Origin of the sequence: Marinobacterium mangrovicola, from assembly GCF_004339595.1 — a bacterium.
In the GTDB taxonomy this organism is placed as follows: Bacteria; Pseudomonadota; Gammaproteobacteria; order Pseudomonadales; family Balneatricaceae; genus Marinobacterium_D; species Marinobacterium_D mangrovicola.
Genome location: NZ_SMFU01000011.1, coordinates 1 through 57,671, shown reverse-complemented (window position 1 = coordinate 57,671; position 57,671 = coordinate 1). Strand labels below are relative to the sequence as shown.

Annotated in this window: 46 protein-coding genes (1 of these 46 running past the window's edge); 29 read left to right on the top strand and 17 right to left on the bottom strand. The window is 57.7% G+C overall.

Annotated features, from left to right (window positions below; genetic code table 11):
- The 6 genes from CLV83_RS17310 to CLV83_RS17285 form a co-directional block, all read left to right on the top strand.
- On the top strand, window positions 1-1,296 hold the 3' portion of the coding sequence (locus tag CLV83_RS17310; protein ID WP_132295423.1) for an amidase. It extends 195 nt beyond the left edge of the window; the window shows 1,296 of its 1,491 coding nt (coding positions 196-1,491); its start codon lies off the left edge, out of view; its stop codon occupies window positions 1,294-1,296.
- Window positions 1,297-1,386: 90 nt separating this feature from the next.
- The gene (locus CLV83_RS17305; RefSeq protein WP_132295420.1) at window positions 1,387-2,172 is read left to right on the top strand and encodes a sulfite exporter TauE/SafE family protein; all 786 of its coding nucleotides are present in this window, start codon (window positions 1,387-1,389) and stop codon (window positions 2,170-2,172) included.
- Window positions 2,173-2,226: 54 nt separating this feature from the next.
- Window positions 2,227-3,597: a D-serine ammonia-lyase gene (locus CLV83_RS17300; RefSeq protein ID WP_132295417.1), complete on the top strand. Its 1,371-nt coding sequence runs from the start codon at window positions 2,227-2,229 to the stop codon at window positions 3,595-3,597.
- Window positions 3,598-3,934: 337 nt separating this feature from the next.
- Window positions 3,935-4,900, top strand: a complete 966-nt coding sequence (locus tag CLV83_RS17295) for an asparaginase (RefSeq protein WP_165900340.1) — start codon at window positions 3,935-3,937, stop codon at window positions 4,898-4,900.
- A gap of 261 nt (window positions 4,901-5,161) precedes the next feature.
- Complete coding sequence (locus CLV83_RS17290; RefSeq protein ID WP_132295411.1) at window positions 5,162-6,394, top strand: hypothetical protein; 1,233 nt, start codon at window positions 5,162-5,164, stop codon at window positions 6,392-6,394.
- A 196-nt stretch (window positions 6,395-6,590) separates the two neighbouring features.
- Window positions 6,591-8,252 (top strand): PAS domain-containing sensor histidine kinase, encoded by a 1,662-nt coding sequence (locus CLV83_RS17285; RefSeq protein WP_132295408.1) that lies wholly within the window; start codon window positions 6,591-6,593, stop codon window positions 8,250-8,252.
- Between the two features lie 84 nt (window positions 8,253-8,336).
- Here CLV83_RS17285 and CLV83_RS17280 read toward each other — a convergent pair whose 3' ends face one another.
- The 4 genes from CLV83_RS17280 to CLV83_RS17265 form a co-directional block, all read right to left on the bottom strand.
- On the bottom strand, window positions 8,337-9,899 hold the full coding sequence (locus CLV83_RS17280) for an HD domain-containing phosphohydrolase (RefSeq protein ID WP_132295405.1): 1,563 nt from the start codon (window positions 9,897-9,899) through the stop codon (window positions 8,337-8,339).
- Window positions 9,900-10,178: 279 nt separating this feature from the next.
- Complete coding sequence (locus CLV83_RS17275; protein ID WP_132295402.1) at window positions 10,179-10,739, bottom strand: GDYXXLXY domain-containing protein; 561 nt, start codon at window positions 10,737-10,739, stop codon at window positions 10,179-10,181.
- Entirely contained in the window at window positions 10,732-12,042 is a 1,311-nt protein-coding gene (locus CLV83_RS17270) for a DUF2157 domain-containing protein (protein ID WP_132295399.1), read from the bottom strand. The genes CLV83_RS17275 and CLV83_RS17270 overlap by 8 nt, the downstream gene beginning before the upstream one ends.
- Before the next feature lie 88 nt (window positions 12,043-12,130).
- The gene (locus CLV83_RS17265; protein WP_132295396.1) at window positions 12,131-15,583 is read right to left on the bottom strand and encodes an acyl-[ACP]--phospholipid O-acyltransferase; all 3,453 of its coding nucleotides are present in this window, start codon (window positions 15,581-15,583) and stop codon (window positions 12,131-12,133) included.
- Window positions 15,584-15,798: 215 nt separating this feature from the next.
- Between CLV83_RS17265 and CLV83_RS17260 the strand changes: the two genes are divergently transcribed.
- Together CLV83_RS17260 and CLV83_RS17255 are read left to right on the top strand one after the other, a co-directional pair.
- Complete coding sequence (locus CLV83_RS17260) at window positions 15,799-16,842, top strand: FUSC family protein (protein WP_132295393.1); 1,044 nt, start codon at window positions 15,799-15,801, stop codon at window positions 16,840-16,842.
- Window positions 16,843-16,879: 37 nt separating this feature from the next.
- Window positions 16,880-17,605: a helix-turn-helix domain-containing protein gene (locus CLV83_RS17255; protein ID WP_132295390.1), complete on the top strand. Its 726-nt coding sequence runs from the start codon at window positions 16,880-16,882 to the stop codon at window positions 17,603-17,605.
- Between the two features lie 21 nt (window positions 17,606-17,626).
- Here the strand turns inward: CLV83_RS17255 and CLV83_RS17250 are convergent, their stop codons facing one another.
- Both CLV83_RS17250 and CLV83_RS17245 read right to left on the bottom strand, forming a co-directional pair.
- Window positions 17,627-18,163, bottom strand: a complete 537-nt coding sequence (locus CLV83_RS17250; RefSeq protein ID WP_132295387.1) for a DnaJ domain-containing protein — start codon at window positions 18,161-18,163, stop codon at window positions 17,627-17,629.
- A 111-nt stretch (window positions 18,164-18,274) separates the two neighbouring features.
- Window positions 18,275-19,159 carry a LysR substrate-binding domain-containing protein gene (locus CLV83_RS17245; RefSeq protein ID WP_132295383.1) on the bottom strand — a complete coding sequence of 295 codons (885 nt, stop codon included), beginning with the start codon at window positions 19,157-19,159 and terminating at the stop codon, window positions 18,275-18,277.
- A gap of 151 nt (window positions 19,160-19,310) precedes the next feature.
- On the opposite strand from CLV83_RS17245, the gene CLV83_RS17240 reads away from it, so the two are divergent.
- Together CLV83_RS17240 and CLV83_RS17235 are read left to right on the top strand one after the other, a co-directional pair.
- On the top strand, window positions 19,311-19,718 hold the full coding sequence (locus CLV83_RS17240) for a CidA/LrgA family protein (RefSeq protein ID WP_165900339.1): 408 nt from the start codon (window positions 19,311-19,313) through the stop codon (window positions 19,716-19,718).
- Complete coding sequence (locus CLV83_RS17235; protein ID WP_132295377.1) at window positions 19,711-20,400, top strand: LrgB family protein; 690 nt, start codon at window positions 19,711-19,713, stop codon at window positions 20,398-20,400. The genes CLV83_RS17240 and CLV83_RS17235 overlap by 8 nt, the downstream gene beginning before the upstream one ends.
- Window positions 20,401-20,455: 55 nt before the next feature.
- Here the strand turns inward: CLV83_RS17235 and CLV83_RS17230 are convergent, their stop codons facing one another.
- On the bottom strand, window positions 20,456-21,682 hold the full coding sequence (locus CLV83_RS17230; RefSeq protein WP_207894930.1) for an MFS transporter: 1,227 nt from the start codon (window positions 21,680-21,682) through the stop codon (window positions 20,456-20,458).
- Between the two features lie 375 nt (window positions 21,683-22,057).
- A complete protein-coding gene (locus CLV83_RS17225; RefSeq protein ID WP_132295374.1) occupies window positions 22,058-22,621 on the bottom strand; it encodes an NADPH-dependent FMN reductase in 564 nt (187 codons plus the stop codon).
- Between the two features lie 250 nt (window positions 22,622-22,871).
- On the opposite strand from CLV83_RS17225, the gene CLV83_RS17220 reads away from it, so the two are divergent.
- The 6 genes from CLV83_RS17220 (at window position 22,872) to CLV83_RS17195 (ending at window position 30,670) form a co-directional block, all read left to right on the top strand.
- Window positions 22,872-23,618, top strand: a complete 747-nt coding sequence (locus CLV83_RS17220) for an IclR family transcriptional regulator (RefSeq protein ID WP_132295371.1) — start codon at window positions 22,872-22,874, stop codon at window positions 23,616-23,618.
- A gap of 374 nt (window positions 23,619-23,992) precedes the next feature.
- Window positions 23,993-25,048, top strand: coding sequence for a sensor domain-containing diguanylate cyclase (locus CLV83_RS17215; RefSeq protein WP_132295368.1), 1,056 nt, complete (start codon window positions 23,993-23,995; stop codon window positions 25,046-25,048).
- A gap of 536 nt (window positions 25,049-25,584) precedes the next feature.
- On the top strand, window positions 25,585-26,535 hold the full coding sequence (gene speB, locus CLV83_RS17210) for an agmatinase (RefSeq protein WP_132295365.1): 951 nt from the start codon (window positions 25,585-25,587) through the stop codon (window positions 26,533-26,535).
- Between the two features lie 146 nt (window positions 26,536-26,681).
- Entirely contained in the window at window positions 26,682-28,028 is a 1,347-nt protein-coding gene (locus CLV83_RS17205; protein ID WP_132295362.1) for a purine-cytosine permease family protein, read from the top strand.
- A 13-nt stretch (window positions 28,029-28,041) separates the two neighbouring features.
- The gene (locus CLV83_RS17200; protein WP_132295359.1) at window positions 28,042-29,481 is read left to right on the top strand and encodes an aldehyde dehydrogenase family protein; all 1,440 of its coding nucleotides are present in this window, start codon (window positions 28,042-28,044) and stop codon (window positions 29,479-29,481) included.
- A 1-nt stretch (window position 29,482) separates the two neighbouring features.
- Window positions 29,483-30,670 carry an iron-containing alcohol dehydrogenase gene (locus tag CLV83_RS17195; RefSeq protein WP_132295356.1) on the top strand — a complete coding sequence of 396 codons (1,188 nt, stop codon included), beginning with the start codon at window positions 29,483-29,485 and terminating at the stop codon, window positions 30,668-30,670.
- Window positions 30,671-30,757: 87 nt separating this feature from the next.
- Here CLV83_RS17195 and CLV83_RS17190 read toward each other — a convergent pair whose 3' ends face one another.
- The gene (locus tag CLV83_RS17190; RefSeq protein ID WP_132295353.1) at window positions 30,758-31,669 is read right to left on the bottom strand and encodes a LysR family transcriptional regulator; all 912 of its coding nucleotides are present in this window, start codon (window positions 31,667-31,669) and stop codon (window positions 30,758-30,760) included.
- Between the two features lie 193 nt (window positions 31,670-31,862).
- Here CLV83_RS17190 and CLV83_RS17185 point away from each other — a divergent pair, with 193 nt between their 5' ends.
- The gene (locus CLV83_RS17185; protein WP_132295350.1) at window positions 31,863-33,038 is read left to right on the top strand and encodes an MFS transporter; all 1,176 of its coding nucleotides are present in this window, start codon (window positions 31,863-31,865) and stop codon (window positions 33,036-33,038) included.
- 90 nt (window positions 33,039-33,128) lie between these two features.
- On the opposite strand, the gene nfsB is transcribed toward CLV83_RS17185, so the two are convergent.
- On the bottom strand, window positions 33,129-33,788 hold the full coding sequence (gene nfsB, locus CLV83_RS17180) for an oxygen-insensitive NAD(P)H nitroreductase (protein WP_132295347.1): 660 nt from the start codon (window positions 33,786-33,788) through the stop codon (window positions 33,129-33,131).
- Between the two features lie 631 nt (window positions 33,789-34,419).
- Between nfsB and CLV83_RS17175 the strand changes: the two genes are divergently transcribed.
- On the top strand, window positions 34,420-34,629 hold the full coding sequence (locus CLV83_RS17175) for a cold-shock protein (protein ID WP_132295344.1): 210 nt from the start codon (window positions 34,420-34,422) through the stop codon (window positions 34,627-34,629).
- Between the two features lie 185 nt (window positions 34,630-34,814).
- On the opposite strand, the gene CLV83_RS17170 is transcribed toward CLV83_RS17175, so the two are convergent.
- Window positions 34,815-35,396 (bottom strand): DUF2726 domain-containing protein, encoded by a 582-nt coding sequence (locus tag CLV83_RS17170; RefSeq protein WP_132295341.1) that lies wholly within the window; start codon window positions 35,394-35,396, stop codon window positions 34,815-34,817.
- Between the two features lie 334 nt (window positions 35,397-35,730).
- On the opposite strand from CLV83_RS17170, the gene CLV83_RS17165 reads away from it, so the two are divergent.
- Both CLV83_RS17165 and CLV83_RS17160 read left to right on the top strand, forming a co-directional pair.
- Window positions 35,731-37,410 carry a tannase/feruloyl esterase family alpha/beta hydrolase gene (locus CLV83_RS17165; RefSeq protein ID WP_132295338.1) on the top strand — a complete coding sequence of 560 codons (1,680 nt, stop codon included), beginning with the start codon at window positions 35,731-35,733 and terminating at the stop codon, window positions 37,408-37,410.
- Window positions 37,411-37,658: 248 nt separating this feature from the next.
- Window positions 37,659-39,338: a tannase/feruloyl esterase family alpha/beta hydrolase gene (locus CLV83_RS17160; RefSeq protein ID WP_132295335.1), complete on the top strand. Its 1,680-nt coding sequence runs from the start codon at window positions 37,659-37,661 to the stop codon at window positions 39,336-39,338.
- Window positions 39,339-39,747: 409 nt separating this feature from the next.
- On the opposite strand, the gene CLV83_RS17155 is transcribed toward CLV83_RS17160, so the two are convergent.
- Genes CLV83_RS17155 through CLV83_RS17145 form a run of 3 tightly spaced genes read right to left on the bottom strand, consistent with a single transcriptional unit; the run spans window position 39,748 to window position 42,383 of the window.
- Window positions 39,748-40,503: a heme ABC transporter ATP-binding protein gene (locus CLV83_RS17155; RefSeq protein ID WP_132295332.1), complete on the bottom strand. Its 756-nt coding sequence runs from the start codon at window positions 40,501-40,503 to the stop codon at window positions 39,748-39,750.
- A gap of 1 nt (window position 40,504) precedes the next feature.
- The gene (locus CLV83_RS17150; RefSeq protein WP_132295329.1) at window positions 40,505-41,530 is read right to left on the bottom strand and encodes a FecCD family ABC transporter permease; all 1,026 of its coding nucleotides are present in this window, start codon (window positions 41,528-41,530) and stop codon (window positions 40,505-40,507) included.
- 1 nt (window position 41,531) lies between these two features.
- Complete coding sequence (locus tag CLV83_RS17145; protein WP_132295326.1) at window positions 41,532-42,383, bottom strand: heme/hemin ABC transporter substrate-binding protein; 852 nt, start codon at window positions 42,381-42,383, stop codon at window positions 41,532-41,534.
- A gap of 189 nt (window positions 42,384-42,572) precedes the next feature.
- On the opposite strand from CLV83_RS17145, the gene CLV83_RS17140 reads away from it, so the two are divergent.
- Genes CLV83_RS17140 through CLV83_RS17130 form a run of 3 tightly spaced genes read left to right on the top strand, consistent with a single transcriptional unit; the run spans window position 42,573 to window position 45,687 of the window.
- Complete coding sequence (locus tag CLV83_RS17140) at window positions 42,573-44,660, top strand: TonB-dependent hemoglobin/transferrin/lactoferrin family receptor (RefSeq protein ID WP_132295324.1); 2,088 nt, start codon at window positions 42,573-42,575, stop codon at window positions 44,658-44,660.
- Between the two features lie 11 nt (window positions 44,661-44,671).
- Window positions 44,672-45,136, top strand: coding sequence for a heme utilization cystosolic carrier protein HutX (gene hutX / locus CLV83_RS17135; protein WP_132295321.1), 465 nt, complete (start codon window positions 44,672-44,674; stop codon window positions 45,134-45,136).
- Window positions 45,133-45,687 (top strand): HugZ family pyridoxamine 5'-phosphate oxidase, encoded by a 555-nt coding sequence (locus CLV83_RS17130; RefSeq protein ID WP_132295318.1) that lies wholly within the window; start codon window positions 45,133-45,135, stop codon window positions 45,685-45,687. The genes hutX and CLV83_RS17130 overlap by 4 nt, the downstream gene beginning before the upstream one ends.
- Window positions 45,688-45,943: 256 nt before the next feature.
- Here CLV83_RS17130 and CLV83_RS17125 read toward each other — a convergent pair whose 3' ends face one another.
- From CLV83_RS17125 to CLV83_RS17115, 3 genes are all read right to left on the bottom strand, one after another.
- Window positions 45,944-46,645, bottom strand: a complete 702-nt coding sequence (locus CLV83_RS17125; RefSeq protein WP_132295315.1) for a response regulator transcription factor — start codon at window positions 46,643-46,645, stop codon at window positions 45,944-45,946.
- Window positions 46,642-48,612, bottom strand: coding sequence for an ATP-binding protein (locus CLV83_RS17120; RefSeq protein ID WP_243642426.1), 1,971 nt, complete (start codon window positions 48,610-48,612; stop codon window positions 46,642-46,644). Before CLV83_RS17120 ends, CLV83_RS17125 begins: the two co-directional genes overlap by 4 nt.
- Before the next feature lie 92 nt (window positions 48,613-48,704).
- The gene (locus CLV83_RS17115) at window positions 48,705-50,039 is read right to left on the bottom strand and encodes a VWA domain-containing protein (protein ID WP_243642425.1); all 1,335 of its coding nucleotides are present in this window, start codon (window positions 50,037-50,039) and stop codon (window positions 48,705-48,707) included.
- A 544-nt stretch (window positions 50,040-50,583) separates the two neighbouring features.
- Between CLV83_RS17115 and CLV83_RS17110 the strand changes: the two genes are divergently transcribed.
- The 6 genes from CLV83_RS17110 to CLV83_RS17085 all read left to right on the top strand — a co-directional run bounded on the left by CLV83_RS17110 (window position 50,584) and on the right by CLV83_RS17085 (window position 57,309).
- Window positions 50,584-51,720, top strand: coding sequence for a C4-dicarboxylate TRAP transporter substrate-binding protein (locus CLV83_RS17110; protein WP_132295312.1), 1,137 nt, complete (start codon window positions 50,584-50,586; stop codon window positions 51,718-51,720).
- A gap of 52 nt (window positions 51,721-51,772) precedes the next feature.
- Window positions 51,773-52,387: a TetR/AcrR family transcriptional regulator gene (locus tag CLV83_RS17105; RefSeq protein WP_132295309.1), complete on the top strand. Its 615-nt coding sequence runs from the start codon at window positions 51,773-51,775 to the stop codon at window positions 52,385-52,387.
- 2 nt (window positions 52,388-52,389) lie between these two features.
- On the top strand, window positions 52,390-52,890 hold the full coding sequence (locus CLV83_RS17100) for a TRAP transporter small permease (RefSeq protein ID WP_132295306.1): 501 nt from the start codon (window positions 52,390-52,392) through the stop codon (window positions 52,888-52,890).
- A 111-nt stretch (window positions 52,891-53,001) separates the two neighbouring features.
- Window positions 53,002-54,309, top strand: a complete 1,308-nt coding sequence (locus tag CLV83_RS17095) for a TRAP transporter large permease (protein ID WP_132295303.1) — start codon at window positions 53,002-53,004, stop codon at window positions 54,307-54,309.
- A gap of 23 nt (window positions 54,310-54,332) precedes the next feature.
- Window positions 54,333-55,559, top strand: a complete 1,227-nt coding sequence (locus CLV83_RS17090) for a metal-dependent hydrolase family protein (RefSeq protein ID WP_132295300.1) — start codon at window positions 54,333-54,335, stop codon at window positions 55,557-55,559.
- A 256-nt stretch (window positions 55,560-55,815) separates the two neighbouring features.
- A complete protein-coding gene (locus CLV83_RS17085) occupies window positions 55,816-57,309 on the top strand; it encodes a carboxypeptidase M32 (RefSeq protein ID WP_132295297.1) in 1,494 nt (497 codons plus the stop codon).
- Window positions 57,310-57,671: the final 362 nt, after the last annotated feature.

Sequence of the window (57,671 nt, the reverse complement as noted above, 5' to 3'; positions counted from 1 at the left end):
GACAAGCTCGGTACCCTGCACGGTCTGCCGGTTTCCGTAAAAGACATGGTCGATGTGGAAGGCCTGCCCACCACCTTCGGCAGCGAAATTTATGCCGACAACATCGCCAAGGGCGATGACCCGATGATCCAGCAGCTGCGTCAGGAAGGCGCGCTGATGATGGGCAAGGCCAACAACCCCGAGTGGAGCGCCGGCGGTAACACCCGCAACGCGGTCTACGGCGTAACCGCCAACCCGTACGACCTTACCCGTTCCTGCGCTGGTTCCTCCGGCGGCTCTGCCGTGGCCCTGGCCTGCGGCATGAGCCCGCTGGCCACCGGTTCCGACACCGGCGGCAGCCTGCGTAATCCGGCCTCTTTCTGTGGCGTGGTTGGTTTTCGCGCCACCCCGGGCGTTGTGCCCGGTCACAGCCGTCCGCTGGGCTGGCTGCCGATGTCGATGAACGGCCCGATGGCACGCACCGTGGACGATGCCGCGCTGATGCTCTCCGCCATGATCCGCCCGGATCGTCGCGACCCCTGGACTCCGGTGATCGAAGGCCAGGCGGCACATAACCCGGAAGCTTTCCGTCACCTGCCGCGCTACGACCTGTGTAACGCCCGTGTCGCCTTCACCCACAACTTCGGCTTCGCCATGACCGAGAAGCTGGTGGCGGATAGCTTCCACGCCAAGCTGAAGCGCTTCGGCCATGTGTTCGGTCAGCTCAACGACACCCACCCGGATTGCCTGAACGCCGACGACACCTTCGCCGTGATCCGTGCGCTGTGCTTCTCCGGTCATCACCGCGATCTGGCCAAACAGTACCCGGACAAGGTGGGCCCGAACGTTCACGACAACGTGATCGAGGGCGAAAGCTACTCTGCGCTGGACGTGGTACGTGCACTGACCAACCAGACCAAGCTCTACCGTCAGTGGCAGGCGTTCTTTGAACACCACGACTTTATCGTCGCGCCGACCACTACCATCAGCCCCCGTGACTGGCACGAGCTGTTCCCGACCGAGATCGACGGCGAGCCGACCCAGAGCTACTACCACTGGCTCTCCATGGCCTACGCCTCCACCCTGGCCGGCCACCCGTCAGTGACCCTGCCCACCGGTCGCGATGCCGACGGCATGCCGTTCGGTCTGCAGATCATCGGTCGCCGCGGCAGCGATCTGGAAACCCTGGCGTTCGCCCGCGAACTGGAAACCCTGTTCAAAGGTGACGTGGAGCTGGAGCGCCCACAGGTGGATCTCTCCTACCTGAAAAACGCCAGCCCGATCAGCGAAGTGGAAGGATTCCTCGGCTTCGCCTGATCAACTGTAAGCCTGTAAACTAAGTGCCCCTCGCTTACCCGGCATCCCTGTGATGCCGGTCTCTTTTTACGCAGTACGGAACAGATAAACATGGAGTGGATAACCTTCCTGATCCTCGGCTCGGTAGCCGGTGTGCTGTCGGGCCTTTTCGGCATCGGCGGCGGCCTGGTGATCGTGCCGATCCTGGTCTACATGTTCACCGCCCAGGGCATCTCGCCGGAGATCCTGACCCATTTGGCGGTGGGCACCTCGCTAGCCACCATCGTTTTTACCTCGATCAACTCGGTGATGGCGCACCACAAACACGGCGCCGTGCGCTGGCCAGCGGTGGCTATGCTGAGCGTGGGGATCGTTGGTGGCAGCGTACTGGGAGGCTATACCGCTTCTTTCCTCAGTGGTGAGGTACTGCAACGCGTTATCGGCGTGTTTGCGATCGTCATCGCCGTGCAGATGTTCTTCCAGCTCAAACCCGCCAGTCATGAAGAAAGACCGGTGGGCCGCGTTTTCCTTGGCGGCTCAGGCGTGTTTATCGGCTGGGCTTCGGCGATCTTCGGTATCGGTGGTGGCTCACTGACCGTACCGCTGCTGAGCTGGCGTGGCTTTCCGATGAAAATCGCTGTGGCCACCTCCGCCGCCTGCGGTCTGCCCATTGCGCTGTCGGGCTCCGCCTCCTTTATCTGGTTTGGCATGCAGGCCGAAGGTCTGCCGCAATGGAGCCTGGGTTATGTTTACCTGCCGGCCCTGATAGGTATCGGCGCCACCAGCATGCTTTTTGCCCGCTTCGGTGCGAAGCTGGCCCACCGTCTGGATCAGGTACTGCTTAAGCGCCTGTTCTCGGCTTTACTTTTGATTGTCGGCATCAACTTTCTGGTCTAACCGGCTACTTCGATCCAACTGCCCTACAACAGCCAGCCCGAGGTTTAACTGAGTATGGAAAACCTGAATTACATTGACTGGATCGCCAAGGCCAGCACTGACAAGGATCCGGTTCTCGACGATCTGCAGCAGTGCCGCGAGCGCCTCTGGATCAATCCCAAGGTCAGCTCTTTTGAATCGGTCAAAGCGCAACTGCCGCTGAACTATGCCGATATTGAAGACGCCAGCGCCCGGCTTGAACGCTTCGCCGCTTACTTCAAGGCGGTGTTCCCGGAGACCGCCGAGCGTAACGGCATCATCGAATCCCCGCTGACCCGCGTCGATAAAGGCGCCAAAGCGGTAGCCGATCTGCTGGGTACCGAAACCCCGGCCAACCTGCTGGTGAAATGCGACAGCCACCTGCCGATCTCCGGTTCCATCAAGGCACGCGGCGGTATCTATGAAGTGCTGCAGTACGCCGAAAAGCTGGCCGAAGAGAACGGCCTGCTGCATGAAGGCATCGACTACGCCTGCTTCGACAGCGAACCGTTTAAAGCGCTGTTCGCCAAGCACGGCATCGTGGTCGGCTCCACCGGTAACCTGGGCCTGAGCATCGGCATCATGAGCGCCAAGCTCGGCTTCAATGTGACCGTACACATGTCCGCCGACGCCCGCGAGTGGAAAAAAGCGATGCTGCGCTCCAAGGGCGTGAACGTGGTCGAGCATAAATCCGACTACAGCGTTGCCGTGGCCCAGGGGCGTGAAGAAGCTCTGGCGACACCGGGTTGTCACTTCGTTGATGACGAAGACTCCACCACCCTCTTCCTCGGCTACAGCGTCGCGGCACTGCGGCTTAAAAAGCAGCTGGCGGAGCAGAACATCAGCGTCGATGCTCAGCATCCGCTGATCGTCTACCTGCCCTGCGGTGTAGGCGGCGGCCCCGGCGGCGTGGCCTTTGGCCTTAAGCATGTGTTCGGCGATGCGGTGCACTGCTTTTTTGCAGAGCCGACCCACTCTCCCTGCATGCTGCTGGGGATGCACTCCGGCCTGCACAACGGCATCAGCGTGCAGGATATCGGCCTGGATAACCTGACCTGCGCCGATGGCCTGGCGGTGGGTCGCCCCTCCGCTTTCGTGGGCGACGTGATGGACCCACTGCTGGACGGGATCTACACCGCCAGCGACGACACCATGCATGCTCTCGTTAAGCTGATGACCGATGCGGAACAGCTTTCCATCGAGCCTTCGGCCGCGGCAGGTCTGCCGGGCTTTGCCTGGTTGCAGAAGGCTGGGAGCGACACGCTTTCGCAGATCGGTCTGTCCGGTAGCCTGGACAACGCGACCCATCTGGCCTGGGCGACCGGCGGGAATATGGTGCCTGCTGAAGAGCGCGCTAAGTATTACGCGCTGGGTGAAAAGGCTTTGAAAGAAGCCTTTGGGCGGTAAAGCCGAAGCCTGCTATCCAAAACGCATGTCACGCTAGGAGGCACAAACAGGGCTCGATCACACCGAGTCCAACTGAGCCAGACAGTAGTTCCCCTTCTGCGCAGCCGAGCATCGCAGACTGAAAGAGGAAAAAGGGATTGACTGTCTGAGCCGCGGAGCGGCGAGTTTGGAGATCCCTCTCTTTCAGGTGAGAAGCACAGGGAAATCGGCGCAGCCGATCAAGCGGCAGGGGTGGCTTGGGATTATTAAGGGCTTTGCCATCAAAGCCCTTAATTCGCCAGCAGGCGAAACCTGCGCCTAAACGCGGCAGCGAAAAGATTTCCACATGAGAAAACTCATGAAAAAAATAGCGGTAATAACCACCGGCGGCACTATCGCCTGTACCACCGATCCGGAAACCGGGCGTTCAATTGCCGGCAAGCTTACCGGCGAAAAGCTGCTTGGCGCCTATAAGGATCTGTCATCGGATCAGGTCGAGCTGGAGGTGTTCAGCGCCTTTCAGATCCCCAGCAACGCCATGGATTTCGACAAGCTGTTACTGCTGAAATCAGTGGTGGAGTCCTTCCTGATCCGCACCGATATCAGCGGGGTCGTGATCACCCACGGCACCGATACGCTGGAGGAGACCAGCTATTTTCTTTCACTGGCCATTACGAGCCACAAGCCGGTGGTGAATACCGGTTCCCAGCGGATTCCCGGTGAAATCGGCAGCGACTCTTTTGCCAATATCCGCGATGCGATCACCCTGGCGGCCGCTGATCAGCCAGATTGCTCCGGCACCCTGCTGGTGTTTAATGAAAAGATCTTCTCGCCCCGTTCCGTGCGCAAAGTCCACACCTCCAACGTGGACGGCTTCGCTGGCGGCCAGATCGGCACCATCGACCGGGGCGAGGTATTTATCCAGTGCACTGCGACCGCCGCCAAAGCCTGTTTCGATACCCTGCCCGCCCTGGCGGTAGTGCAGTTGATCAAGGCAGCCTCGGGTATGTCGGATCTGTTTATCCGCGCCGCCAGCACCAGCAATGCGCAAGGTCTGGTGATCGAAGGCTTCGGCCGCGGCCATGTGCCGCCCGGCTGGCTTCCAGCGATCAAAGCGGCGGTCGATAGCGGTATGAAGGTGGTAATTACGTCAGCCTGCGATCAGGGGCGCGTCTATCCCGCCTACGAATATCCGGGCAGCTTCGCCGATCTAACCGCTAATGGCGTTATCAGCGGGCAGGATCTGGATGCGAAGAAGGCACGGATTCTGTTGGCGTGTTTGATCGGTTCCGGGCAAGCGGTGGATAGTCAGAGTTTTCTCTAATCACAAATCTGCGTGGGGCACGCTTGCTGTAATACCGCCGATTACCTTTACCACAGGCAGCAACTGTTTTCAGAAAAGAGCTGTGCCCTCGCCGCGACAAGCCTCAACCCAGTTGTTATCGATACAACTCTCGCCTTTCTTAATGGGTGAAAACCGCTTACCTGGGCGATTTACCTTATAAATCAGATCCTTATAAGGCCAATAAAAGTTAAGATGCGGCGTGCATTTAAACGTCGATTTAGCCACGAGTAGAACAGGGATATGTCTAAGCAGGGGAATCGGGCCAACAACAAAATGGCGATAATAAAACAGCTCAGCAAAGCCTTACTGCAGCTGATGGTCGTTGGTAGCGCAGCAACGTTTAGCTATTACCTCTATCTAAAATGGCCGACCGGTCTAGATAAAGAGGTCGCAAAACCAGCGGCTGACACCTTAAAAGATTTACTCGTCTTTGTTGAACAACATCAAGGCGTCAATCCCAATCTATTAGCCTCAAGCACCTATCGCCCTGATGAGCCTCTCTATGCTGCGCTCGTGGCCATCCAGCAAAAGAACTGGACACACGCCAGTGAGTTATTAAAACCACTGGTGGATCAAGGTAACGCCGATGCCATGTTTTGGTTGGCGGAAATAAGCTATCGCAGCAACGCATTTGCCGGTAGCGAAGGCGCCGAACTGTTCAAAGCCGCGGCCAAGCTCGGCAACCCATACGCTGCAATAAGGCTTACGCCTAAGTACAATCGCTATTCATGCGAAATGAGAATGCGCCGAGACTGTGATGACGCATGGGGCGATGTGGCCATTGAGCTATTAAAGCAACGAACAGCCGCAGGATACCTCAAAGCCGAGTATGCACTACTGGCATACGCGCGTTACGACCGCCCTGATGCCGAATACTTTCAGCGTTATCTTGAAATAGTGAAAAAGAGCGCCGAACAGAATTACTTTCGACCACTCAATCGCCTGGTGGAGATGTACTTCGACAGGGAACACCTGAGCCCGTTCGACGAGAGCAAAAATCCCCTCACAGAGAGTGATAAACAAGCGCTGCTGCAGCTTTTAACCTATGCAGCCAACAACAATAACCTTGATTCAGCAGCGCTGATTTACTGGAACTTTTCAGATCTGCCAAACGCCACTGAAACGGCCAACAACACCATTATTAGAAACCTATCCACCATCACCAAAGAACGTCACAGCAATATCGCGCTGGACTATTGGGTAAACCAGGGCAAGCAGCACCGGGATGCCCTTCTGCTGGGGTTCGCCTATGCCAAAGCCTGGGATGACGCCACCTTAGGCGAGGCTGACGCCCGCCAATTCACACCCAGAAACCAAAGGTCACTATCAATATCGCAATACAATGCAGATTTAGCGGCTTTAAGCGATGAAGAACAAGGGCGGGCGATCGCAGAATATGGGGCAGGGATAGAATTACAACCGGTGATCTATCTGGATGGTATCAGCGGCGCTTGGGACGATAGTATTTTTTAATGCTAAGAAGATCCGATGACGGGTAATCATGTTCAGCAAGTCATGATTTCGATCTAAATATGCATAGCTTCTGCGGAAGCGTCCAGTGCTGGGCTACATATCCGCCACCGGGATCGCCGATCGCTCGTCCCGCCCCCGCGAGCTAGGTTCATGAACCAAAGAGTGGCTTTACCCGGGTTATTTGCTAGCTTGATTGATGGAACTTTTGTCACTGGCCGGATACGGGTTTAGCGCGGAAATGAAACAAGTCAAAGAACAGGTAAAGGGGTTTGAGACCGTCTTTAGGCACTCCAAAGACGGTTTGGCGATCTTCAAAGATGGCATCTTTGTTGACTGCAACCAGTCCATGCTTGATCTGGTAGATCTGGAGAAGAAAGAGCAGTTCATTGGCCAGGGCCCCGTTCACTTCTCGCCTGAATACCAGTTTGACGGCAGACGCTCTGCAGAAAAAGCGCTGGAGCTTATCAACCGCTGCTATGACGAGGGCAGCCTTCGCTTTGAGTGGATCCATACAAAATCCACGGGTGTTCCCTTTTGGTGTGAAGTGATCCTTACCAAGATGGTTTTAGATGGCGAAGAGGTTCTTCACACCAACTGGCGAGATATCAGTGAGAAAAAACAGCTTGAATTAAAGCTTGCTGAACAGAAGGAGAGCTTCGAAACCCTTTTTAACGAATCAATGGACGGTCTAGCTATCTTTGATGGCCAGCAATACATAGACTGCAATAAAGCCTTCTTGACAATGTTTTGCTTCCAAAGAAAAGAAGATGTTATCGGCATTCACCCCAAAAATATTTCCCCTACATTTCAACCTGACGGCCGTTCGTCTAAAGATGCTGCTCTTGAGCTTATAAAAAGCTGTATGAATAAAGGCAGCGTACGTTTCGAGTGGTTGCACCAAAAATCTAACGGTACCGTTTTTTGGACAGAAGTTATAATCATTAAAGTTACACTCAATGGCACCGACTGCATCTACGCCATTATTCGCGATATCTCCGAGAAAAAGGAGCTCGAGTTTCAGATCTACGAGCGCAACGCTGAGTTAGACCAATCCAATAGAGACCTCCAGCATACGATTCAAGACCTGAAACAGACACAGGTAAAGCTGGTTGAATCGGAAAAAATGGCCAGCCTGGGCTCACTGGTCGCGGGGGTCTCCCATGAGATTAATACACCTGTGGGTGTGGGGCTTATGGGAATCACTCAGTTTATCGACGAAACCAAGGCTATACGCAAGTCGTATCAGCAAGGTGAGCTCGATGAAGAGATGTTCGAAGCTTATCTGAACAGTGCTACCGAGCTCTCGCAAATCATCAACAAAAATTTGGAAAGAACCGCACACTTGGTCAAAAGTTTCAAACAGATTGCGGTGGACCAAACGAGCGAAGAAGAAAGAAATATCAATCTAAAAGATTATCTAGATGAAATAATTTTCAGTCTGAGCTCTGTAGCGAGAAAATCTAAAGTAAGCATAAAAGTCGATTGCGATGACAATTATAATGTTGTCACCAATCCAGGGCTACTTTCTCAATTATTGACCAACCTTATAATCAACTCTATTACTCATGGTTTTAGTGACAGCACAGCTGGGAACATTGAAATAGCCTTACGCGAGCTGACAGATAAAAAGTTCTCTTTATCTTATAAAGATGATGGTAAAGGGATAAAGAAAGAAGATTTACCGAAGATATTCGAGCCTTTTTTCACGACTAACCGCGCTAATGGTGGTACAGGGCTCGGTCTAAACGTCACCTACAATATTGTCACCAACGCCCTGGGCGGCACCATTCGGTGCCGGAGCGAAGAAAAAAAGGGAGTTGAGTTTACCATCGTGTTTAACGTGAAAGAGAGGCTTTAGTGAAGCGCAGAGATTAGAAGCCGTGTTAGGAGCGAAGGTACTTCCAAACCGATCACACTTAGGCAAGAACCCCGTAAAGGATCATTACTCTTCATCCGGGTAAATAGCTCTTAGCGCCATGATGCTGTCAAAGTGCTCTATCGCCAAATCACACAGCTGTGGATCAAAATGACGGCCCCGCTCCTCTTTTAACAAGTTCAGAATCCGCTCCGCCGGCCAGGGTTCTTTGTAGGAACGCCGCGCGGCCAGCGCATCAATTACATCGGCCAGCGCCATGATCCGGCCTTCAACCGGTATATCTTCGCCTTTCAGGCCAGACGGGTAGCCCGAGCCGTCCCATTTTTCATGGTGATACAGCGCGATACTTGCTCCAACCTGAGGTAAAGCCCGTCTGGATTGGCACAACATGTCATAACCCACTTGAGCATGGGTTTTCATTGTTTCCCACTCTTGAGCATCCAGCTTGCCCGGCTTATGCAAAATGCTCTCTGGAATCGCTATCTTTCCGATATCATGCATCGGGGTAGCATGCTTGATGAGTTGCACAAGGTGCTCATCCAGCCCGAAGCGCTGCGCCAGAAACTCACAGATCAGCGACACGCGGCGCACATGGGAGCCTGTTTCTTTACTGCGTTTTTCGATCGCCTCACCCAAAACACACATCAACTCCTGCTGTGTGCGCTCAATCTCCTCACGGGTAATCAGGTTTACGAAGATAATAGAAACCTTGCTGAGGAAGACATTTAACAGCCGTTGGCTCAAGCGTGACTGGTGTACTGACAGCGCCACCGCGGCCACACTTTCGCTGTTATCGGAAAGCTGAGTGAATTTACAGAACAACCCTTCCGATATTACATTTTGCTTACTGGCCAACGCCTGATTGACCCGGTCACGAATCCCCCCGGGAAAAATATCACAATCAAGGCTGGCGTCTATCTGGTACCGAGTGCCGTCATAGGAGAGGACAATCTGCTCCCGGTTACCCAAGGCATTGACTAACTGGTAGTGCAGATAAAAAGAGGTAGACACTTGCCCAAGCAGGTCTTTCGCTTCTTTTAAGACCTGGATACAAAACGCTTCGCTGCTGCTGGACTGAAGCACTCGCGTCGTCGCGTCGACGACATCTTCCAGCCCCTTGTGGCCGCGTTCGACTTCGATAATATCTCGGTATGAACGAATCGCAGAGTAGATGGTGGTTTTTAGCCGCGTAGAGTTCAGTTCCGCCTTGTTCTTGTAATCGTTGATGTCATAGTCTCTGATCACATCCTCTTCGGGTGCCTCACCTGGCTGCCCCGTACGCAAAACCAGCCGTGTGGCTGTATTCTTGTTGCTTTCTCTTATCCACTTAATCAGATCAAGCCCTGCGTGATCGTCTTCCATCACCACGTCAACCAGCGCCAATGCGATATCGCTGTGCTGCTCAAACAGCGCCTTCGCCTCTGCCGCTGAGTGCGCCTTTAAAAACATCAGCGGACGACTATCAACCAGCACACGCTTGAGCACCATCTCTGAGATAGAGATCACATCATCTTCATCATCGATCAGAGCCACCTTCCATGGTGAAAGCGCATCACTCAACTTCTCGGTTACAGCTTGAGAAGTTGAAGCCTGATGCACTGTTTTCTTTGAAAATAAAGGGTTGGGCATGGAGTGAACCTGACGGTAGATGACTACACATTACACCTCAGTAAAAGATAGATTGAGTCAGTATCAGAGTCCACTTTCTCTTCATGGAACTAATAACTGAGTATCATCCTGTATCCCTGCTCTATAGTACGCAGCGGCGATCGATTCGGATGAAAATAAGGCCAGGAGTGGGCACACTTTGAATCGAATTCTGCTCAGCACCAAGAAAAAAGGCGCCCCGTTAGCAGAGCGCCTCTGAATACTGCATTTCAGTTAGCCATTTACACCTTAAGGCACGACTTAAAGACAGCCGCCCTCACAGATCAGATCAGCAATCGCCGCCTTGCCGCTATCCAGCAGATAGATCTGAGCCCAGGCCTCTTTTTCCCGTACGGCATTCTGCGCTGCTATCGCTTTTCCCTTGGGCATAAAGAACGCCTCAATGCCGTAGTCGATACGGTAGAACTGATCGCTGGCCCAGCGGATACGACCTCGGATCACAGGGCCCTGCTCGGGCGGCTCATGCAGGAGTCGCTCAGCGACATGGTATTTACCTTCCTGCTTCAACGTCACGAAAACCGTCTGGTGTTTGCGGAACGGATCCACAGCCAACGCCGCATCGACACGACTGATGCCGTAGTTGAGGCGAACATAGTTGCCACGGAACAGGCTGCGCGGGTCGATCGGTTCGGTTTTCAGCAGCACCGGTTCACCATATTTCAGTGGCCAGGTGGAGCTCAGATATTCGGTACCGAGTACGCCCAGCTGCAAAACCAACGTCAGCAGCAGGCCAATGCCAAGCAGTTTTTTATTCACCGGCACGGAGATCTCTGGGGTATGAAAGGCTGTTGAATTAGACATGGTCCTGGCCCTCGGTTGTGCGGTTTCTCCAGAAGCGGGCAGCGCCAAACAGCACCGCAGCCGCCACCATGAACAGCAGCGCGCCGCCTATATAGTCGCCGATCAGGTCAAAGTAGCGCAGCATGGCGGTCAGCAGCAGCACCGCTACGCCGGTGTAGAAGAAGTGAGTGACGGCATCATCCACACCGCGGCGGATCAGCCAGATCCCGGTGATCACCAGCACCAGGTTGGTAGCGACGGCGAGGAACATAGGGTCTGCCCAGTTCTGCTGTACCAGCAGCGCTGCCAGCGTGAAGAAGGCACCATTGAGCAGAATCGGCCCGCTGGCGTTGGCACCGGATGGGCGGGCCAGCGTAAAGCCAATCATGGTGCCCAGCGCCAGCAGCAGCGGATTGAAGACGCCGATCAGGTAGTCGTTGCGCATCAGGTCGCGCCAGAACTCGGTAAAGCTCAATATCAGCAACGTGAGAATAGCGCCGCGCAGCAGGTAGAGATGCAGTAGTTGGCCATAGTCCCGTTTTAGCGGTTCTTCGTGGCGCATCAGCCACCAGGCAGCACCTATCATCGCAAGGCCCAGTGCCACCGTTAGCGGTACCTGATCGGCAAAAGGATCGTAGATGTAAAAGCGACCAGCCCCCCAGGCGAGCAGCAGGTTGACCCAGGCCACCAGCCCCACCAGCGAGCCGAGAAAGATCAGCGCCGAGCGGCGATGAGTCCACACCAGCCAGAGGCAGGGCAGCGCAAATATTGGGTAGCTATAGGGCATAAAGCCGGTACTGGCTTCGGTATACATCCACAGGCTGGCGAGCACCAGCACCTGCAGCGCGATCAGCCGCGAGCGGGTCAGAAATACCAACGGCAGAATCCCCAGCGCCCACCAGAAGATGCCGTCGGGGAAGTGTTCGCCCAGATGATAGATCTGCGCGATCAGCATGATCGATGCGCCGTAACTGATACCGCCGAAGAAGAGCCAGAGCACACCGGCGCGCTGCTTGCCCTGTAGCATCTCCAAGCCGCCGATCAGGTTGATCACCAGCGTGGCGCCGATCAACCCCAGCATCCGCACCGCGCGCGGAATCTCGTCCCAGTTGTGGGACAGCACCAGGATCATCGCCAGGCCTGCGAACATCACGGCCAGGGCACTGAGCACGTAGTAGGCGAAGCTGCCGCCCTTGCCCTCATTCAGGCTTGCGCCGTAACGCGCGAGGATCGCTTCGCCCTGGGCGCGCTCGATCAGGCCATCGCCGATCCAGTCGCTGACCTCTCGGGCGAGGTCTTTCTTGAACAATCGCAGCACTCTCATGTTCGTCACCTTTCATTGAGCGGTATGTTGAAAACCCTTGTCTATCTGCCGCTGCGTTTAGCAACGCGGCCAGTTTTGCAACATTCCGTTATGCCAGCGCGTCCAGCGCACGTTGTTTGAGCCCCTTGTAATCGATCTTGCCGCTGCCCAGTTTCGGTAGCTCTTCAACAGCGATCACCTCGGCGGGAATCATCAGCGGGTTCACGCCCGCATCGATCATTTTCTGGCGCACTTCATCCGCTGCACCGGTCACCAGCAGCACAACCTTTTCGCCCTTTTTATCGTCTTTGATATTGGTAGCGGCGAACTCGACGGCCTCGCTATCGACTACCCCGGCCACGGCGGCTTCCACCGCACCCAGGCTGATCATCTCGCCGCCGATCTTGGCAAAGCGGGAGTAGCGATCGACGATGGTCAGGAAGCCATCCGTATCCAGATGCCCCTTGTCACCGGTGCGGTACCAGCGGCGGCCATCCAGCTCGACGATGGCATCGTCGGTCTTTTCCGGATCATTCAGGTAGCCCTGCATCACCTGTCCACCGGAGACCAGGATCAGGCCATCTTCACCGGTGGGCAGGGTTTCCAGGCTTTCGGGGTCAACAATGCGGAAGCAGCTGCCCGGCAGCGGCAGACCCACACTGCCCTTCTTCTGCCCGGCCTGGAGCTTCCAGGTGTTCGGGTCCATCACATCGGGCACGTTGACGCTGGCCACAGGTGCAGTTTCGGTAGCGCCGTAACCTTCGAAGATGGTTTTCTTGAACTTCAACTCAAAGCTGTCACGCACCTCGGCGGAGAGCTTTTCCGCACCGGCCACGATTACCCGCAACGGCTCCAGCATCTCCGGCACCACCTTGCGGTTACGGGTATAAAGGCGCAGGAAGGTCGCGGTGCCGCAGAGGATGCTGACCTTGTAGCGGTAGATCGCCTTGGCGATATTCAGCGCATCGGTGGGGTCCGGATGACAGACCGCCGGAATCCCCTCCACCATCGGCAGCAGACTGTTCACCGTGAGACCAAAGGAGTGGAACAGCGGCAGACAGGCCATCATCGCGTCATCGTTACGGGTGTTGAGCACATCGCTGATCTGCTTGATGTTGCCCATCAGGTTTCGGTGGGTCAGCACCACGCCCTTGGGTGTGCCCTCACTACCACTAGAGAAGAGGATCTGCGCCGGGCTTTCCAGCTTCACGCCACGGCCATACAGACGGCACAGCAGCGAAGCCGGCAGCACATAGGCACCGATCAGGTGGCCCAGCAGACGGGTTTTGGTCATCTTCGCGCGCACATCTTCCAGGTACACGATTTTGGTACCGGCCAGCATGGCATCCATATCCAGACCACGTGTCTTGAGCTTTTTCATAAAACGCGCGGAGGTATAAACCGTATCGATAGAGGCGCTGCGGATCGCCGCCTGCACCGATTCCACACCGGCGGTGAAGTTCAGGTTCACCGCGGTCTGGCCGTTCAGCATCACCGCCAGGTTGGCCATGATTCCGGCCGCGCTGGAGGGCAGTAGCAGACCCACGTTCTGCTCGCGGCAGATCTTTTTCATACTGCGCGCCATGGCCGTGGTACCGGCGATGACACGGGCATTACTGAACTGGGCATCGCCCATTGTATCGATCAGGCTCACCGCGCGTGGATGGCGCTTGGCCTGCTTCAACCAGGCCAGCGGCAGCGGCTCCAGGCTGGCGGTGTAATCTTCCCAACCATTCACGGACAGCTCGAACACCTTCTGTTTCAGCGCATCGGCCTTGGTTTCCAGCGGCAGCGGCTGGCCCAGCGCCACGATGACGTTACGCTTAAAGCCATCTTGGGTGTTCTCACGCAGCTTCTCGCTATTGGAGCGCGATAGACGGCTACCCCAGAGGCCGCGCAGGTAGAAAGGTACGATCACGCCCTCTTCCACATCCTCGACCGCTTTTTCATAACCGTTGCGGAACATGCCAAGGTGACCGGTGCGGCTGATCGCCCCTTCCGGGAACAGGCACACCACCTCACCGTTTTTCAGGCATTCGTTGACGCTGGCCAGCGCGCCCTGGCTGTTGCCGGCGCTGATCGGGATCGCGCCAAAGAACTTCAGGAACGGCTTCAGGTACCAGGTTTCGTAGATGCTGCGCAGCATTACAAAGCGCACCGGGCGCGGGCAGGCGATCTGTACGATGGCCCAGTCGATCCAACTGATATGGTTACCCAGTAGCAGCACGCCACCACGCTTGGGCAGATTCTCCAGGCCAGACACGCTGACACGGTAGCTGCGTTTGAGGATCACACCGGCAAAGATGCGCACCAGCGAGTGCGGCAGGCAGTAGAAGGTATAAGCGGCACCGGCGATGGCGGTGATCGCCAGCAGGTAAAACAGGCCACGACTGCTAAAACCGACCAGCGAGAACACCACGGTCAACGCCAGGAAACCGAGCATCGCCAGGTTCTGAATCCAGTTGTTACCAGCCAGCACCGTACCCAGCTTGCTGGAGTGTGCGGTGTACTGGATCAGGGCGTTCAGCGGCACGATAAACAGACCACCGCAAACGCCCAGCAGCAGCAACAGCGCCGCCAGGGAAAACAGGCTTTCAGACACCGGCATCAGCATCAGGCAAAGCGCGATACCGATGGCACCCAGCGGCACCAGGCCCAGCTCGATATGGGCGCGGGAGGCACGACCCGCGGCCACGGAACCGATCAGAATACCGATACCGCTCACCGCCAGCAGTCCCTGAATCACCAGGGTATTGGTCTCTGCCAACACCTCTTTGGCGTAGGCCGGAAACGCCGCCAGAACCACCTGGGAGATCGCCCAGAACATGGCCAGGCCAACAATGGAAAGCCAGATCGCCCGGCTGCCACGAATCGCGCCGATGTTACCGCGCAGGTAGCCGCCGGTCATATAAGTCTTGAAGCTGAAGGTTTTAGTCGGCTCACCCGCTTCTCGCCTGGGCAGACGACCCGCCAGAATCCACTCCACGAAAGAGAGCGCCACCAACACCAGACCCAGCGGCGCGATGGCGTGCATCACCTCGGTAGTGCTGGAAAAGTCCGGCTGATAGAAATGCTCAAACAGCGCAGAGAATGCGAAGGTCCCGCCCAGAATCGAGATAATCGTGGTCGCCTGCACCAGGGCATTCCCCTGGGCCAGACGCTCATCGCCAAGCAGCTCACGGATATAACCATACTTGGCCGGCGAGTAGATCGCGCTCTGAATCGACAGCAGCAGGGTCAGACCAAACGCCACCCAGAACCAACCCGCCAGGTAACTCAGCCCGATCAACGCGGTACCGCCCACCGCCGCCAGCGCGCCATAGCGCATAACGCTGGGTTTGGGGAAACGGTCGGAGAGAAAGCCGGAGGGAGAGAACAACAGAATAAACGGCAGCAGGATCAGACCATTGATTACAGCGGTCAGTATCACCTGCAGGTCGCCATCCCAGGTTTTGAAGATGGTGTTCTGAATAACGATTTTGTGGCCAAGATCCACAAAGGCGTTGAGAAAAACCACCAGCAGATAGGCGATAAATCCCTTAACCTTCAAGAGCTGATTCATAGTCGGCAGATTCCAGTTTCTGTACGGTTATTCGTCCTGCCATTCTGGTCAGAACCACACCTGATACAACTTCCATGTTTATAGTCGCGCCATAGACGCCAAAAGGTATTATATTTTAATACCCGACTTCGCTAAACTCCCGTGCCGCAGTCACGCACCTCCCTGTTCCGCGGTCGGCTGCTACTCTGATCATATACTCTATAAGGCCAGCGACGATGAGCGAGCAACGGCGGTTTTCTGCAGCCCGGCAGATGTTCACTGACTTTTTCCGCATCAACCAGCATGCCCGCCCCTGGCACCTGCCGGTGATGACCGGCCTGTGCGCCATGATACCGGCACTGATCGGCTCGTTTTACGGCGCCTTCAGCCTCGGCGTTATCGGCTGCCTGGGTGCTATGGTGTTTATTTACATTCCTCAAGCCAATCTTGGCAAAAGGCTGTTCACCCTGCTGATGGTGGCTATCGGCTTTCAGATCTCCTACTTTCTCAGCGCCACCAGCTCAGACACCCTGCTGGGCTCCACGCTGATTCTGTTTCTGATCACCTTGGTGATGACCCTGGTGGTGCGCGTTCTCCAGGTGGCTCTGCCGGGACGATTCTTCTTCGTGCTGGTAGCGATCACCGCGACACTGCACGCGCCCGGCATGCCGACCGTGGAAGAGCGGATGTTGATACTGGGGCTGGGCAGCCTGACCTCTATAGTCGGCATGCTGGTCTATCACCTGCTGGTACCGGTGAACCCTGCCGCCGGCCCGGGCAAACTGCCGCCCAACCAGAGCGCCGATGATCCCTGGATCGCCACCCTGGCAGACGGCCTGTGTAGCGCCGTGTTCGTTGCGCTCACCTTCTACATCGCCAGTGAACTGGAACTGCTCAAACCCTACTGGGCCACCATCGCCTGTGCCGCGATTCTGCAGGGTAACTCCCTGCGCCATATGTGGCAGCGCCAGGCGCAGCGCATTGTCGGCACCGCCATGGGCCTGGGTGTTGCCTGGCTGCTGTTCAGCTTTCAGCCCTCGACACTGGTACTTGCCATTGCGATCGGTCTTTTCAACTTCGCGATACAGTCGCTGGTGGTACGTAACTATGCCCTGGCGCTGGTGTTTATCACGCCGATGACGCTGATCTTTTCCGAGGCTTCCTCGCTGCAAACCGATCTCAGCACGCTGATGGAGGAACGCTTTGTCGAAACGGTTCTCGGCAGCCTTATCGGTTTTATCGGTGGCTGGGTGCTGCACCGGCTGCTGAAGCAAGGCTGATTCCACTGGAAGACTCACAACCGCCAAGGACAACATTATGGCCCGCCAGACCAAACCGCTGATCGATACCCTCAAACGCTGCCTGAAAGCCAACGGCAAAACCTACGCCGATGTCGCGACAGCATTGGATTTGTCGGAGGCTAGCGTCAAGCGACTGCTCTCCACCCACCAACTCTCACTGGAGCGACTGGATGCCATTTGTCAGCTAATGGGGATGGAGATCACCGATCTGGTGAAACAGATGGAGGAGAACTCGGGCCGGATCGAACAGCTGACCGTGGAGCAGGAACGAGAGATCGCCGGCGACCTGACGCTGCTGCTGATCACTGTCTGCGTGCTCAATCGCTGGACGCTGGAGCAGATCGTCAGCGTGCATAAGCTCGACGAGCATCTGTGCATCCAGAAACTGGCGCGGCTCGACAAGCTGCAGATCATCGATCTGTTGCCGAGAAACCGGATCAAGCTGAAGGTAGCCGCCAACTTCAACTGGATCGAGAACGGACCGATTCAGCAGTTTTTCCAGCAGCGCATCGCCGCCGAGTATTTCAACTCTCGCTTCCAGCGCGATGACGAAAGCCTGATCGTACTTAATGGCATGCTGTCGAAGTCATCCAACCAGGCATTCCAGCGCCGTATGCAGCGCCTGGCGCGGGAGTTCGAGGAGTTCAACCGGGAGGATGTAGCCCAGGAGTTCGATGACCGCCACGGTGCCACGGTGATCATCGCGATCCGCGGCTGGCGCTATGGTCTGTTTAGCAGTTGATCTGCGGCGGATTCGTGCCTACTAAAATGCCCGCTTCAACAACTCATCACGGGCCGCGGTAATATTCACAAACGTTTCCTGGCTGCCGCCGGCATCCGGGTGATGCTTCTGCGCCAATCGGCGATACGCGGTTTTGATCTGCGCTGCGTCCAGAACACCTTCTAACGGCAGGCTCAGGGACTCCCTGTGCTTACGCTCCGAGTACTGCTCAAAGGGGCTGGGTTCAGCCATGCGGCGCTGGTTAAAACGGACAAACGCCTCCTGCTCACGTTGTTGCGCCTCGCGCCTCAGTCTGTGGGATTCCCGACGCAGTTCCACCTGGTCCTGCTGCCAGCGCTGACGGGACATCACCAGACAGGCGGCGAAGCCCACCCGACCGCTCTCTTCCAACGTATCCAGACAGATCGGCCCAACCATCTCGTAGGGCTCGTCGAGCCAGGCATGACGCCCTTCGGGGCCGTTTTCTACCCGCTCAAATGTGACCGTATCGACCACGCCCATGGAGGGGCTCCAAATCACCCAGAACTCCTCTTCGGAAGATGGTGGAATATGCGACATAAGCGGTCCTGTTTGCCGGTGGATGTGGCCAATGTAGGCGTTCATTAAGCAATTCATTCACGTTTGCAAAATGTACACCAGTAGACCGGGACCGCAGCTTAACAGGAGGGGTTACAGAAGCGTTTCGCGGATCATCTCCCGCATCGCCCGGGCAGCGAAGGAGAGACTGGCCCGACGCCGCCAAATCAGTGACAGCGACCAGCGCAACGAGGAGCTTTCCAACGGCCGCACCACCACGCCCTCGGTGACGTGCCGTTCGGCAATGAGTCGCGGCAACAGCATCACACCGGTGCCGGCGGCCACCAGCGCCAGGCCGAAATCGGGATGGGTCACCTCCGCGGCGATATCCGGCTCAAAGCCCTTGTTGCGGCAGGTATCCCCGATCAGCTTGCTGAGCTGGAAGCTGCTGTCGAAGCCGATGATCGAAACTCCGTTCAGGTCCTCCAGTCGGATCGCTTTCTTCTCTGCCAGCGGATGCGCCTGGGGTAGCGTCAGCATCATCGGATCATCACAGATCTGCAGCCAGTCCACGTCCGCATCGGTGGGCACCAGACTGGTAGCCAGCTCTACCTCGCCATTGCGCAGCGCATCCTCCTGCTCGACACCGCCGCGCTCACGTAGATGGATCTCTATCTCTGGATAGGTGGCACGAAAGCGGGCGATGATCGGCGCGAAGATCTCGGCACTGCCCAGCGGCGACAGGCCGATATTCAGCTCGCCGGTTTCCAGCCCGCGCAATGCGTGCAGTTCATGGAGCATCTGCTCCCTTCGCGACAGCAGCTCCACGGCGTGGCGATACACCACCTCACCCGCTGGCGTCAGCCTGACTTTTGAACCGCGGTAACCCCGTTCCAGCAGGGTTTCATCCAGCTCCTCCTCGAGCCCGCGGATCGCCTTGCTGAGCGCCGGCTGGGACAGATGAACCACCTCCGCCGCCTTGCCGAAGCCACCACAATTGACGATCTCAACCAGAAAACGCAGCTCGCGCAGATCCATCTACCTAGCCCACTTAACATAACTAAAGCTCATCTATTCGATGTTTAACATTCATTATATCTATCACACCAAGATCGTTAAACTTTAGTCTTAATTCAGACACAGGCATCGCCCGATGCCGCCACACACGCCCCTGAATCACCGGATACCCATGGCACGCACCCGCTCGCTTTTTTCTGTTGTTCTGCAAATCACCGCCTTCTGCGGTCTGTTCTGGCTCTGTAACCTGCTGGTTGAGCTGGAACATCTGCCGGTGCCCGCCGGCGTGATCGGCATGGTGCTGCTGGTGGTTCTGCTGCTGACCCGGCTGGTGCCGGAAAAAGCGGTGCGCTCTGGCTCCAACTTTCTGCTCGGCGAACTGTTGCTGTTTTTTATCCCGCCCGTGGTCTCGATCCTGAAATACTGGTCGATGCTGCGGGATGATGGCTGGATGCTGATCGGCGCGCTGATCATCGGCACCGTGGTGGTGCTGACCGGCACCGCCTGGGTCGTTGATCGCATCTTCACGCTGGAAAAGCGGATGAACGAGCGCCGGATGCTGGACACTGTGCATGTCTGATTCGCTACTGGCGATCCTCAGTCTCGTTGCCACCCTCGGATTTTATTACCTCACCAAGCTCGCTTACCGGCGCAAGCGTATTATCCTGCTGGCCCCGATGCTGGCCGCTCCACTGGCTATCATCGCGCTGGTGCTGGCAGTGGATATCCCGCTGGATGACTACTACCTCTACACCCACTTTCTGGTGATGATGCTGGGACCCGCCACCATCGCCTTTGCGGTGCCGATCTATCAGGAACGTGACGTAATCCGACGCTATCCTATTACGCTGACGCTGGGCGTGATCACCGGTTTGATGCTGGGGCTACTCTCATCATGGATACTGGTGCAGTTGTTCCCACTGCCTGACGAGCTGGCCAGCAGCATGATGGTACGCTCAGTATCCACGCCCTTTGCGGTGGAAGCGGTCTCCTCCTTTGGCGGCGTACCGGATATCACCGCCATGCTGGTGATCATGACTGGCATTATCGGCATGGCCGTATCGGAAACCGTATTCAAGGTCGCGAAGATCCGCACTCCCCTGGCCAAGGGCGCAGCGCTCGGCGCGGCTTCTCATGGTGCGGGGACTGCAAAAGCCCGTGAACTGGGCCGTGAGGAAGGGGTAATAGCCAGCCTGACGATGATCTTTACCGGCGTGGCGATGGTGATCGGTGCACCGCTGTTTGCCAGCGTGCTGGGTTAAGCGATTCCGCCCTGGCCCTGCGCCAGGACGGAGATCAACGGCTCAGGATACAGCGTCAGGATGCAACCTGCGGCTGCACAACACGACGGCTGATGCCCATACAGAGCAGCGCCATCCCGCCAGAACAAAGCAACAGCACCGCACTCACCGAGAACGCGCTTTCAAACCCTGAGTAGTCAAACAGCACTCCACCCAGGGTGGAGCCGAGCCCGATCGACAGCTGGATAATCGCAACCATCAGACCACCGCCCGCTTCCGCATCATCTGGCATAGACTGCGACAGCCAGGTCCACCATCCCACCGGCGCAGAGGTGGCGACAAAGCCCCAGACAAACAGCACGCCCAACACCACAGCCAGCTGATCGCCGAACTGAACCAGCAGCAGGCCGCAGATCGCCAGGATCGCCGGCATCGTCATCAGCGCGCGGTAGACGTTGCCCTTGAGTGCATGACTGATCAGCGAGGTACCAATAAATCCAGCCACGCCGATCATCAGCAGAATCAGCGTCAGCAGCTGCTCGCTAACCCCGGTTTCCCCTTCCAGGAACGGGCGGATATAGGTGTAGAGCGTAAACTGGCCCATAAACAGCAGCGCGGTGGCACTGAAACCCACAGCGATCAGGCTGCGTCTTAACGGACGGAAGATATGGTGCAGCTTGCGCCCCTCGCTACCGCCAGGCATGGAAGGCAGAGTTATCCACTGCCAGACCAGCGCGATCAGCGCCACCGGCACCAGAAACAGAAAACCACCACGCCAACTGATCAACGATCCCAGAAAGCTGCCCAGCGGTGCCGCAATTACCATCGCCAGTGCATTACCACCATTAAAGATCGCCAGTGCCTTGGGGACTTTCTCCATCGGCACCATGCGCATCGCCGCCGATGCAGACATGGACCAGAAACCGCCGAGGGCAACGCCGACCAGCGCCCGACCGATCATATACACCAAGTAGTTAGGCGCCAGCGCGATCAATACACCGGACAACAACATCACCCCGGTGAGCGCGACCAGCACCGTTTTACGGTCCAGTTTTCCGGCAATCGCTGAGATCGACAGCGCAACGATTACGGCAAACACCCCGGACATGGAGATCCCTTGGCCAACCGCGCCCTCTGTCACCCCGAGCCCTGCGGCCATAGGCGTCAGCAAACTCACCGGCATAAACTCTCCGGTGATCATCACGAAGGCACACAGAGACATGGCGAAAACGCCACTCCAGTTAGCCTCTTTAACGCCTTCTGGCACGACGTCGGAAGTCTCGTCGCTTTTAGCTGAATCCATTTTTCTGCTCTCGAATAACTACGATCAAATAACACCACCCACGCCACAGCCGCTGCCTGCCGCCGCATACGTTTAAGGTGTGAGGGAATCACCGCCGCTCGCTCTGGAACGCCGGTTTTAGGAGCCGCTATTAGAGCGAAAAGAGGTAAAAGAGAGGTAGCAAATTCCACCTCCAGACTTGCCTGATACTCTAAAGCACCAGCATGAAAGCGCCTGGCTCGATACGGGGCAATATTCTGGAAACAGACAAATAAAGGAGGCGGGCTGCAACAACACCGATAAGCTCATATCGGATTCAACGGCTGCAGCCCACCGGTGCGGATCACCCTACTGCCTGCCGGTTAAACGGTCGCCAGCAGGCAGAGACGTCGGGTATTAGTCGCGATTGATGCGTGTGGCGAAGGCGCTGAAGGTTTCCAGCTGCGCCGCCAAGAATGAGCGGGTCTCTTCGTCGACCAGCTTATCGTCGCTGACCTTGTTATGAACCTGAGGCACCATCGCTTCCGGCTTGTTCATCACCATCGCATCGAAGAACACCAGGATCTGACGCAGGTGATACTGAGCGCGGCAACCACCGGCATTACCCGGGCTAGCGGTCTGAATCAGTACCGGCTTGCCGGCCAGCGGCTGCGGAGACACGCGGGAGATCCAGTCCAAGGTATTTTTCAGTACGCCGGGAACAGAGTAGTTGTACTCAGGCGTCACGATGATCAGACCATCCGCCTTGGCGATCTCATCAGCCATGGCCTGAACCGCCGCCGGGAAACCTTCTGCCTGAACGTCAGCATCGTAGTGCGGAATATCGCCGATGGAACCGAGCGGCTTGATCTCAACGCCCTTGGTGGCCAACTCCGGCAGAGAGCTTGCAATCGCCGCGTGGAAAGAACCTTTACGCAGGCTGCCGACCAGCGTAACGAAAGTCTGGGTTGTGTCGCTCATATCGATAAGCTCCAAATCTGTTTACATGCGGGATCAAACGTACTGGAAAGGACGACTTTGACTGCCAGCCACGTTCGGATACGCCTATACTAAACAAAAACCATAATACGGTACACTACCGTACCACTATGCAATACAAGCATAATGTAAATGCAATAAATGAACGATCGAACACTGCTCAAAACAATGCGTAATAAAACCAGGCTTAATAAAACCATGCGTAACCCAACAAGGCTTGAAGAGCTCCGTCATGGAAAATGAAAAGGCTCCGCAGGGGATACAGGTGATATCACGCGCAGCGGCCATACTGCGCGTACTGAAAGACAAGCCGCAAAGCCTGGGCAGCATCGCCAGCGCCACCGGACTGCCCCGCTCCACCGTGCAGCGCATCGTTGAAGCGCTGGCTCTGGAATCACTGGTAGAGGCAGGCAGCAAGGGCGTTCGCCTTGGCTGGGGACTGGCGGAAATCGCCAAGCGAAACGAAACCAATATCATCTCCACTGCGCGTCCGGTGCTGGAAACCCTGTTTGCCAGAACCCATGAAACCGTGGACATCTCCACCGCCCTTGGCGCAGAGGTCTCCTTTCTCGATCGCATCATCTCCGATCAGGAACTCCGGGTGGTCTCCTTTCCCAATAAACCCCGCCCTCTTCACGCCAAGGCGAACGGCAAGGCACTGCTGGCCAGCATGAGCGACCAGGAGATCGAACGCCTCTTCAGCGGCACACTCACAGCACTGACCGAGCACACGTTGACCGATCTACCCACGCTTCTCACAGAGATCGAGCAGGTCCGCCAATGCGGTCTGGCCTATGACCGGGAAGAACATGCCCTTGGCGTCTGCGCCATCGGTACCGGCCTGATCGCGCCGGATGGCAAACCCTATGCGTTTTCAGTAGCGATGCCGCTGAGCCGGTATGAGAGTATGAAACCGCAAGTGGAAGCTGCTCTGCTCGAAGCCCGCACCATGCTCACCGGGCTGCTTGAACAGCTCTAACTCAGCCCTTGCCTGTCCGATTCACAGGCGCCACTGACAGCCTGCATGGCCGTGCCGGGCCCCGTTAATGCAGGCTAATTCGGCGAAAGCGACTTCAGGCGTCTATCCTAGGAAAGCGATGCATTTCTGCGGTGCTGTTCTGCCATCATGGCGATTTCTCCCGCTTGTGCGCCGCGTATAAGCATACTGGCCGACCAGCCCACAAATAGACTGAAGTTAAGCAGGCTGAAATCAAGCCGCGACCGGCGGCAAGCGCAGGCCCGGGTTCAGGGTAATGAATGTGCAACAGATATCTCTTGTTCAGCCGCTATAATTCAAAGAGCTTAAATTAGTCCGCCTATAACAACACTCTCTAAACAGGTCCGGATGCCGTTATGGAACAACGAAAACCAGCGATCACCTACCGGCACGCTACACTGCAAGACGCTGACGCGACCCTGAATAACCTCCTGGACCTGGTTGTCGAGGGCACCTGGGATTGGAATCGAGCATCCGGCGAAGTTGTCCGCAGCCCCGGCTGGTACCGTATGCTGGGCTACGAAGTGGGTGTTTTCAAACAGGACGTTTTTACCTGGGAAAATCTGATCCATCCCGATGACTACCCCCGTGTGATGCAGAACTTCGAGCAGTTCACCGCTGGAAAGATCGACCACTACAGCATCGATTACCGCTGCAAAAAACAGGATGGCCACTACCTTTGGATCACAGACAACGCCCAGATTATCGCGCGCGACGATGAGGGTGTAGTCACGCGTATCCTGGGCGCACATCTCGATATTCACGAACGCAAAACCGCTCAGCTGGAGCTGTTTGAGCAAAACCGTCTGCTAAGGGCTGACAATGTCACCCTTGAGAAACTAATCACCCAGAAGGCGCGGGAACTGGAAAATAGAAACCGCGAGCTGCAGCAGAAGATCGAGCAGATCGAGCAGATCTCCAACACCGACCCGCTGACCCAGATTCCCAACCGCAAGAAGTTTGAAGAGGAACTGCGCACCGAAAAATCACGCTCTGACCGTTACGGACACGAGCTTTCGTTCGCGATGTTCGATATAGACCACTTCAAAAACATCAACGATACCTTCGGCCACGAAACCGGCGACAAAGTACTCAAAAAGCTGGCCGCGTTTATCTCCCAAAATATCCGCGACATCGACTTCTTCGGCCGCTGGGGCGGCGAGGAGTTTGTGCTGATATTCCCAGATGTACCACTCGAAGGCGCCACCGCCTGTGCGGAAAAACTGCGCCGACTGATCGCAGAGTATGAACTCTTCCCCGGCTTCAAGATCACCTGCAGCTTTGGTGTTACCTCCTACCGCACGGGCGACAGCATCGACGATATTTTTTCGCGGATCGACAATGCTCTCTACGTAGCGAAGGATTCCGGTCGTGATCGCGTGGTTGAGTTGCACGTGGAAGCGCAGAGTTAGCCCGTTCCAGCCATTCTGCGTATCCCTCCCCTAGTGACCAGGCAGCCCTAAAAGCGCTCGATCTCTCGGACAGATTACTCCAGCATTCACGGATAAATTGAGCGGATATGGATTTCGCACCGACCCTGCCTACTGAGGGCATAGACAGTAGCCTTTGCTCTAGGCCCTGATACCACGCAGCACAGTGATTACAAGGGGTTAAGTCTGTTTCATAGCTCCCTGTATACTCTTTGACCTCTGGCAGATTTCACCCACCAGAGCCCTTCCAGCACGCACCCCAAAACTTTATAAAACCTTAACCCACAATCTTTACCATTCTGTTTTTATTTCAAAACGTAGATAATTACACTGAATAAAATCCATATGACCAGCCAAAAATACTTTATAAATAAACATATACAGAAATAAAAAACTTCATAAATTACTGAACTGATTTTTTGTTTTTTACTATTTAACACGCCGACTACGGATCCTAGTATCGCGATAAGGACAGCTAAGGACTGTCGACTCATCGCTACAGACAGAGGATCAAAATAATGGATAACTCCCTCAACCAACCTCAGGGCGGCAACGAAATGCCCCGCTTCGGCGGCCGCGCTACCATGTTGCGACTGCCGTTCGCCGAAACTGCTGAGGGTCTGGATGCTGCGTTTGTTGGCATTCCTCTGGATATCGGTACCTCGCAGCGCGCCGGCACCCGCTACGGGCCTCGCCAGATCCGCGCCGAGTCCGTGATGATCCGTCCTTACAACATGGCCACGGGCGCTGCGCCGTTCGACTCCCTGCAGGTAGCCGATATCGGCGATGTGCCGATCAACACCTACAACCTGCTGAAGTCCGTCGACATCATCGAGGACTACTACACCCAGCTGAACCCTTATTCAGTGATTCCGCTGACTCTCGGCGGCGACCACACCATCACGCTGCCGATCCTGCGCGCCATGGCGAAAAAGCATGGCCCGGTGGGGCTTATCCATGTCGATGCGCACACCGACACCAACGACAACATGTTCGGTGAGAAGATCGCCCACGGCACCACCTTCCGCCGCGCGGTCGAGGAAGGCCTGCTCGACTGCAACCGCGTGGTGCAGATCGGCCAGCGCGCCCAGGGTTACTCCGCCAACGACTTCAGATGGGGCGAGAGCCAGGGTTTCCGCCTGTTCACCGCCGAGCAGTGCTGGCACAAATCCCTGGCGCCGCTGATGCAAGAGATCAGCCAGCTGATGGGTGAAGGCCCGGTCTATCTCTCCTTCGATATCGATGGTATCGACCCGGCCTGGGCGCCGGGCACCGGCACCCCGGAAGTGGGTGGCCTGACCTCGATCCAGGCGCTGGAAATTGTCCGCGGCTGCAAGGGCCTCAACCTGGTCGGCGCCGATCTGGTTGAGGTTTCACCGCCCTACGATCTGAGCGGAAACACCTCTCAGCTGGGCGCCAACCTGCTTTACGAAATGCTCTGCGTTCTGCCCGGCGTTACTTATAAGTAGAGCTACACCTAAAGCTACAAGCAACGCCAAAGCCATGCACAGGTCGGTCGCCACAGAAGCGACCACCTGTTCAGCCGCTTACAAAGCAGCAAGACCTCTCGAATGCGAAAAACAATAAAACATTAAACGTGCATGGAGTTTTAAAAATGGAAATACATAGCGGACACGATACGATCCTCCCCACTAGTGCGGAAGACCGTAATCTGGGGCTTCTGGGAACCATTTTTCTCTGGACCGCAGCCACACTGGTCACTCCGACCATCATGACGGGACAGATGTTCATCCCCGATGTCACCCCCTACTCCGCCTTTATGACGGTGCTGATCGGCTCCATCCTGGGCTGTATCGCGCTGGCATCCGTGGCGATTATCGGCACCAAAACCGGCCTGCCGACCTTTGTTATCGCCCGCTCAACCTACGGCTATCACGGCTCTAAAATCTTTGCCGCCCTCAACGTGGTGATACTTGCAGGCTGGTCTCTTATTCAGGGTTACCTCGGTGCCATGGCCCTTAATAAAGTGACCAGCTTGGTGTTCGGCCTGGATAATATCGTACTGTGTATTTTTATTACCCAGGGCCTGGTGATGGTGATCACCATTCTCGGCCACTCCGGCATCCAGAAGATCGAGGGCGTCGCCTCCTCGCTGATGCTCATCATGGCACTGTCGGTGACCTACAAGCTGCTCAGCGAGCACGGCCTGACCGAGGTGAAAAACCTGCCGCTGTCCGATACACCGAGCCTCACCCTGGCGATTGTATTCGATATCGTGCTGGCCACCGCGTTCTCCTGGATCACCCTGCCCTGCGACTACAACCGCTACTGCAAGAGCAAGAAGGTCAGCGGCATCGGCATCGTCAGCGGCTACATGCTCGGCACCATCATCGCCATGGGCCTGGGCATTCTCGTCGGTGCGTTCTCCATCATCGGCGGCCACACCCCGACCTACGACCCCGCGGATATCATGCAGGGCAAATATGTCGCCCTGGGCTCGCTGGTGATGTTCCTCTCCGTGGTCACCACCAACATCATGAGCCTCTACAGCGTATCGATGAGCAGCATGTCCGTACTGCCGAAACTGCGCTTCCCGGTGGCCGTGCTGTTCTGGGGCGTTTTGATCATCCTTGGCACCCTGCTGCAGGAGATGCTGCTGGCGTCCTTCTTAGACTGGGTTCTGCTGGTAGGAGCACTGATGATTCCGGTGTTTGCGATCATCATTACCGACTACTACCTGATCAATAACCGCACCCTTAACGACAGCTCGGTGAACTACAGCTCTGTTAACAAGAAAGCCGGCCAGGGTCTGGATTTCAATTTCATTGCCCTGATCACCTACGTGCTCAGCGCTGTGTTTGCGATCTACTTCACCTATTCAGCGCCGCTGGAGATCGGCTCAACCGCACTGACCTTTGTTTTTGCGGCCACGGTCTATTTCGTGCTGACCAAGCTGTTCGGTGCGCGCAACAGCCAGAACCTTTCAACCGCACAACTATAAAACCCGGTTAACTATGACTCGTATCGAAAACTACATCGCAGGGGAAGCGAAGCCGGTAGAGGCCTACGCTCCCTCGTTTAACCCCTACAACCAGGAAACCATCGCCGAGTATCCCCTGTCCGGTGCGGCAGATGTGGATAACGCCGTCGCCAGCGCCAACCGTGCGCTGCGCGACTGGCGCCGGCTTTCATTCAGCCAGCGCGGCGAATACCTGGACAGGATCGCTAGCGAGATCGAGAAGCGCTCCGAAACTATCGCCCAGGCGATTACCCTGAGCGGCGGTAAACCGATCTCCGAAGCGCGCTTTGATGTGCTGGATTCCATCGACTGCTACCGCTACTACGCCAAACTGGCGCGGGCACAGGACGCTCAGCAGAACACACTGGTTGAGACAGAAGCCGACGACCTCTCCAGCCGCACCCGCCGCGAGCCGGTTGGCGTGGTCGCGCTGATCACGCCCTGGAACTTCCCCACGGTGACCACCTCCTGGAAGCTGGCTCCAGCGCTGGCGGCGGGCTGCGCCGTCGTGCTCAAGCCGTCGGAGATTACACCGCTGCCGGAGTCTTACCTGGCGGAGATCTGCGCCGCGGTCGAACTGCCCGCCGGTGTCGTCAACATCACCTACGGTGCCGGTGAGACCGGCGCCGAGCTGGTGCGCCACCCGGATGTGCGCAAAGTGTCTTTCACCGGCAGCACCGAAACCGGTGGCCGTATCGCCACCGCCGTAGCCGCCGATATCAAGAACCTGAGCCTGGAACTGGGCGGCAAGTCCTCGATTATCGTCTGCGAAGATGCCGACCTTGAGCTGGCCACCTCCGCCGTGATCGGCGGCATCTTCTTTAACAACGGCCAGATCTGCTCGGCGACTTCTCGTCTGCTGGTGCACGAATCGATCGCGCCGGCCCTGCTGGAACGCCTGGCCGCCGAAGTAGCCGGCATGAAGCCCTCCGACCCGAGCGCAGAGGATTCCGTACTCGGCCCGCTCGCCTGCAGGGCGCAGTTCGACAAAGTGAGCTCCTACCTTGAGGTCGCAAAAGAGGAAGGGCTCAACGCACTAACCGGTGGCAATGCGCACGCCCATCCGAGCTGCAAACTGATGATCGAGCCGACTATCTACACCGATGTGCCAGCGAGCAGCCGCCTGTGGAACGAAGAGATCTTTGGCCCGGTGCTCTGCTGCCGTACCTTCAGCAGCGATGAAGAGGCGATCCGCGAAGCCAACAACTGCGAATACGGTCTGGCCGCCACGATAATCAGCAGCGATGAAGCGCGTGCCGATAACCTCGCCTTTGAGCTGGAAGCGGGCCATATCTGGATCAACACGGATCAGCGCGTGCTGGCGGAAACCAGCTGGGGCGGTATGAAAAAGAGCGGTATCGGCCGCGAGCTTGGCCCCTGGGGTCTGGCCGCGTTCACCGAGATCAAGCACATCACCAAGCCGTCGGGAGTCTGAGATGACCTATCCGCTGCTCAATGACTGGAGCGCTTATGTACCGCCCGTGCACTTTGGTGCGGGCCGCAGCGCTGAAACCGCCGAACTGCTGAAAGCCAAGGGACTGCAGAGCCTGCTGGTCGTCACCGACCCGGGCGTTCGCAGCCAGCCGTTCTTCGACAGCTTTATCGCCTCCCTGGATCAGCAGAAGGTTAAGCTGAGCCTCTTCAGCGATATCCGCAGCAACCCCACCTCCGATAGCGTCACCGCCTGCGTCGAGGCCTATCGCGCCAATGGCTGCGACGGCATCGTCGCCATCGGTGGCGGCAGCGCCATCGATGTGGCAAAGGCGGTCTCACTGACCGCCAACAACGGCATCAGCCTCTGGGAGTTCTGTCAGCTGGAAAACCCGGACCTGCTGCCGAAGGTGGAAGGCGAAAACTTCTTTGTGCCGCTGATGATCATCCCGACCACCGCGGGCACAGGGTCTGAGCTGTCCGGCAGTTTCTGCGTAATCACCGATACCGCAACCCATCGCAAGCGGGTAGCGTTTCACACCGAGCACTTCCCCTTTGCGATCATCGATGACCCGCAGCTGCTCACCGGCCTGCCGGCGAACCTGACCGCCTGGACCGGCATGGATGCGCTGACCCACGCGCTGGAAGCCTACGCGGCGCCCTCTTACAACCCATTGTGCGATGGCATAGCGCTGGAGGCGATCCGCCTGTGCGAACAGTGGCTGGAGCCTAGTTTCAAGGATGGCCACAACGCCGAAGCACGGGCGCATATGATGTCTGCATCGAGCATCGCGGCGGTGGCATTCAGCTCGAAGGGGCTCGGTGCCGTGCACTCCATGGCGCATGCGGTGGGTGCACTGTTCGATACTCACCATGGTCTGGCCAACGCGGTACTGCTGCCCTATGTGCTGGAGCACAACAAGGGTGCCATCGAAGAGAAGCTGACCAACGTGGCCAGGCTGCTGGATCTGGAAGAGCGCTCCGCCGACGGCGTGATCGCCTGGCTGCTGCAGTTGCGCAAGTCGCTATCGATTCCGCATACACTGGCGGAGCTGGGCATCGAGCGCAGCGCCCTGGCAGAGATCGCCCAGGCCTCCTTCCAGGATGCCGAGCATCAGACCAACCCGGTCGCCATGACCGAGGCGGACTTTATGGCCATCGCCGAGCGCGCCTTCGACGGCTACGTCTGTTAATGCCAAGCCTGTAACGCTAGACAAGCCCCTTACCACAGGGTCCTAAAGGGGCTTGTCTTCTATCTGCCGTAGCGGCCTTAGCCCCATTTACAGCGTGCCCGGGCCTTCCATCTTCTCCAGCAGATAATCGATAAACACCCGCACCCGTGCCGGCATCGTTTTGCCGCCGATAAACACCGCGTGAATCGCCTCGGTATCGCCGGGGTTATAGTCATCGAGCAAGCTCACCAACCGCCCGGAGGACAGCTCCGGCCCGATATGAAAATCCCCCAGCCGGGTGATTCCCACACCCTGCAGCGCCAGCTGCACCAGCGTCTCGCCGTTGTTGGCGTGGGCGTTACCATCCACCGGCAGCATGATCTCTTCGCCATCCACCCAGAACGGCCAGCCCGGCTCAATCCGTTTGAAGCTGAAGTCCATGCAGTTGTGGTTCACCAGATCCTGGGGCTCTCGCGGATAGCCATGCTTTTTAAGATACTCCGGCGAAGCCACCACAGAGCGACCGGTTTCTCCCAATCGACGGGCGCTAAGCAGACTGTCCGGCAGCGGCCCAAAGCGGATCGCCACATCGATATGGCCGCCCTCCACATCGGAGACCTCATCACTGAGGTGCATATCCACGGTGATATCGGGGTAGCGGGCGAGAAACTCCGGGATCAGCGGCACTATATAAAGTCGCCCGTGCGCCACCGCCGCGCTAACGCGTACCAGCCCCTTGGGGCTGCCCCGGTCGGCGATGGCGGTTTCGGTCTCGTTAAGGTCTGCCAGAATCCGCCGCGCCGCCAGGGCGTAATCCTCCCCTTCCCGGGTCAGACGCAGGCTGCGCGTGGTGCGCACCACCAGCTGCACACCCAGGCGCTGCTCGATACGACTGACCAAGCGGCTCACTGCAGAGGGAGTCAGCCCCGACTCGCGAGCAGCACCGCTGAACGACCCGGCGCAGGCGACGGCCAGGAAGGTCTCCATCTCGGCAGTGCGGTCTGTTCTTCTGTTTTCCATTGATGGTTCTCACGGGCAAGACAGGCAAAGGGTTAACAAGCCTTGAGTCTAATGACTCCGTCATCCTGCTGCGACCGCCGCAACCGCTTTATTTATGAATTCAATGCACAGCTGGTTGGCATCAGCACCGGATTATCAGCCTTGTTGCGATGCAGTATATTCCCCACATGTAAAAACCTTGGAGAAAAACCTGATGAAACTTAACCTGCCCCTGCTGGCACTGGCGCTGGGCGCCTTCGGTATCGGAGTGACCGAATTCTCGCCCATGGGCATGCTGTCGATCATTGCCGGTGACCTGGATGTGAGCATCCCCACCGCCGGGATGCTGATCAGCGCCTACGCTTTCGGTGTGGTGGTCGGCGCGCCGATCATGACGCTGGGCTTTGCGAAAATGTCGCGCCGCAGTCTTCTGCTGCTGGCGATGAGCCTGTTCACTGTCGGCAACCTGATCTCGGCGCTGTCCGATAGCTACGGCACCCTGCTGCTGGGCCGTATCGTCACCTCGTTCAACCACGGCGCCTTCTTCGGTGTCGGCGCTGTGGTCGCCACCCAGCTGGTACCGCCGGAGAAGCGTGCCGGCGCCGTGGCCGCCATGTTCTCCGGCCTCACCATCGCCAATATCGGCGGTGTGCCCCTGGCCACCTATGTGGGTGAAACTCTGGGCTGGCGTAGCGCCTTTATGGGGATGACCGTGATCGGCCTGATCACCATGCTGGCCCTGCGCGCTTCCATGCCGAAACTGGCCGTGGATGGCCAGACCACCATCGCCAATGAGATCCGTGTGCTCGGCAAAAACTCGGTGCTGTTCGCGCTGCTGCTGACCGTGGTGGGTTCCAGCTCCATGTTCACCGTGTTCAGCTATATCGCGCCGATCCTGCAGGATGAAACCCGCGTCGGCACCTTGTTCGTCACCAGCATGCTGGTGCTCTACGGGTTGGGCCTTGCGGTGGGTAACATGCTCTCTGGCCGTTTTGCCGACCGCAACCTGACCGGCACCCTGGTGATCTCCATGCTGGCCACGGTGATCCTGCTGACGGTCTTTGCCGCCACCATGCAGAACATGCTGATCGTGCCGCCTCTGATCTTCTTCTGGGGTATCGCCAGCTTCGCCGTGGTACCGCCGCTGCAGGCGCTGGTGGTATCCGAAGCCAGCGATGCACCGAATCTCGCCTCTGCCATGAACATCGCCGCCTTCAACCTGGGTAACGCCACCGGCGCGGCCCTCGGCGGAGCAGTGATTCACCTGGGGCTGGGTCTGCCCAGCGTGGCGCTGGCCGGTGCCGCCACCTCAGCGGCGGGACTGGTGCTGGTACTGATGTTCCAGAAACACAAGAAGGCACAGGGAGAGGAGCTGGTAGGCGCGAGCTAAGCCTTACCTTTCACTCGCCCCAAAACGAACAAAGCAGCCAGATGGCTGCTTTGTCTTTTTATGGCTCGGTGTCCAGCTCGTCGAAGAGGATTAGAGCTCGGTAAACACCACCTCATGCGACAGGCGGGATTTAGACAAACCCACATTGAAGTCCGCGTCCGCATCGCGGTAACCCAGCGCCACGATAACAAGGCTGGTCAGCCCCTTCTCGGACAGGCCCAGCTCCGCATCCAGCGCCTCCGGGTCGAAGCCTTCGATCGGGCAGGCATCCACACCTTCAGCGGCAGCGGCCAGCAGGAGCGAACCCAGCGCCAGGTAAAGTTGCTTCGCCGCCCAGGCGCTTTCCGCCACCGGGCCGGCATCGCGGTGCAGGTTACGGAAGAACTTACGCTTCTCGAAGCTATCGGTCTTCACTTCGTCCGAAGGGTAACGGCCATCTTTGGCTTCCTGCTCGGTCACCTGCCAGAGATGCTCATCGCTCACCTCTTTCGGCGCGCAGAACACCAGCACATGAGAGGCGTTCTTCACCTTGCCTTCGTTAAATGCGTAGGTGCCCTGGGTACCCTTGGCGATACGGGCCTTGCCGGCATCATCCTTGGCAACCACAAAGTGCCAAGGCTGAGAGTTGGTGGAAGACGCGCTCAGGCGCAATGTTTCCAGCAGATCCGCAGCCAGGCTCTCGGGAATCTTCTTACTCGGGTCGAAAGCTTTGGTGGTGTAACGGGCACGTGCGGCATCGACTATAGACATTGAATAGATCTCCTTAGCAAATCAGTGCTTAGGTAGATGGAGGCGTGGGGTGGGAGTTTCAAGACGGTGGACCGGATGTAGAACATGTCAGCTTTCTGCACGAAGCGGACTATGGGAGGTATAGAGTGTAACTGCCTTGATTGGCCCAAAGCGGTCTCTGCAGTTTGGATTGTCGGCCTTTGCTTGCGGTATAGATGTGTCTGGTCGAATAGGGGCGCTTCACTTTTCTGCTTGATATAGTGGTTCAATGACCCCAACCACCGATTTAGGTGGCACAGTCGCCACCGAAGGAGAGTTGGTACCCCATGGGGGCTCAGCACAGCAGAGTGCGAAGAGTCTCATGCTGAGATACTTTTTCGTAGGATCCCTAATCAATTGAAAAGGCATTGGTTTATTTATGGCCAAAGCCTTTTATTAAAATAAATCAAATAAAGCTATTACCCAGCTAATAATAAGCGTACTATGAGCTGGCTTGAGAGTAAACCTGCATTTATGCACCTTTTCGACGTCCTGCCTAATCGTATGTACCTCGTTCTGTTTTCATAAGTTCCTGTATTATTTAAAGCATTATCCGAACATATTCAGCATTTTAGCTGTAGTGTTCAAACATTTTTTGAACGAGTATAATATTATGTCTACTACTACTGGCACCGTTAAATGGTTCAACGAAACTAAAGGCTTCGGTTTTATCGAACAGAAGAACGGTGGTCCGGACGTTTTCGCCCATTTCAATGCGATTTCGGGTTCAGGCTTCAAAACCCTTACTGAAGGCCAAGAAGTTCAGTTTTCTGTTACTAAGGGCCAGAAAGGTCTCCAGGCTGAAAACATCTCCGTGATCTGAACCTCGAGTTCAGTAAACGATTAAAACGGGCCCTTGTGGCCCGTTTTTTTGCCTGGAAATAGGACCTATCTTAAGCCGTTTCGGGTCATAGATACCGCAAAGTTCCTACTCCATCTAACGCCCGCTTTGTGCGCGTATCCGCAATAACAGTCGCTCAATCGTTTCGTCCGCTTTGGGGAAAGCACTCACCCAATCACCCCAGATATATTCACCTCAACTTCACCCAGATTTTCTTTCTCTCCAACCACAACCTTTTCCGTCTTAACCAAAACCCCAGCCAACGCCGCTTTTACTTCATCCAACTGATACCCCCGCTTAGCCGGCACTCTTACCAACGGCAAGCCAACCTGCCCACACACCTTTTCCAGAAACTCGTCCCGCTGCTGGCGTTTGTTCTGCTTATGGCTGGCATCGTCCAGTTCTATGGCGGCCAGCGGTGTCAGGTCATCGGCGTTACAGATAACGAAGTCGAAGTGTTTGGCGTTGATGCGGTTAAAGGCGGATTTCCACTGACCGCGATTGCGGTTGGGTTCCGGTTCGATCAGGTCGGCCACGCGGACCTTGCCGAAGATGCGGTGCTGGCCGGGGTCAATAACGGAATCGAGTACGCCGAGAAAGGAGCGTTCGGCGGCGGTGAAGAGGGTCTTGCGAGAGCGGTAACGGTGGTCGGTGCCGCTTTCTTTGGCAGCGCCTGCACCGGCATTGAGTTTCTTCGCGGCGATCGCGAGCACGAACAGCAGAATGACGAACAGAATCATCCATTCCATCGACGTTTATCCTTAGGTTCCCTGTCGGTATGCGCTGACTACCCTGCTAGCGCTTAAGCCTTGAGTCTGGTTAGTAACCGCTCGATTGGCAAGGTTTTGATCGACGATCTGCTACTAATTGGCGACAGGCTCAAAAACGAATGCCGCTTCGCTCTGTAAGAACCTGTAGGAATATTCTGAAAATGTGTTCGTTTTCGGTATTTGTCTAGACGCCTCTGACACCGCCTACCACTATTGCCAACGCTACAACAGTCATACCCAACAACCGCTGAGCCTCCCACCAATCGGGTGAGTCGGCGCGTAACAATAAATATAAATTTCGAGGGTTTTCTAGATGAGTAGTTTTGCTTCGCAAAGACGTTTTGCCCTGGCCACGCTGAGCGCGGCCATCCTGACGGCGGCATCTCAGGGGGCTTCGGCCCAGCTGGTTTGCAACGAGGTCACCACCGAGACGCTGAACGTGATCGGCGTTCGTGTCACTTCGGCCCAGCCGGTGGCTGCCACCGATGCCCTGCCCGCCTACTGTTCCATCGATGCGGTCACCGCCGAGCGTGTAGGGCTGGATGGCAAGGATTACGCCGTTCGCTTTCAGATGAATCTACCGGATGACTGGAACGGCGATTTCGTGCATCAGTTCAATGGCGGCCTCGATGGCTCGGTATCGGCGGCTACCGGCCCTCTGCTGGGCGGCAACCGGGAGCGCACGGCCCTGGGGCTGGGCTACGCTGTGCTCTCGTCCGACGCAGGTCACAGCGGTAACGCCAATCCCCAGGCCGGCCTTGCCGGTGCTGCGCAGTTCGGTTTCGACCCGGAGGCGCGCTCCTATTACGGCTACAAAACCGTGGAGGTGCTGACCCCCATCGCCAAGCAGATGATCCATAACTTTTACGGGAACGATCCGCACTACTCCTACGGAGTGGGCTGCTCCAACGGCGGGCGCCACGGCATGGTGGCGGCTTCGCGCCTCGGCGACGCCTACGATGGATTCCTGCTGGGCGCACCGGGTTTTAACCTGCCCAAGGCCGCCGTCCAGCTGGCCATGGATGTGCAGCTGCTGGACAGCATCAATGGCGATGTACGCACATCGCTGACCCAGGAGGATCGTCTGCTGGTAGCCTCGGCGGTGCTGCATGCCTGCGATTCGCTGGACGGGCTGGAAGACAGCCTGGTCTCGGATACCGCCGCCTGTCAGGCTACCTTCAATATCGATAACTACGTCTGCCCGGTCGGTGAAACGGAAAACTGTGTCGACCCGCAAAAAGCTGAGGTGCTGAAAGGAATCTACGCAGGTCCCAAGGACCGCAAAGGCGGATCTCTTTACAGCGACTGGTCCTGGGATGCTGGTATTGCGGGCAGCAACTGGAGCTTCTGGCGCGTCAACAGCGGCGTGCCGTTCTGGGATAACTACCCGCTGATCGGCATTATGGGCGCATCGGGCCTGGCCCAGGTGTTTGAAACACCACCGGCCAGTGTCGGCCCTACCGGGGACGATCTGGTGGATTACCTGCTCGATTTCGATGTGGAGAACGGCGGCCGGCTGATCAACGCCCGCCACGGCAAATTCCATGAGTCGGCCATGGCGTTTATGACACCACCGGATGTGGATAACCCGAAGATGAAGAAATTCCAGCGCGGCGGCGGCAAGATGATCATCTTCCACGGGGTTTCTGACCCGATCTTCTCGTATAACGATACGGTCAGCTGGTACAACCGCCTGGACGAGAACTACAAGGGTGAGGCGAACCATTTCGTCAAGCTCTACCCGGTACCTGGCATGAACCACTGCTCCGGCGGCCCCGCTACCGACGATTTCGATCTGTTCACACGACTGGTGGATTGGGTGGAAAGCGGTGATGAGCCTCAGGCGGTTACCGCCAGTATCGCCGAGGGTAACGGAGAGCGTTTCTCAGACTGGTCACCGGTGCGTACCCGCAAGCTCTGCCCCTATCCGCAGGTCGCGGTGTACGACGGCAGCGGCGATCCCGAAAGCGCAGAAAGCTTTACCTGCCAATAGAGCAATGCACCACAGCCGGCCCTGTGGGGCCGGCTTTCAATAACCGTCCCGCCAACACTTTTTCTCCAACTTTCTCCAGCCGCTCGCCAAAGCCTTAAATCCCCCTGCCCGACATTGACGAAATCAACGTTGAGAACCAGTATTGTTTTTGTAAAAAACAGTAAATCCCAACATCAGCTGAGCGTCTCACCTGACAGGGATGCTCATAACTGACTCGACAATAACTATAAGTACCGAGGATCCAACCGATGAGTAGTAATTCTGCTAGCCGCAGTCTCGGCGTGGCCACGCTGAGCGCAGCGATTCTTGCTGTTATCTCCCAGGGCGCTTCCGCTCAAATGATCTGCGATGACATCAATACCGAAACGCTCGGCGTGATCGGCGTTGAAGTCACCTCCCAGGAGGCGGTCGCCGCCACCGATACCCTGCCCGCCCACTGCCGGATCAATGCGACCACGGCACAGCGAGTGGGTGAAGATGGACAGGATTATCAGGTCCGGTTTCAGATGAACCTGCCCGATGACTGGAACGGTGACTTTGTGCACCAGTTCAACGGCGGCAACGATGGCTCGGTAAATGCTGCCACCGGTCCTCTGCTTAGCGGTAACCAGGAGCGTACCGCGCTGGGTCGTGGCTATGCGGTGCTCTCATCCGATGCAGGGCATGATGGTGCCGCCCAGAACGCCACGGCCGGTCTTGCCGCCGGTTCCCGTTTTGGCCTGGACCCTGAGGCCCGCTCCTTTTACGGCTACAAAACCGTCGAGGTACTGACCCCCATCGCCAAGCAGATCATCCATAATTTTTACGGTAACGATCCTCAATACTCCTACGGAGTGGGCTGTTCCAATGGCGGACGTCACGGCATGGTGGCGGCTTCGCGCCTGGGCAATGCCTACGATGGTTTCCTGATCGGCGCGCCCGGCTTTAACCTGCCGCGGGCCGCGGTACAACATGCCCTGGATGTGCAGCAACTCAGCTCGCTGACCGGCGATGTGCGCACCTCGCTGACCGATCACGACCGCCTGCTGGTCGCCTCTGCAGTGCTGGACGCCTGCGATACCCTGGACGGTGTAAAGGATGACCTGGTATCGAATACTGCCGCCTGCCAGGCCACCTTCAATATCGATAACTACGTCTGCCCCGTGGGTGAAACGGAGAACTGCATCGACCCGGACAAGGCCGAAGTGCTTAAAACCATCCACGCAGGCCCGAAAGACCGTAAAGGCAACCCAATCTACAGCGACTGGGCCTGGGATTCCGGCATTGCCGGTGGCGACTGGCGCTTCTGGAAGATCTCCAGCGGTATCCCGCCCTGGGGCGGTTATCCGCTGATCGGTGTGATGGGCGCCTCCTCACTGGCACAGGTATTTACCACCCCACCCACCGCCGTCGGTGGTACACCGGAGGATCTGGTCAACTTCCTGCTGGACTTCGATATCGCCAATGACGGCGACATGATCGATGCCCGCCGCGGCAAGTTCAACGAATCCGCTATGGCGTTCATGACCCCGCCGGACGCAAAAAATCCGAAGTTGAAGAAGTTCCAGCGCGGCGGCGGCAAGATGATCATCTTCCACGGCGTGGCTGACCCGGTGTTCTCGTATAACGATACCGTTAACTGGTACAACCGGTTGGACGAGAACTACAAGGGTGAGGCGGACAAGTTCGTCAAACTCTACCCGGTGCCGGGCATGAACCACTGCGCCGGGGGACCAACCACCGATGACTTCGACCTGTTCACCCAACTGGTGGGCTGGGTTGAAAGCGGCGACGAGCCCGAGGCGGTCACCGCCAGCATCGCTGCCGGCAACGGCGAGAAGTTCGAAGGCTGGTCAGATAACCGCACCCGCAAACTCTGCGCCTACCCGCAAACCGCCGTCTACGAAGGTGGCGATATCGAAAGCGCAGCCAGCTTCCGCTGCGAGTAACGCGATAAAGAAACAAAAAGCCGGCCTCTGAAGGCCGGCTTTTTCTTTCCCTCTTGTACTACCTCCGAGAGAGGCGGTGATCGAGACTAGAAATTACTCTGCCCGATTGATAGCAGAGCACGATGTCTACTGCCCGTCTTAATGCAGCGATCCATCCCCTTTGGCGAAGCCGAGCATCGCAGGCTGAAAGAGAAACAAGGGAAAGGCTGTTTGAGCCGCGAAGCGGTGAGTTTCCTTTCCCGCTCTTTCAGCTGAGAAGCACAGGAAAGTCGGCGCAGCCGACCAAGCCTCAGGGGCGGTTTGGGATTGATAAGGTACTTGTCCGTACAAGTACCTTATCTCGCCAGCAGGCGAAACCGGCCTTTAGAAGCCTGCAGCGCTGGAGAGCTTAGACATGCATAAGTCTTAATCAAGCCAGTACCAGCCGATCGTCCTGCAGCCAGCCATATGCCGGCCGGTAGTTCCAGATCTCGCCGATATGCTCCGGCACCAGCACATCATCGGGCTGGCCCTGGTAGCGTACACGTCCGTTCTCCAGCACGATGCAGCGCTTGCAGTAATGCAGGGTGTGGTTGAGATCATGCAGGATGCTGATGACGCCGTAGCCCTCTCGAGCCAGTTGATTGGTCAGCCGCAACATATGGTGCTGGTGACCCAGGTCCTGGGCCGATGTGGGCTCATCCAGCAACAGCAGCGGCGACTCTTCCGCCTGGCTCAGCTGCAGCAGCACCCGCGCCAACTGTACCCGCTGTTTCTCGCCGCCGGAGAGGCTGGGAAAGTGGCGCTCACTCAGGTGGTCACAGTCACAAAGCTCCATCACCCGCCGGATCTCTGCACGCATGCAACGCTGAGACAGCTTCAGCGGAATCGCTCCCAGCGACACCACCTCATGTGCTAGAAACGGAAAGGTCAGCACACTGGCCTGGGGCAGTACGCCGAGATGACGCGCCAGGTAGTTTGACCGCCAGTGGCGCCTGTTTCGGCCATGTACCAGCACCTCGCCATCGTAGCCGCAGTCGCCGCTGACCGCTCGCAACAGGGTGGATTTGCCGGCACCGTTGGGGCCCAGCACGGCCAGGGTCTCTCCCCCTTTTAGCTGCAACCCTTCGATATCGAGCAGACTTTTGCCATCGCTGTGACAAACAAGGTTTTCGATTCTCAACATCTTAAAGCTTCCCCAGCCTACGCTGTTTAATTAGCAGGAAAAGAAAGAAGGGAGCGCCGATCAACGCGGTGATGATCCCCACCGGTATCTCCGCGGGCGGCACCAGCACTCGTGCCAGCGTATCCGCCAGCAACAGCATCAATGCGCCGCACACTGCAGATAGCGGCAGCAGGAGTTTGTGATCCGGGCCCACCAGCATGCGCACGATATGTGGCACCACCAAACCGACAAAGCCGATCACCCCGGTGTTGGCCACGGCGATACCTACTGCCACGGCGGTGAGCAGAATCAGTTCAAGCTTGAGCCTTTCCACCTGGATGCCCAGGTGACGTGCTTCCGCCTCGCCCAGCAGCAGCGCATTCAGCGCAGCGGCGCGACGTTGAAACTGGATGGAGGTAAGAACCAGGGCCGCCAGTGACAGTAACAACCCCTGACTGGAGGCTGAGGTCAGAGAACCCATTTGCCACAGACTGAGCGAGCGCAGATCCTGATCACTGGCAAAGTAACTCATCAGGCCGATGGCGGAACCGGCGAACGCCGCCAGCGCGACACCGGCCAGCAACAGTATGGTGACCGAGGTACCGTTGGCTGTGCGCGCCAATGCGTAGACCGCCAGCGTGGTCAGAAGACCGGTGGAAAACGCCGCCACCGGTGTAGCCCAGGCCACCCAGGCCGCAGGTGCGGCGACGATTGCCAGCACCGCGCCCACCGCAGCACCGGATGACACACCGATAATGCCGGGGTCCGCCAGCGGGTTGCGAAACAGCCCCTGCATCACCGCGCCGCACTGGGCCAGCAGCGCGCCGGTCAGCACCGCCAGCAGGGTGCGCGGCAGGCGCATATCCACAATGACGGCGCGCTGATATTCCTGCAGTTGCGCCAGCTGCGAGTCGAACAGATGATCGATAAGTGCCAGCAGGCTTTGCGAGCCGGGCAGCGCCAGCGGGCCGGTGGCGATCGACAGCACCAGGCTGATAGCAAGCGCGCCGATCAGCGCCAGCGCAACCCGAAACGCGGGAATCCGCATCTCAGTTGTCCTGCAACTGCTCGACCACGCGCAGCGCCTCACGCACCGCACCGGGGCCGATACCGGCCACCAATGTGCGGCCATCCACGGCGATGATGCGGTTATTCTGCGCCGCCGGTGTATGGCTCAGCAGCGGCTGTTCGCTGAGCAGTTTCTCAGCCGTACCAGCTTCCCCCTCAGCGGCGACGATGATCAGTTCCGGTTCATAGGAGAGCAGGGTTTCCGCCGTGACCGAACGGTAATTATCGAAGTCGGCAGGGTTTGTGGCGCCGGTCAGTTTAAGCAGCGCGTCACCGGCAGTCCCCTGGCCGGACAAACGCAGGCGGTTTTCGGCAGTCAGCAGAAAAATCGCCCGCATCCCTTTCAGGCTTTGCCGCTGCAGTTTCTGCTGCTGTTCATCGATTTCCCCAAGCAGTGAGCTACTGTCGGCGCCGTCGGCCAGACTGGCGGCCAGCTGTTCGATATTAGCCTTGAGACCGTCAATACTGTGTGCAGAAGGCTGACGCACCACGCTGACGCCGGCGGCTTCCAGCTGGGCGATCACCGGTGGCGGCCCCATATGTTCGCTACCTACAACGAGATCCGGATCCATGCTCATCACCCCTTCCGCCGACAGTGTGCGGTGATAACCGACACTGGGAAGATCGGCCAGGGTGCCCGGCAGGACGCTGGTGACATCCACCGCGACCAGCTCATCCTGCATCCCCAACGCCAGCAGAATCTCGGTGGTCGCGCCATCGGTGCTCACTATGCGTTGGCTGCCTGGCAGGCCTTCCGCGTAGCTTCCGGGCGCCAGCAGCATCGCCGACATCAGAACCAGACCGATCACCACTATTCTCACTGACAAAAGCATCGCTATTTCCTTTGTATCGCAGGCTTTGTGTATCGAAGGTTGTACTTCCTGACGAGCGTCGCGCTGGCTTCATGCCCCCACTACGCCGCTCAACTTTTATAAATATTAATGATAACGATTTGCATTAGCAATAATTACATGCTTTTGTAATAGGAGAATATGACAACGGCTTCGAACGCGAGATGGGACATGCAGCAACAGGTAGATCTAAACGGAATTACTGATACACCGGATAACAACGCCAAAACCCGTAATCGGTTTGCAAACAAACAGCTTGCCGGCCGCTGCGGACTGGCACTGGCGATAGGCACGGCCCTCTGCGCGATCTCGAGCGCAAGCCTGGCGGCGGAACAACAGTTCAACCTGGGCGAGATCAGAATCAACGCCACCCGTAGCGATGAAACGGTGAGCGAGAGCGGTCGTTCCGTATCAGTGATTGAACAGGACGACCTCGACCAGCAGCAGCCGCAGTCGGTGCCCGAGGCGGTCGCCACCTCGCCCAACGTGAGTATTCAGGGCGGCCCCCGCGCCAATGGCCAAACGGTGAATATCCGCGGTCTTTCTGGTCCTCGCGTGCTGCAGACGCTGGATGGCGTGCGTCAGGACTTCCAATCCGGCCACCGCCCGGATTACCTGCTGCCGCCGCAGCTGATCAGCCGCATCGAAGTGATCAAGGGGCCGGCCAGCTCGCTCTGGGGTTCCGGCGCTATCGGCGGTGTGATCGCCCAGGAAACGCTGACGCCGGAAGATCTGCTTGAAGGGGACGCCAGCTTTGGCGGCCTGGTGAAAACCGGCCATAACGCCAATAACGATATGCAGTCATCGGTGGGCGCCATCGCCGGCCGTGCGGATTCGGTGAGCTGGCTGCTGGGCGGCTTCTATCGCGACAGCAACAATATCGAACAGGGCGACGGCAGCGACCTGGAAGGCTCGGCGATCAAGGATAACGGCGGCCTGGCCAAGCTGCAGTGGCAGATCGATGCGGACCAGTCGCTGGAGTTGAGCTACCTGGAGGCCAATGGCGATGGCTCCGTTCCGTCCAACGGTGCCGCGCCGGTGGGCGGCAGCAACTTTATGATCGACCGCGACACCCGCACCCGCAACTACCGCCTGGGTTACAACCTGGATACCGCATCGCCACTGCTTAACGCCAACCTGACACTCTGGCGCAGCGAAGTGGATATGGATGAAACCCGTATCAGCGACGACCGCGCCGACAGCACCGAGCTTGAGTCCTACGGCTTCAACTTCAGTAACCAGTCGGATCTGGATAACTGGCGTCTGCTCTACGGTATCGACGGCTACCACGAAGACTTTGTCGGCCATCGCAGCGGCGCAAACCGCCCCGCCCCGCCAGACGGCGAAACCGATAATATCGGCGCCTTTATGCAGGCGCGGGTGGCACTGAGTAACGACTGGTCCGCCGAGTTCGGTGGCCGCTTTGACCGCTTTGCCACCGATGCGGATGGCATGGATGACCGCTCCGACAGCGCCTTTTCACCGGCAGCCACGCTGACCTGGTCACCGGTTACCTGGGGTAACCTGTCGCTGCGTCATGAACGCGCCTTCCGCGCACCCAGCGTCGAGGAGCTGTACACCACCGGCACTCACTTCTGCCTGTTCCCCGGCTTCTGTAACAACTTTATCTCCAACCCGGACCTGGATGCCGAGGAAGCCGCCAACACCGAGATTATCGCCAACGGTCACTGGAACAACTTGATCGGCAATGACGAGCTGAGCGTGCAGTTCTCCCTGTTCGAGAACCGGGTGGATAACTTTATCGAACAGATCGTCACCAACCCGAGCTTCGCCCCGGTGATGGATGCCGGTTACACCACCTGGACCAACGTGGACAAGGCACGGCTGCGCGGCTTCGAGCTGAGCACCGCCTACCGCCTTAACGGCCTGAAGCTGGAGCTGGGCTACGGCATGACCCGCGGCGAAGACCGAGAAACCGGTGACGATCTGACCAATATTCCGGCGGATACGCTGAAGGCGGATCTGAGCTACCGCTTCTGGAGCGATCAGCTGCTCACCGGCATGCGCGTTCAGCACGCCCGCCAGCAGAACCATACCGATTACGCCGAAAGTGATGGCAGCGCCTACGACGGCTATACCCTGACAGACCTCTACGCCAGCTGGTCGCCGCAGCAGATGCCGGGGCTGTCGTTCGACCTTACCGTAAACAACCTGACGGACCGGGATTACCGCCGCGCCTGGGAGAGCCTGGATGAGGCCGGTCGCGAAGTGATTCTGTCCACCACCTATCGATTCTGAGGAGTCTTGCCATGACAGAACTTGCTGTGACAGAGCTAGCACCGACAGGAAAAGTCGCGGTGCTGCCCGGTGATCGGGCGCAGGGGTTGCTGGAAGCGCTCACCGAATGGGGTGAGCTGATGACCATCGTGCAGCACGGCGGCTCGGTGTTCGAGTTCAAAGGCCCCTTCCCCAAGGGGCAGCTGGGCCATGGCTACTTCAATCTGGTGCCAGAGGGTGCTGGCTTTCAGGGCCATCTAGCGTTGAACCTGGTCAGCGAGATCCGCTTTCAGGAGAGCCTGCGCGGCGGTCGCGAAAGCTACGCCTTTGTCTTCTGCGATGCCGCGGGCGAGGTGATTTTCAAGGTTTTTCTCGGCCGCGACGAGTACGGCAGCCTGTTCTCGGATCAGATCACGGCGTTTCAACAGGTCAAGGAAGACGCCTTGGCCAACGAGGCACAGCCTCTGAACGCTAACATCGCAGGACTTGCATCATGACTCTGAACAACCATGGCGAGAAAGTCGCCGCCGAGGTACTGGCGTTTATCAACAGCCGCCGCAGCCTGATGCTTTCGACCCTGACGCCGGATGGAGAGCCCTATGCCTCGTACGCACCGTTTACCTGCGTGGATGGGCAGATTTATCTGCTGCTTAGCGAAATCGCCATCCACGCCGTTAACCTGCAGAACAACAGGGTTGCGTCTTTACTGATTATCGAGGACGAAGACAGTGCCGAAGAGCTGTTCGCCCGCCGTCGTGTCAGCTACATGGTGCAATCGGAGATGATCGAAACCGAAAGCGAAGCCTGGCACACCGGAGTCGGGTATCTCGCCGATCGTCTCGGGCCGCGTATCGAAGGCCTGAGCAAGCTCACCGACTTCAAACTGTTCCGCCTGACACCAAGGCGCGGACGCTATGTAAAAGGCTTCGGCAAGGCGTTCGCACTGGAGGGCATGAGCCTCAGCGGCGAGGGTATTTCCCACCTGCGCGACGGCCACAAACGTCGTGAAGCAAATGATGCAAAGGAGGTGGAACACACGCCGGCCTGAGTGGTCCCAAATTAAGAGGTTATAAATTAAGCAGTAACAACTCCCCAGAGACCCCATTCGACTGCCTCCCCTTCCAGTCGTCCGGCTCAGGTGGTCTCAGTGGAGGTTGAGCAAGTACCATTTTTGTCGCGGCGCCTCACCCGCGACTCCACACACTGATGGCTCTTGAAGCGCTCACCTTCACAGGTGCCCGAATAACCGGGCGGGCACCACTCCTTATTTCCCCTGGTCCTTCCTAATGCTCAAGCCAGCGGTATTAACCGTCGTAGCGGTAACCGACACCATGCACGGTGACGATAATCTCCGGTGTCTGCACGTCGCGCTCCACCGCCTTGCGCAGCTTGGAGATATGCTGATCCAGGGTGCGGCTGTTGGGCAGGTAACGCCGCCCCCAGCAGCGGTCGAACAGTTCATCGCGACTCAGCACCCTGCCCCTGTTGCTGTGCAGCAGTTGCAGAATCTGCATGTCGCGCAGGCTCAGATCGATTTTTACACCGCCCCGCTCTGCCCGCAGTTGCGCCGGGAAAACGCTCAGGTCCGCCATCTCGAAGCTTTCATTATCCGGTTCCGGCTGAGCCGCCGCCAGAGAGCGGCGGGTCACTGCATGGATGCGGGCGATCACCTCACGGCTGCCAAACGGCTTTTTGATGTAGTCATCGGCGCCGAGCTCAAGCCCCAGCACTTGGTCGATCTCTTCCGACTTGGCGGTGATAAAGATCACCGGAATCTGCTGATCCTGCTGGCGGATCCGTTTGCAGACGCTGTAGCCATCCAGCTTCGGCATCATGATATCGAGCAGCACCAGTGCCGGCTCCGGCTGCCCGGCAATACGCTCGCTGTAGAGCGTCCAGGCCTGCTCGCCGTCGGCCGCTTCTATACAGTCGTAACCCTCTGCTTCCAGCAGATCACACAACCCCAGCCGGATGTTGAGATCATCTTCGGCGATCAGCACTTTCATCGTCCGGTCTCCAGTCGAATCGTAAAACAGGCGCCTTTTTCACAGCGCTCCAGGCTCAGCTCGCCGCCATGGGCACGCGCCAGATCCCGCGCCAGCCCCAGGCCAATACCGGTGCCGGAAACGCCATCGGTCAAACGGCTGCTGCTGCGGTAGAACGGATCGAAAACCCTCTCCCGCTCGCTGTCCTCGATGCCGGGGCCGTTGTCCTGCACCTGAATAGAGAGCATCGAGCCTTCCATCCAGGAGCTGAGTTTCAGCTCACCGCTGTCGGGGGCGTATTTCTCGCAGTTGCTCAGCAGGTTGTTGAGAATCTGCTCCAGCGCGGCGCTGTCGTAGTGTTGGCTGGTACCGATACCCGGTTCAAACAAGGGCTCGATACCGCGCTGTCGCAGCAAGGGCGCAAAGGTGCCCAGCACCCGGCTGATCTGCTCATCCGGATCGGCCAGTTGCGGTGACAGCTTGAGCTGCTGACGTTGCAGCCGCGAGAAACTGAGCACGTTGTCGATCAGCCGCGACAGGCGCTGGCTCTCATCGGTGATCACGCCGAGGTAGCGTCCGGTGGCGGGATCTGCTTCGCCCTCCAGGCGCTGCTCCAGCATCTCGGCATAGAGGCGCACATTGGTCAGCGGGGTTTTCAGCTCATGGGAGACCTGGTTGACGAAGTTGACCCGCTGCCGCGCCAGCAGCGACTCGCGCTTCTGTTCGCGATAGAGCAGGTAACCCAGCCCCGTGAGCCCCAGCCCCAGCAGCACCAACGGCGCCGCCAGTGTCAGCCAGAGCGAAGGCGTCGCACGCTGCAGACCAGGCCCATGGTATTCAAGGCGCCAGCTTCCCAGCGGATGGTTCAGGCCCAGGCTTCTCAGCGCGGGACCATCACCGGCGTAATCGCCCCAGCTGTAGATATTCTCGTTACGGCTATTGAGCAGGCGGATCTGTGCATCGCCCAGCTCTTCAATGCCCTGCTGCTGGTCCGGCAGACGGGCGATCAGATCGGCCTGCAAACGGCCGGGGTCGAGGACAAAGCCGAGGGTGCGACCCACCGGATCGCGCCACCAGAAGATGTGCATCAGACGGGAATCCACGTACCAGGATATCCAGCCGGAGCTCTCTTCGCCGCTTGCGCTCTCTCCTTCAGGCTGAGCGGCGCTTTCCAACAGAGCGTTGCCTTCCAGATCGGAGCGCAGCTGGGGCTCCGGCGCTGCAGCTAGCTGCTCGGCTGATTGGCGGCTCGAGAAAGAACCGCGGGATGCTATCTCGGCCTCAGCTTCGGCACTGGGCTGCGCCGCGACAGCGCTATCGCTGTCGGCTCCATCGTTTGCTGCGCTTTCCTTTTTACCGCTATCTGCGATTTCGATCTTTGCACTGTCGGCGCTTTTCATGACCTGGCTGTCCGCGTAGTCACTCATCGGCGCGGATAGCTCCGCCGGCGCGCGCTGGGCAAGCTGGCCGGTGGCAAAGTACTCCGCCGATTTGGACAGGCTTGGGGCGGCCCTTAGCTCCTCCATCTGTGCCGGCGCTACCTCATTGGAGACAGGCGAACCGGGCTGCCCGGGATGGAACAGACCGGGGGAGCTCCAGAGCGGCTCCAGCACATCCACCAGCCGCTGTTCGCCAGCATTCAGCGGCGTATCGAGCGGTGGAAACAGGCGCTGGTCATTCTGGTCCAGAACGAACAGCTGCTGTACCTGGCCGGAACCGAAGACAAAGTTGCGCAAACGGTTGCTGGGATAGTCGGGATCGGCCAGACGGTAGAGACTGTCGGCCTGACGCTGAAGCAGAATTTCGAGCTGCTGAAAGTGGGTCTGCAGCTGGTTATCCACCGACTCGAGCTGCTGCTCGATCAGCTTCTGCAACTGCAGCCCCACCAGCTCCTGCTCGTTCTGCTGAAACTTGAAACCGAGCCAGCCCAGCAGCAGCAGCGGCAGCACGACCAGCAGGGTCAACAGTATGGCGGCTCGGCGTTTCATCTGACTCCCGACTTTGGATTATTGACTGTAAGGGTTGCTCAAAAGCGTTACCGAAGCAGCATTCGGCAACGCAGGTAGCTTTTCAGCAGCGATTAATAGGACTGCTGGTTCGAGCGCTTATACTGTTTCTCACGCAGCTCTTTGCGCTGACGGTTCCAGTCCTGTTCTGACGATAGCTTATCAGCATCCTGCAGCGCTTCCTCCTCCTGAGCTTTCAGTTCCGGTGACGCCAGCGCTTCCGCCTGGGCACCCAGATAGGCTGCGCTCTCTTCCATCAGACTGCGAGCGCCAGCCACATCGCCCTGGTCACGGCGTTCCACCGCCTTGCGGCTGTATTCGTTGGCCACCTGCTCAACGGCGGATTCCAGTGCCGGTTTATCCAGCGCCTGTTCAACCTCCGCTTCAGAGGTAGTGAAGCTGGCAAGCACCTTGCCATCCAAACGGCTCTGTCGCTGGGTGGCCAGATTGGCGTAATCGATCTGCACCTTGGCCAGTTCCAGCTCTTTACCCGCCTGCTGCGCCGGTACCTCCACCTCCAGCACCAGGTATTTCTCCTGCTCGCTGTAGAGCTGATTCAAACGGGTGCTGACACGGTCGCCACTGACCTCGCCTTCGCGCCCCAGCAGACGCAGCGGACGCACGCCGTTAAGGCACTGAATCTCGATCACTAGGTCCTGAGCCACCACCGACATCACATCGCCGAACTCGTACTGGAAGATTCTCGCCAGATCGGCGGCGTTCTCGACAAAGGCGTGGTTACCATCGCTCATGCCCGCCAGCTGGGTCATCAGATCCTCGTTATACCCCAGGCCCAGGCCTATTGTGGTAACGCTGATCCCCTCGCGCGACAGCTCCATCCCCAAGCGGCCCAGTTCGCTGGGTGTCTGCGGCCCCACGTTAGCCAGACCGTCGGAGAGCAGAATCACCCGGTTGACGCGGTTGCGATCGAGAAACTTGCGCAGCTCCCTGGCACCCTGGCTGACCCCGGCATACAGCGCGGTATTACCGCCGGCGCGGATACGGCGAATAGCACGATACACTGGCTGTGGCTCACTCAGTTTGGTGGCCGGCACAACAACCTCCACGGCATTGTCGTAGGCGACGATGGACACTATATCGCGTTGATCCAGACGCTCCAGCGCCATGATCGCCGCCTCTCGCGCCTGCGCTATTTTCTCCCCGCTCATGGAGCCGGAACGGTCCAGCACGATCGCCACGTTGGCCGGTGTGCGCTGCCGCTCGCCCGGCAGTTCAAAACCATCAAGGGAGATTTTTATAAACGCTTTTTGCACCTGGTCCGCCACCATCACCGGGGTGGCCAGGCTCAGATCAAGCGCCACCTCCTGAGCCCTCAACGTTGTTGAGATGAAGGCCAGCATTAGCAGCAGCGGCATCATCCATCGTCCAATCTTAAAATTTCTGTTCATGACCTTGCTCCTTTTTATGTGCTCATTGCGGCACGACCTGAGACACAGGCTGAGGTGAGCCGCGTTGATTGCACTCTAGGAGCAGCCGCTTCCCGGTTGGTCAGACAGATGTATGGAGTTTGTAAAAGATTTGTAAGCGCGCTCGTAATCGACCGAGAACACCTGGGAGCGATCAACCCTGACGCACCCTGGCGACAAATAATATTTATCAGTACGAGAAATATCTATAGCTATACGCTATATAAAATTGCACCAAAACCTGAATAACCACCATAAACCAGCACCAATCCAGTGCAAAATATGCCGACCCATGTAAAAAACCAATAAATTAAGAAGTTAATGCTGTTTTCCCACCGAATTGATACTTTTAGCCACATTCATAAAACAATCAGTCATGATTGTTTTTTTATTGTTGTTTACCTAGTATCAACTCAACAAGGGGTTTGGGTCGCTTTAACCCAAGCCGTTTTCCCGTTGCGGCCACAAATTTTTGTTGGCACTAAGCGCCCACTTCCACAACAAATCGAATCGATGGGAGAAGCACGTGAAACTGAACAAGAAAAGCATCATTACGGCCCTGGCCGCCGTCTCTGCGCCGTTTCTGGTAACGCCGGCATCCGCCTCTACCAGTTTTCTGGCGAACTCCTTCTACGACCAGCAGCACCCGCTGTCCAAGTACGGTTATGAAGAGTGGGCTGAAACGGTCAAAGAGCTCTCCAATGGCGATCTGAACCCGAAGGTCTACACCGGTACCGTGCTGCTGGCACCGCGCGCAAACCTCCAGGGTATCCGCGATAACGTGGTACAGGTGGCAAGCCACGCAGCGATCTACACTCCTGCTGACCTGCCCGTTGCCAATGCGGTTCAGGAACTGGGCTTTAACTTCTCCGACCCGCTGACCACCATCCTGGCCGTCACCGACTTCAGTACCCATAACGCTACTCAGCTGGCCGAGTGGGACAACTCCGGCGTGGTTTACCTGGGCTCTTACGCAACTCCGCCTTACATCCTGTTCTGCCGCGAACCTGTGCGTAACCTGGAAGAGATTCAGGGTAAGCGTATTCGTGCCGCCGGCTCCACCGTTTCCCAGTGGCTGGAAGAAGCCGGCGCGATTCCGGTTAACGTACCCTCCAGCGAAATGTACACAGGTCTGGACCGTGGTTCTCTCGACTGCGCCACCAACGCCGCCAACGACCTGATCGACCGCTCCATGTACGAAGTGGCCGAATACACAACCCTGCTGCCCACCGGCATGTATTGGTCCGGCCCGCATTGGGGCTTTAACCCCGGTTTCTGGACCGGCCTTACCGACGCTCAGCGTGATGTCTTCAAGCAGGCCACCGCAAAAGCGATGACCCGCATGGCGGTGCAGTACATCAAGTCCTCTGAGTCTGCGCTGGAAGAAGCCAAGACCAAGGGTAACCAGGTGTTTGAACCGGAAGCGGACCTTAAAAAGTCTGCCGATGACTTCCGCCAGAAGTCCCTGGATGGCATCTACACCCTGGTTGAAGAGAAGTACGACATTGCCGATGGCAAGGCGCTGATTGACGACTACCTGCAGACCTATGAAAAGTGGGAAAATCTGCTGAAGGATATCGACCGGGAAGACGAAGACGCTCTGGCCGAGCTGGCTAAGCAGGAGATTTACGACACCCTGCCCGCCGACTACGGCATCCGGTAATGGGAACCACGCCCCTTTAACAGTAAAGGGGCGTCTGTCGTAAGGAATTAGCATGCTGAAAAAACGCTCACAGTCCGAGCGCTCCGCCGAAACCCAGGGTCTGATCATGCAGGCTACCCTCGACTGCATACTGCAGAAAGGGATACGGGAAACCTCCACGGTCGACGTGGCGAAACAGGCTGGAGTCTCTCGCGGCGCACTGTTGCATCACTATCCGACCAAGGAAAGCCTGATGCACGCGGCACTGGAAAAGGTGCTGAGCGAAGAGATCAGCCTGGTTCAACAGATCGCCGCCGAGGTCAACGAAGGCACGGCCGATCTCGATACTTTCCTGCAGGCGATGTGGGATCACTTCGCCGGCGACCTGTTCAAGATCGCGCTGGAGTATCTGACCACTGCACGTACCGACGAGGCGATTCGCGATGTGCTGACGCCCCTGGCCGCGCACTATAACGAATCGATGGAGCAGATCTGGGAACAGCTGACCGCAGAGGCTGAAAACGCCAGCGAAAGCCGCGTCGCACTGACCGCAACGCTCTGCATGATGCGCGGTATGGCGGCACAGGGCATCTGGCGTGACGATCCGAAGCTGTTTCAGGATGTGCTGCAATTCTGGCGAAAATCCCTCGCCAACACCGGACTGTTACCGGTAAAACGGAGTAACTAGCGATGTTCTACAACGGCATCGAACGCTGCGCGTCCTTCGCAGCCAAAGCCACCCTGTTTGTCAGCGGCTGTTTCATAGCCCTGATGGCACTGCATATCACCCTGGATGTGGTGTTGCGGTTTATTTTCGGCAACTCCTTTCAGGGTACCCTGGAAGTGGTCTCCTTCTACTACATGGTTTGTGCGATTTTCCTGTCGCTGGCCTATGTGGAATACAAACGTGAGCACATCAGCGTCGATGTTGTGGTGCAGCGACTGCCCGAGGCGATGAAGCTTCCGCTGTATGTGTTTGCCTGCCTCTTGGGGATCGCTTACTTCGGCATGCTCGGTTACCAGAGCACACTGGATGCGCTGCGCGCCACCGAGAGTCAGGAAACGGCCATGGCCAATTTCACCTTTTATATCTGGCCCAGCCGCTGGGCTCTGCCGGTGGGCTTTTTCGCGACCTGCATCGCCACCTTTGCCAACATGGTGAAGGCGATTGCCGAACGCAAGGCACTCTAATCTGTCGAGCTTTGATCTGCCGAACTCTGATCTACAGAAAAGTGCAATGACTTAAGAACCCGGAGCAGCCCTACGGCACCGTTCCGAGTCTCTAATTCAGTAGGACAACCTATGACAAACCTTCAGATCGGTATGGCGGGAATCGCCATTGCCCTGGGCCTTATCGCCCTGCGAGTCCCTATCGGCGTGGCGCTGGGCCTCGTATCCATCGTCGGTATCGCCATGATGACCACCTTCGGCATCGCCCTGGGCATGGTCTCGGCCACACCTTTTGACTTCGCCGGCCAGTGGGAACTGTCGGCGGCGCCCATGTTCCTGTTTATGGGCTACCTGTGCACTAGCACCAACATGACCCAGGGCCTGTTTACCGCCATGCGTCTGTTCCTGGCGCGCCTGCCCGGTGGTCTTGCGGTCTCCAGCGTCATCGCCTCGGCCTTCTTCGCAGCGGCTTCCGGTTCCAGCGTGGCCACCTCCGCGGCCATGTCACGTATCGCCGTGCCGGAGATGCTCAAGCACAACTACAACCGCGGTCTCGCCACCGGTACCATCGCCGCGTCCGGCACCCTGGGCTCACTGATTCCGCCCAGCGTTCTGCTGGTGCTGTACGGCGTTTACGCCCAGGTGTCCGTGGGCCAGCTGTTCATGGCGGGCTTTCTGCCTGGCATCATGTCGGCGGGGCTCTATATCCTGATGATCATGCTGCGGGTTAAACGCAACCCGGAACTGGCGGGTAACAGCGCAGAGCGCGCCAGCAGTCAGGAGAAGATCGACGCCATCAAGGAGATCTGGCCGCTGCCACTGCTGATCGGTGCAGTGCTGGGCGGTATTTTCCTTGGCATCTTCTCGCCCACCGAGGCAGGTGCCGTGGGTACCTGTATCGCCGCTCTGATCGCCATCAGCCGCCGCACGCTGACCTTTGCTGCCGTTAAAGACGCGATCATCAACACCGCCTCCAGCACCGCCAGTATCTTTATCATCCTGATCGGCTCGCTGTTCTTTACCCGCTTCCTCGCCCTGAGTGGCGTACCGGGCGCTTTCTCTGACCTGATTCTCAGTGTCAGCACCGAAACCTGGTGGATTCTGCTGGCAGTAGCCCTGATCTACCTGGTGCTGGGCATGTTCATCGACTCCATCGGCCTGATGCTTCTGACTCTGCCGCTGATTCTGCCGCTGGTGCAGGGTGCCGATATGAACCTGGTCTGGTTCGGCATCATCGTCGTCAAGCTGCTGGAGGTTGGCCTGGTCACACCGCCTATCGGTCTGAACGTCTATGTGATCAAGGGCGCACTAGGCAATACCGTTTCCCTTCCTGAGGTCTTTAAAGGCGTCAGCTGGTTCATCCTGATGGACATCATCGCCCTTCTCCTCATCATTCTCATCCCCGCGCTGTCGCTCTATCTGCCCGCCCAGATGCAATAACGCCCAGCTAATCGAGGTTAACAATGCAAAACGTACTTTTTACCAACGCCAATATTATCGATTCCCGCAACGGCACAGTTCTGGCCGAGCAGCAGGTACTGGTCAGCGACGGGCGCATCGCACAGGTATCCGCAAGCCCCATCCAGTCTGAAGACGCTCAGGTGATCGACCTGCGCGGCCGCTTCCTGATGCCGGGTCTGTGTGACTCCCACGTACACGTGACAGCAATCACACCGAACTTTGCACTGCTGGGCACCATGTCACCGTTCTACGTGACCGCTAAAACCGGCCCGATGCTGGAAAGCATGCTGATGCGCGGCTTCACCACCGTGCGTGACGCTGGTGGCGCCGACTACGGCCTGGCCCAGGCGGTCGACGAAGACGCCATGCTTGGCCCACGTATTCTCTACTGCGGCAAGGCGATCTCCCAGACCGGCGGCCATGGCGATATGCGCTCTGCCGGCCAACACACCTTTGAAGGCTGCTTCTGCTGCGCGGGCCTTGGCCGCGTCTGCGACGGCGTTGCTGAAGTGCGTCGTGCCTGCCGCGACGAGATCCGCAAGGGCGCAACCCAGATCAAGATCATGGCCTCCGGCGGCGTATCCTCCCCGACCGATCGTATCGACAGCACCCAGTTCTCACTGGAAGAGATCGACGCCATCGTGCAGGAAGCCACTGCCGCCAACATCCACACCATGGCCCACGCCTACACTGCACGCGCTATCAACCGCCTGATCCCCCGTGGCGTAAAAACCATCGAACACGGCAACCTGATGGATGAGGAAAGCTGCCGCCTGTTCGTCGAACACGATGCTTACCTGACACCGACGCTGGTTATCTACGATTCCCTGGCCAAAGAGGGCGTGGAAGCCGGCCTGCCAAAAGCGATGGCGGACAAGGTCTTCGACGTGCTCGAAGCGGGCGGTAAAGCCCTGGAGATGGCACAGCGCAGCGGCGTGAAAATGCTGTTTGGCTCTGACCTTTTGGGCCAGATGGAGCGTCACCAGCTTAACGAGTTTAACCTGCGTGCCGACGTTGTTCCCGCCGACGACCTGATCCGTGCTGCCACCTGCAACGCCGCCGACGCCTTTGGCTACACCGGTGACTTCGGTGAAATCATCGAAGGCGCCCGCGCCGATATGCTGGTGCTGGAGCACAACCCGCTGGACGACATCAAGGTACTGACCCGTCCGGAAAGCGAACTGAGCCTGATCATGAAGGCCGGCCGCATCTACAAGCAGACCCTCTAACCTGCTGCATAAAAAAGCGGAGGCTCTATCAGCCTCCGCTTTTCTCCCCCTTTTACAGCCCCACTGAATAACCCTACTCCTCTCGATTCAGCTTAATGGCCGGCGGTTCGCTATAATCCCGCACTCAAACCTGGCAATTTTAGCTTGCAGCTATTCGCGGTCGGTCGCTCAACGGCCCGGCTTCACCTAGTATCTTTAGCAAGCTTGCTCACCCAGGCTATCCCTCAGATCCCAGCGCTACAGATAAGGAGCCACAATGAATCACTACCAGGCTTTGGTTGACCAGTTCACCCGACTGAACCGGCTTGCCCACGCCAGCACCTTCCTCGGCTGGGATCAGGAGGTGATGATGCCGCCGGGCGGGGCCGAGAGCCGCGCCCAGGCGATGGCGGAGCTGCATCAGCTGCAGCATGAGATGCTGACGGCGCCGCAGTTGGGCGACTGGTTCGCTGAAGCACAGCAGCAGCCCCTCAGCGCCGACGAACAGGCGAGCCTGCGCGAGATGCATCGACAGTGGCTGCAGGCGAGCTGCCTGCCGTCAGACCTGGTTCAGGCGCAGTCGCTAGCCTCGAGCCGCTGCTCCCACGCCTGGCGCGATCAGCGTGGCAAGAATGACTGGCAGGGTTTCCTCGGTAACTTCAAGGAGCTGGTCAACCTGTCGCGCCAGGAAGCCAAAGCCCGCATGGATGCTGCCGGTGGCGCCTTTGACACCCCTTACGATGCCCTGCTGGATCTCTATTCCAGCGGCGATACCAGCACATCCATCGGCAAGGTATTTGATGGTCTCAAAGCGGAGCTGCCGGAGCTGATCAACGCGGTTATCGAGCGCCAGCGCCGCCGGCCCCACGTGGATCTGAGCGGCCACTACCCGGTCGCCTCGCAGGAGCAGCTAAGCCGCGAGGTGATGAAACTGCTGGGGTTCGACTTCAACAACGGTCGGCTCGATATCAGCAGCCATCCGTTCAGCACCGGCGTGCGCGGTGATCACCGTATCACCACCCGTTACAACGAAGATGGCTTTATCGATGCGTTGATGGGCACGGTGCATGAAACCGGTCACGCCAGTTACGAAGCGGGGCTGCCGGAAGCCTGGAACGGCCTGCCCGTGGGCGAGGCGCGCAGCATGAGTATTCATGAAAGCCAGAGCCTGCTGTTTGAAAAGCAGCTGCTGCTGTCTCAGCCCTTTGTCCGATACCTGACGCCGATGATCCAGCGCCACTTCCCGGCGTTGAAAGAGGTGGATAACGATGAGTTCTGGCACGCCATGACCCATGTGCAGCGCGGCTTTATCCGCGTGGATGCGGACGAGGTCACCTACCCGATGCATATCGTGCTTCGCTACGAGATCGAATCCAAGCTGATCAACGGCGAAATGGAAGCAGAGGATATCCCCGACGCCTGGGCAGAGAAAATGCAAGACTACCTGGGCCTGGATACCCGCGGCAACTATAAGGATGGCTGCCTGCAGGATATTCATTGGCCGTCCGGTGCGTTCGGCTATTTCCCCTCCTACACCCTAGGCGCCCTGAACGCGGCACAGCTGTTTGCCGCCATGCACCGGGATATGGAGGATCTGGATGCGCACCTGGGGCGCGGTGATGTGACGCTGCTGCGTCAGTGGCTGGGTGAGAAGATCTGGAACAAGGGGTCGTTTCTCAGCTCAGAGGAGCTGATGACTCAGGCGACTGGAGAGGCGACTAATCCGGAGTATTTTATTCGGCATATTCGGAGTCGGTACCTTGAGGGGTAAGCTTGCGCTTACTTCATGGGAAGCTTTTTAAACCAGGTGACTCGTTTAATTTTTTCGCGTGCCGAAGACCTATCAGCGTTTACTTAACTCCCGTTTCGCCTGCTGGCGAGCCAAGGGACTTGTGCGGACAAGTCCCTTGGCAATCCCAAACCGCCCCTGCTGCTTGATCGGCTGCGCCGATTTCCCTGTGCTTCTCGCCTGAAAGAGCGGGAAAGGAAACTCGCTTCGCTCAAACAACCTTTCCCTTGTTTCTCTTTCACGCTGCGATGTAGTGGTCAACTAATCCCGGACACGGTTTTAAGTTTTTCTTCCGCCGCCAGCGGACTGATGCCACCATTCGCACGATGTGGCCGCTGGCGGTT

Bases quoted from the DNA above. Each gene is read 5' to 3' on its own strand.
- CLV83_RS17305 (WP_132295420.1), top strand. From the start codon at position 1,387: ATGGAGTGGATAACCTTCCTGATCCTCGGCTCGGTAGCCGGTGTGCTG.
- CLV83_RS17300 (WP_132295417.1), top strand. From the start codon at position 2,227: ATGGAAAACCTGAATTACATTGACTGGATCGCCAAGGCCAGCACTGAC.
- CLV83_RS17295 (WP_165900340.1), top strand. From the start codon at position 3,935: ATGAAAAAAATAGCGGTAATAACCACCGGCGGCACTATCGCCTGTACC.
- CLV83_RS17290 (WP_132295411.1), top strand. From the start codon at position 5,162: ATGTCTAAGCAGGGGAATCGGGCCAACAACAAAATGGCGATAATAAAA.
- CLV83_RS17285 (WP_132295408.1), top strand. From the start codon at position 6,591: ATGGAACTTTTGTCACTGGCCGGATACGGGTTTAGCGCGGAAATGAAA.
- CLV83_RS17280 (WP_132295405.1), bottom strand. From the start codon at position 9,899: ATGCCCAACCCTTTATTTTCAAAGAAAACAGTGCATCAGGCTTCAACT.
- CLV83_RS17275 (WP_132295402.1), bottom strand. From the start codon at position 10,739: ATGTCTAATTCAACAGCCTTTCATACCCCAGAGATCTCCGTGCCGGTG.
- CLV83_RS17270 (WP_132295399.1), bottom strand. From the start codon at position 12,042: ATGAGAGTGCTGCGATTGTTCAAGAAAGACCTCGCCCGAGAGGTCAGC.
- CLV83_RS17265 (WP_132295396.1), bottom strand. From the start codon at position 15,583: ATGAATCAGCTCTTGAAGGTTAAGGGATTTATCGCCTATCTGCTGGTG.
- CLV83_RS17260 (WP_132295393.1), top strand. From the start codon at position 15,799: ATGAGCGAGCAACGGCGGTTTTCTGCAGCCCGGCAGATGTTCACTGAC.
- CLV83_RS17255 (WP_132295390.1), top strand. From the start codon at position 16,880: ATGGCCCGCCAGACCAAACCGCTGATCGATACCCTCAAACGCTGCCTG.
- CLV83_RS17250 (WP_132295387.1), bottom strand. From the start codon at position 18,163: ATGTCGCATATTCCACCATCTTCCGAAGAGGAGTTCTGGGTGATTTGG.
- CLV83_RS17245 (WP_132295383.1), bottom strand. From the start codon at position 19,159: ATGGATCTGCGCGAGCTGCGTTTTCTGGTTGAGATCGTCAATTGTGGT.
- CLV83_RS17240 (WP_165900339.1), top strand. From the start codon at position 19,311: ATGGCACGCACCCGCTCGCTTTTTTCTGTTGTTCTGCAAATCACCGCC.
- CLV83_RS17235 (WP_132295377.1), top strand. From the start codon at position 19,711: ATGTCTGATTCGCTACTGGCGATCCTCAGTCTCGTTGCCACCCTCGGA.
- CLV83_RS17230 (WP_207894930.1), bottom strand. From the start codon at position 21,682: ATGGATTCAGCTAAAAGCGACGAGACTTCCGACGTCGTGCCAGAAGGC.
- CLV83_RS17225 (WP_132295374.1), bottom strand. From the start codon at position 22,621: ATGAGCGACACAACCCAGACTTTCGTTACGCTGGTCGGCAGCCTGCGT.
- CLV83_RS17220 (WP_132295371.1), top strand. From the start codon at position 22,872: ATGGAAAATGAAAAGGCTCCGCAGGGGATACAGGTGATATCACGCGCA.
- CLV83_RS17215 (WP_132295368.1), top strand. From the start codon at position 23,993: ATGGAACAACGAAAACCAGCGATCACCTACCGGCACGCTACACTGCAA.
- speB (WP_132295365.1), top strand. From the start codon at position 25,585: ATGGATAACTCCCTCAACCAACCTCAGGGCGGCAACGAAATGCCCCGC.
- CLV83_RS17205 (WP_132295362.1), top strand. From the start codon at position 26,682: ATGGAAATACATAGCGGACACGATACGATCCTCCCCACTAGTGCGGAA.
- CLV83_RS17200 (WP_132295359.1), top strand. From the start codon at position 28,042: ATGACTCGTATCGAAAACTACATCGCAGGGGAAGCGAAGCCGGTAGAG.
- CLV83_RS17195 (WP_132295356.1), top strand. From the start codon at position 29,483: ATGACCTATCCGCTGCTCAATGACTGGAGCGCTTATGTACCGCCCGTG.
- CLV83_RS17190 (WP_132295353.1), bottom strand. From the start codon at position 31,669: ATGGAAAACAGAAGAACAGACCGCACTGCCGAGATGGAGACCTTCCTG.
- CLV83_RS17185 (WP_132295350.1), top strand. From the start codon at position 31,863: ATGAAACTTAACCTGCCCCTGCTGGCACTGGCGCTGGGCGCCTTCGGT.
- nfsB (WP_132295347.1), bottom strand. From the start codon at position 33,788: ATGTCTATAGTCGATGCCGCACGTGCCCGTTACACCACCAAAGCTTTC.
- CLV83_RS17175 (WP_132295344.1), top strand. From the start codon at position 34,420: ATGTCTACTACTACTGGCACCGTTAAATGGTTCAACGAAACTAAAGGC.
- CLV83_RS17170 (WP_132295341.1), bottom strand. From the start codon at position 35,396: ATGGAATGGATGATTCTGTTCGTCATTCTGCTGTTCGTGCTCGCGATC.
- CLV83_RS17165 (WP_132295338.1), top strand. From the start codon at position 35,731: ATGAGTAGTTTTGCTTCGCAAAGACGTTTTGCCCTGGCCACGCTGAGC.
- CLV83_RS17160 (WP_132295335.1), top strand. From the start codon at position 37,659: ATGAGTAGTAATTCTGCTAGCCGCAGTCTCGGCGTGGCCACGCTGAGC.
- CLV83_RS17155 (WP_132295332.1), bottom strand. From the start codon at position 40,503: ATGTTGAGAATCGAAAACCTTGTTTGTCACAGCGATGGCAAAAGTCTG.
- CLV83_RS17150 (WP_132295329.1), bottom strand. From the start codon at position 41,530: ATGCGGATTCCCGCGTTTCGGGTTGCGCTGGCGCTGATCGGCGCGCTT.
- CLV83_RS17145 (WP_132295326.1), bottom strand. From the start codon at position 42,383: ATGCTTTTGTCAGTGAGAATAGTGGTGATCGGTCTGGTTCTGATGTCG.
- CLV83_RS17140 (WP_132295324.1), top strand. From the start codon at position 42,573: ATGCAGCAACAGGTAGATCTAAACGGAATTACTGATACACCGGATAAC.
- hutX (WP_132295321.1), top strand. From the start codon at position 44,672: ATGACAGAACTTGCTGTGACAGAGCTAGCACCGACAGGAAAAGTCGCG.
- CLV83_RS17130 (WP_132295318.1), top strand. From the start codon at position 45,133: ATGACTCTGAACAACCATGGCGAGAAAGTCGCCGCCGAGGTACTGGCG.
- CLV83_RS17125 (WP_132295315.1), bottom strand. From the start codon at position 46,645: ATGAAAGTGCTGATCGCCGAAGATGATCTCAACATCCGGCTGGGGTTG.
- CLV83_RS17120 (WP_243642426.1), bottom strand. From the start codon at position 48,612: ATGAAACGCCGAGCCGCCATACTGTTGACCCTGCTGGTCGTGCTGCCG.
- CLV83_RS17115 (WP_243642425.1), bottom strand. From the start codon at position 50,039: ATGAACAGAAATTTTAAGATTGGACGATGGATGATGCCGCTGCTGCTA.
- CLV83_RS17105 (WP_132295309.1), top strand. From the start codon at position 51,773: ATGCTGAAAAAACGCTCACAGTCCGAGCGCTCCGCCGAAACCCAGGGT.
- CLV83_RS17100 (WP_132295306.1), top strand. From the start codon at position 52,390: ATGTTCTACAACGGCATCGAACGCTGCGCGTCCTTCGCAGCCAAAGCC.
- CLV83_RS17095 (WP_132295303.1), top strand. From the start codon at position 53,002: ATGACAAACCTTCAGATCGGTATGGCGGGAATCGCCATTGCCCTGGGC.
- CLV83_RS17090 (WP_132295300.1), top strand. From the start codon at position 54,333: ATGCAAAACGTACTTTTTACCAACGCCAATATTATCGATTCCCGCAAC.
- CLV83_RS17085 (WP_132295297.1), top strand. From the start codon at position 55,816: ATGAATCACTACCAGGCTTTGGTTGACCAGTTCACCCGACTGAACCGG.